45 protein-coding genes, 1 tRNA gene and 1 pseudogene (2 of these 47 cut by a window edge) are annotated in these 57,671 nt (G+C 67.9%); 27 read left to right on the top strand and 20 right to left on the bottom strand.

Translation table 11 applies throughout. The features are described 5' to 3' along the window. Window positions 1-127, bottom strand: the 5' end (the start) of a protein-coding gene (locus HYU53_14585) for a carboxypeptidase regulatory-like domain-containing protein (protein ID MBI2222419.1). The gene continues 503 nt to the left of window position 1, outside the view; the window shows 127 of its 630 coding nt (coding positions 1-127); the start codon lies at window positions 125-127; the stop codon falls past the left edge of the window. Between the two features lie 27 nt (window positions 128-154). Between HYU53_14585 and HYU53_14580 the strand changes: the two genes are divergently transcribed. Then, window positions 155-2,569: a DUF1343 domain-containing protein gene (locus HYU53_14580; protein MBI2222418.1), complete on the top strand. Its 2,415-nt coding sequence runs from the start codon at window positions 155-157 to the stop codon at window positions 2,567-2,569. A 66-nt stretch (window positions 2,570-2,635) separates the two neighbouring features. Here HYU53_14580 and HYU53_14575 read toward each other — a convergent pair whose 3' ends face one another. The 6 genes from HYU53_14575 to HYU53_14550 all read right to left on the bottom strand — a co-directional run bounded on the left by HYU53_14575 (window position 2,636) and on the right by HYU53_14550 (window position 8,364). Further along, window positions 2,636-3,844 (bottom strand): GGDEF domain-containing protein, encoded by a 1,209-nt coding sequence (locus HYU53_14575; GenBank protein ID MBI2222417.1) that lies wholly within the window; start codon window positions 3,842-3,844, stop codon window positions 2,636-2,638. Between the two features lie 71 nt (window positions 3,845-3,915). Further along, window positions 3,916-4,326 (bottom strand): DUF420 domain-containing protein, encoded by a 411-nt coding sequence (locus HYU53_14570; protein MBI2222416.1) that lies wholly within the window; start codon window positions 4,324-4,326, stop codon window positions 3,916-3,918. Beyond that, window positions 4,323-5,246, bottom strand: a complete 924-nt coding sequence (cyoE, locus tag HYU53_14565) for a protoheme IX farnesyltransferase (GenBank protein MBI2222415.1) — start codon at window positions 5,244-5,246, stop codon at window positions 4,323-4,325. Before cyoE ends, HYU53_14570 begins: the two co-directional genes overlap by 4 nt. Beyond that, window positions 5,246-6,190, bottom strand: a complete 945-nt coding sequence (locus tag HYU53_14560; GenBank protein ID MBI2222414.1) for a heme A synthase — start codon at window positions 6,188-6,190, stop codon at window positions 5,246-5,248. The genes cyoE and HYU53_14560 overlap by 1 nt, the downstream gene beginning before the upstream one ends. A 5-nt stretch (window positions 6,191-6,195) precedes the next feature. Then, window positions 6,196-6,960, bottom strand: a complete 765-nt coding sequence (locus HYU53_14555; protein ID MBI2222413.1) for a hypothetical protein — start codon at window positions 6,958-6,960, stop codon at window positions 6,196-6,198. Between the two features lie 24 nt (window positions 6,961-6,984). Beyond that, entirely contained in the window at window positions 6,985-8,364 is a 1,380-nt protein-coding gene (locus HYU53_14550) for a M23 family metallopeptidase (GenBank protein ID MBI2222412.1), read from the bottom strand. An 81-nt stretch (window positions 8,365-8,445) separates the two neighbouring features. Between HYU53_14550 and HYU53_14545 the strand changes: the two genes are divergently transcribed. Both HYU53_14545 and HYU53_14540 read left to right on the top strand, forming a co-directional pair. Next, a tRNA-Glu gene (locus HYU53_14545) sits at window positions 8,446-8,520 on the top strand. Window positions 8,521-8,700: 180 nt separating this feature from the next. Then, window positions 8,701-9,900, top strand: coding sequence for an ImmA/IrrE family metallo-endopeptidase (locus tag HYU53_14540; GenBank protein MBI2222411.1), 1,200 nt, complete (start codon window positions 8,701-8,703; stop codon window positions 9,898-9,900). 52 nt (window positions 9,901-9,952) lie between these two features. Here HYU53_14540 and HYU53_14535 read toward each other — a convergent pair whose 3' ends face one another. Beyond that, window positions 9,953-10,096 carry a hypothetical protein gene (locus HYU53_14535; GenBank protein ID MBI2222410.1) on the bottom strand — a complete coding sequence of 48 codons (144 nt, stop codon included), beginning with the start codon at window positions 10,094-10,096 and terminating at the stop codon, window positions 9,953-9,955. Between the two features lie 273 nt (window positions 10,097-10,369). Here HYU53_14535 and HYU53_14530 point away from each other — a divergent pair, with 273 nt between their 5' ends. Further along, complete coding sequence (locus HYU53_14530) at window positions 10,370-11,806, top strand: mechanosensitive ion channel (GenBank protein MBI2222409.1); 1,437 nt, start codon at window positions 10,370-10,372, stop codon at window positions 11,804-11,806. Here the strand turns inward: HYU53_14530 and HYU53_14525 are convergent. From HYU53_14525 to HYU53_14505, 5 genes are all read right to left on the bottom strand, one after another. Then, window positions 11,803-12,513 carry a hypothetical protein gene (locus HYU53_14525; protein ID MBI2222408.1) on the bottom strand — a complete coding sequence of 237 codons (711 nt, stop codon included), beginning with the start codon at window positions 12,511-12,513 and terminating at the stop codon, window positions 11,803-11,805. The two genes, HYU53_14530 and HYU53_14525, sit on opposite strands and share 4 nt — an antisense overlap. Window positions 12,514-12,599: 86 nt before the next feature. Continuing rightward, window positions 12,600-13,115, bottom strand: coding sequence for a hypothetical protein (locus HYU53_14520; GenBank protein MBI2222407.1), 516 nt, complete (start codon window positions 13,113-13,115; stop codon window positions 12,600-12,602). Between the two features lie 2 nt (window positions 13,116-13,117). Continuing rightward, on the bottom strand, window positions 13,118-14,290 hold the full coding sequence (locus HYU53_14515; GenBank protein MBI2222406.1) for a hypothetical protein: 1,173 nt from the start codon (window positions 14,288-14,290) through the stop codon (window positions 13,118-13,120). A gap of 7 nt (window positions 14,291-14,297) precedes the next feature. Then, a complete protein-coding gene (locus HYU53_14510; protein MBI2222405.1) occupies window positions 14,298-15,275 on the bottom strand; it encodes an ornithine cyclodeaminase family protein in 978 nt (325 codons plus the stop codon). Beyond that, window positions 15,266-16,213: a histone deacetylase gene (locus tag HYU53_14505; protein ID MBI2222404.1), complete on the bottom strand. Its 948-nt coding sequence runs from the start codon at window positions 16,211-16,213 to the stop codon at window positions 15,266-15,268. Before HYU53_14505 ends, HYU53_14510 begins: the two co-directional genes overlap by 10 nt. A gap of 23 nt (window positions 16,214-16,236) precedes the next feature. Between HYU53_14505 and HYU53_14500 the strand changes: the two genes are divergently transcribed. After that, on the top strand, window positions 16,237-17,238 hold the full coding sequence (locus HYU53_14500) for a proline racemase family protein (protein ID MBI2222403.1): 1,002 nt from the start codon (window positions 16,237-16,239) through the stop codon (window positions 17,236-17,238). Window positions 17,239-17,301: 63 nt separating this feature from the next. Here HYU53_14500 and HYU53_14495 read toward each other — a convergent pair whose 3' ends face one another. Next, on the bottom strand, window positions 17,302-17,952 hold the full coding sequence (locus tag HYU53_14495) for a hypothetical protein (GenBank protein MBI2222402.1): 651 nt from the start codon (window positions 17,950-17,952) through the stop codon (window positions 17,302-17,304). 34 nt (window positions 17,953-17,986) lie between these two features. Here HYU53_14495 and HYU53_14490 point away from each other — a divergent pair. After that, a pseudogene (locus tag HYU53_14490) lies at window positions 17,987-20,196 on the top strand (MoaD/ThiS family protein). A 93-nt stretch (window positions 20,197-20,289) separates the two neighbouring features. On the opposite strand, the gene HYU53_14485 reads toward HYU53_14490, so the two are convergent. After that, window positions 20,290-21,291 (bottom strand): VWA domain-containing protein, encoded by a 1,002-nt coding sequence (locus HYU53_14485; protein ID MBI2222401.1) that lies wholly within the window; start codon window positions 21,289-21,291, stop codon window positions 20,290-20,292. An 87-nt stretch (window positions 21,292-21,378) separates the two neighbouring features. Between HYU53_14485 and HYU53_14480 the strand changes: the two genes are divergently transcribed. Further along, window positions 21,379-24,018, top strand: coding sequence for a peptidase M14 (locus HYU53_14480; protein ID MBI2222400.1), 2,640 nt, complete (start codon window positions 21,379-21,381; stop codon window positions 24,016-24,018). Window positions 24,019-24,080: 62 nt separating this feature from the next. Here HYU53_14480 and HYU53_14475 read toward each other — a convergent pair whose 3' ends face one another. Next, on the bottom strand, window positions 24,081-25,262 hold the full coding sequence (locus tag HYU53_14475) for a membrane dipeptidase (GenBank protein MBI2222399.1): 1,182 nt from the start codon (window positions 25,260-25,262) through the stop codon (window positions 24,081-24,083). A gap of 175 nt (window positions 25,263-25,437) precedes the next feature. Here HYU53_14475 and HYU53_14470 point away from each other — a divergent pair, with 175 nt between their 5' ends. Beyond that, window positions 25,438-26,211, top strand: a complete 774-nt coding sequence (locus tag HYU53_14470; protein ID MBI2222398.1) for an FTR1 family protein — start codon at window positions 25,438-25,440, stop codon at window positions 26,209-26,211. A gap of 48 nt (window positions 26,212-26,259) precedes the next feature. Further along, window positions 26,260-26,670, top strand: a complete 411-nt coding sequence (locus HYU53_14465) for an OsmC family protein (protein MBI2222397.1) — start codon at window positions 26,260-26,262, stop codon at window positions 26,668-26,670. Between the two features lie 93 nt (window positions 26,671-26,763). On the opposite strand, the gene HYU53_14460 is transcribed toward HYU53_14465, so the two are convergent. Then, entirely contained in the window at window positions 26,764-29,874 is a 3,111-nt protein-coding gene (locus HYU53_14460) for a hypothetical protein (protein MBI2222396.1), read from the bottom strand. Window positions 29,875-29,965: 91 nt separating this feature from the next. Here HYU53_14460 and HYU53_14455 point away from each other — a divergent pair, with 91 nt between their 5' ends. Beyond that, a complete protein-coding gene (locus HYU53_14455) occupies window positions 29,966-30,280 on the top strand; it encodes a hypothetical protein (protein ID MBI2222395.1) in 315 nt (104 codons plus the stop codon). A 78-nt stretch (window positions 30,281-30,358) separates the two neighbouring features. On the opposite strand, the gene HYU53_14450 is transcribed toward HYU53_14455, so the two are convergent. Next, window positions 30,359-33,148: a hypothetical protein gene (locus HYU53_14450; protein ID MBI2222394.1), complete on the bottom strand. Its 2,790-nt coding sequence runs from the start codon at window positions 33,146-33,148 to the stop codon at window positions 30,359-30,361. 93 nt (window positions 33,149-33,241) lie between these two features. On the opposite strand from HYU53_14450, the gene HYU53_14445 reads away from it, so the two are divergent. From HYU53_14445 to HYU53_14435, 3 genes are all read left to right on the top strand, one after another. Next, on the top strand, window positions 33,242-34,387 hold the full coding sequence (locus HYU53_14445) for a DGQHR domain-containing protein (GenBank protein MBI2222393.1): 1,146 nt from the start codon (window positions 33,242-33,244) through the stop codon (window positions 34,385-34,387). A 327-nt stretch (window positions 34,388-34,714) separates the two neighbouring features. Continuing rightward, window positions 34,715-36,097, top strand: coding sequence for a CapA family protein (locus tag HYU53_14440; protein ID MBI2222392.1), 1,383 nt, complete (start codon window positions 34,715-34,717; stop codon window positions 36,095-36,097). Window positions 36,098-36,115: 18 nt separating this feature from the next. Beyond that, entirely contained in the window at window positions 36,116-37,222 is a 1,107-nt protein-coding gene (locus HYU53_14435) for a beta-lactamase family protein (protein MBI2222391.1), read from the top strand. Between the two features lie 38 nt (window positions 37,223-37,260). Here HYU53_14435 and HYU53_14430 read toward each other — a convergent pair whose 3' ends face one another. Further along, window positions 37,261-39,858, bottom strand: a complete 2,598-nt coding sequence (locus HYU53_14430; protein MBI2222390.1) for an amidohydrolase family protein — start codon at window positions 39,856-39,858, stop codon at window positions 37,261-37,263. Window positions 39,859-39,914: 56 nt separating this feature from the next. Here HYU53_14430 and HYU53_14425 point away from each other — a divergent pair, with 56 nt between their 5' ends. Genes HYU53_14425 through HYU53_14415 form a run of 3 tightly spaced genes read left to right on the top strand, consistent with a single transcriptional unit; the run spans window position 39,915 to window position 43,615 of the window. Further along, on the top strand, window positions 39,915-40,988 hold the full coding sequence (locus tag HYU53_14425; GenBank protein ID MBI2222389.1) for a membrane dipeptidase: 1,074 nt from the start codon (window positions 39,915-39,917) through the stop codon (window positions 40,986-40,988). A gap of 43 nt (window positions 40,989-41,031) precedes the next feature. Next, complete coding sequence (locus HYU53_14420; protein ID MBI2222388.1) at window positions 41,032-41,505, top strand: RidA family protein; 474 nt, start codon at window positions 41,032-41,034, stop codon at window positions 41,503-41,505. Between the two features lie 4 nt (window positions 41,506-41,509). After that, the gene (locus HYU53_14415; GenBank protein ID MBI2222387.1) at window positions 41,510-43,615 is read left to right on the top strand and encodes a tetratricopeptide repeat protein; all 2,106 of its coding nucleotides are present in this window, start codon (window positions 41,510-41,512) and stop codon (window positions 43,613-43,615) included. Between the two features lie 20 nt (window positions 43,616-43,635). Here the strand turns inward: HYU53_14415 and HYU53_14410 are convergent, their stop codons facing one another. Further along, window positions 43,636-45,738 (bottom strand): S9 family peptidase, encoded by a 2,103-nt coding sequence (locus tag HYU53_14410; GenBank protein ID MBI2222386.1) that lies wholly within the window; start codon window positions 45,736-45,738, stop codon window positions 43,636-43,638. A gap of 127 nt (window positions 45,739-45,865) precedes the next feature. Here HYU53_14410 and HYU53_14405 point away from each other — a divergent pair, with 127 nt between their 5' ends. The 11 genes from HYU53_14405 to HYU53_14355 all read left to right on the top strand — a co-directional run. Next, window positions 45,866-48,892, top strand: a complete 3,027-nt coding sequence (locus HYU53_14405; GenBank protein MBI2222385.1) for a TonB-dependent receptor — start codon at window positions 45,866-45,868, stop codon at window positions 48,890-48,892. A gap of 57 nt (window positions 48,893-48,949) precedes the next feature. Next, complete coding sequence (locus tag HYU53_14400) at window positions 48,950-50,467, top strand: M20/M25/M40 family metallo-hydrolase (protein MBI2222384.1); 1,518 nt, start codon at window positions 48,950-48,952, stop codon at window positions 50,465-50,467. Continuing rightward, window positions 50,467-51,246, top strand: a complete 780-nt coding sequence (locus tag HYU53_14395; protein ID MBI2222383.1) for a LamB/YcsF family protein — start codon at window positions 50,467-50,469, stop codon at window positions 51,244-51,246. The genes HYU53_14400 and HYU53_14395 overlap by 1 nt, the downstream gene beginning before the upstream one ends. 147 nt (window positions 51,247-51,393) lie before the next feature. Continuing rightward, complete coding sequence (locus HYU53_14390) at window positions 51,394-52,542, top strand: MFS transporter (protein MBI2222382.1); 1,149 nt, start codon at window positions 51,394-51,396, stop codon at window positions 52,540-52,542. Next, a complete protein-coding gene (locus HYU53_14385; protein ID MBI2222381.1) occupies window positions 52,539-53,075 on the top strand; it encodes a hypothetical protein in 537 nt (178 codons plus the stop codon). The genes HYU53_14390 and HYU53_14385 overlap by 4 nt, the downstream gene beginning before the upstream one ends. After that, on the top strand, window positions 53,072-53,365 hold the full coding sequence (locus HYU53_14380) for a hypothetical protein (GenBank protein MBI2222380.1): 294 nt from the start codon (window positions 53,072-53,074) through the stop codon (window positions 53,363-53,365). The genes HYU53_14385 and HYU53_14380 overlap by 4 nt, the downstream gene beginning before the upstream one ends. A 36-nt stretch (window positions 53,366-53,401) precedes the next feature. After that, complete coding sequence (locus HYU53_14375; protein ID MBI2222379.1) at window positions 53,402-54,151, top strand: hypothetical protein; 750 nt, start codon at window positions 53,402-53,404, stop codon at window positions 54,149-54,151. Beyond that, entirely contained in the window at window positions 54,148-55,431 is a 1,284-nt protein-coding gene (locus tag HYU53_14370) for a hypothetical protein (protein MBI2222378.1), read from the top strand. The genes HYU53_14375 and HYU53_14370 overlap by 4 nt, the downstream gene beginning before the upstream one ends. A 96-nt stretch (window positions 55,432-55,527) precedes the next feature. Further along, window positions 55,528-56,142, top strand: coding sequence for a hypothetical protein (locus HYU53_14365; GenBank protein MBI2222377.1), 615 nt, complete (start codon window positions 55,528-55,530; stop codon window positions 56,140-56,142). Between the two features lie 53 nt (window positions 56,143-56,195). Then, entirely contained in the window at window positions 56,196-57,164 is a 969-nt protein-coding gene (locus HYU53_14360; GenBank protein MBI2222376.1) for an acetamidase/formamidase family protein, read from the top strand. A gap of 68 nt (window positions 57,165-57,232) precedes the next feature. Beyond that, on the top strand, window positions 57,233-57,671 hold the 5' portion of the coding sequence (locus HYU53_14355; GenBank protein MBI2222375.1) for an enoyl-ACP reductase. The gene runs 335 nt beyond the window's last position; the window shows 439 of its 774 coding nt (coding positions 1-439); its start codon is at window positions 57,233-57,235; the stop codon falls past the right edge of the window.

The following is a 57,671-nucleotide window of genomic DNA, read 5'->3' as shown; positions in this document are numbered from 1 at the left end:
CTTTCAACGGCCGTCCCCTCTCGTCGCGGATCGTCCCGGCGACGCGGCCGGTTCCAAGCTGCCCGAACGCAGCCGCGGGCAAGGCCACCAGCGCCGTCACGGCTGCCAGGGTCCTCAAGCGTCGCATGGGCCCAAAGTATAATCGCGCCGCACCATGCGAACGCTGACATTCGCCCTCATTTTCTGTTTCTGCGTCACCGCCAACGCCTTGGCTCAGCCGCGGCCCTCCGACGCCGGTTCCGCCACCGCCGCCGCCGGTTTCGACCCGGCGCGCCTCAGCCGCGTCGAGGAACACATCACGGCGGCCATCGCCGCGAAGAAAACACCCGGGGCCGTGCTGCTCGTCGGCCGCGGCCACCGCGTCATCTACCAGAAGGCGTTCGGCCACCGCGCCCTCAGCCCGGCAGCCGAGCCGATGACGGCCGACACGATCTTCGACCTCGCGTCGCTCACCAAGGTCGTCGCGACGACCACCAGCGTGATGCAGCTCGTGGAGCAGGGCAAGGTCCGGCTGAGCGACCGCGTCGCCACGTTCATCCCGGAGTTTGGGAAGTACGGCAAGGCCGGCATCACCGTCCTGCACCTGATGACGCACGTCTCGGGGCTGCGGCCGGACGTCGACGTGTCGCATGACTGGAAGGGGTACGGCACCGCGATCGCGCTTGCGGCCGAAGAGGTGCCGGCCTCGCGGCCCGGCGAGCGGTTCGTGTACAGCGACATCAACTATTTCCTCCTCGGGGAGATCGTCCACCGCGTCAGCGGCGAGCCGCTCGACGCCTACGCGAAGAAGCACATCTTCGAGCCGCTCGGCATGCGCGAGACCGGCTTCAATCCGCCGGAGCGACTTCGCGCGCGCATCGCGCCCACCGAGCTCTGCACGGCGTACGGCTGGCCGTGCGAAGGCGCGGACCGATCGATGCTGCGCGGCATCGTCCACGATCCGACCGCGCGACGGATGGACGGCGTCGCCGGCCACGCCGGCCTGTTCAGCACGGCGGCCGACCTGGCGATCTTCTGCCGCATGCTGCTCGCGGGCGGCAGCTTCAACGGCCGGCGGGTCCTCGCACCGCTGACGGTGGCCCGGATGACCAGCCCCTCGACGCCGCCCGGCGAGCGGAACGTGCGCGGACTCGGCTGGGACATGGACAGCGCGTTCTCGAGCAACCGAGGCGAGCTGCTGCCGCCCGGATCCTTCGGCCACACGGGATTCACCGGAACGTCGCTCTGGATCGATCCCACGACCGGCGTGTTCATCGTGTTTCTGTCCAACCGGGTGCACCCGTACGGAAAGGGGGATGTCACGCCGCTGCGCGCGCGCATCGCCACAACGGTGGCGGCGGCGCTGGTCGACCGGACGGCGCTCGGCACGCGCACGGTGCATCCCTGGACGGTGAACACGAACGCGGTCGCGGGGAGCGCTCCGCCGCGCCCCTCGTGGTCGCCGGTACAGACCGGCCTGGACGCATCTCGCGCCGACGCCTTCTCGGCGTTGCGAGGACGGCGTGTCGCGCTCGTCACGAACCACACGGGCATCGCGCGCGACCGCCAGTCCACGATCGATCTCCTCAACGACGCGAAAGACGTGAAGCTGGTTGCGCTCTTCTCGCCCGAGCATGGCATCCGCGGAATCCTCGACGAGTCGGTCCCCTCCTCGCGCGACGAGAAGACGGGCCTGCCGATTCACTCGCTCTACGGCAATACGCGCCGGCCGACCGACGCCATGCTCCGCGACGTGGACGCGCTCATCGTCGACCTGCAGGACATCGGCGCGCGCTTCTACACGTACATGACGACGATGGCGTACGTGATGGAAGAGGCGGCGAGACGCAAGATGCCGGTGTATGTCGTCGACCGGCCGAATCCCATCAACGGCGTGCAGATCGAAGGGCCGATGCTCGACAAGGCAGCGCTCGGCTTTACCGGCTACATGTCGATGCCGATCCGGCACGGCCTGACCATGGGCGAGCTGGCGCAGCTGTTCAACGGCGAAAACAAGATCGGGGCGGACCTGACGGTGCTGGCGATGAAGAACTGGCGGCGCGATGACTGGTTCGACGCGACCGGTCTCCCGTGGGTGAATCCCTCGCCGAACATGCGGAACCTCCTCCAGGCGACGCTGTATCCCGGCATCGGCGCGATCGAAGGCACCAACATCTCGGTGGGGCGTGGCACCGACACGCCGTTCGAGCAGATTGGCGCGCCGTGGATCGACGGCGTGCGGCTCGCCGAGGCGCTGAACGGCCGCGAGCTGCCGGGGATCCGGTTCTACCCGGTGGCGTTCACGCCTTCGGCGAGCACGTATGCGAACGAGCCGTGCCAGGGCGTCTTCATGGTGGTCACCGATCGCCAGGCGCTGCGCCCGGTGCGCGTGGGCCTGGAGATTGCCGCAGCGATCTACCGGCTGCACGGCGCGAAGTACGACATCGACACCGCGCTGCGGCTGTTCGGCTCGAAGGAGGCGCTCGAAGGGATCAAGGCCGGCGAGGATCCCGCGCGGATCGTGGCATCCTGGGCGGCAGGGGAAGCGCGGTGGCGACAGCTGCGTGCGAAGTACCTGCTGTACCACTGAGCGGAAAAGGGGGACAGTCACACTTCCGGTTCCGACCGGGTCGGAAGTGTGACTGTCCCCCTTGGATCACGCCCGCGCCCGGCGGTGTGCGCGCGTCTTGTCCTGGTACATCCGATCGTCCGCTTCCTTCACGACGGCGAGCACGTCGCTGCTGCCCGCGCGCAGTTCGGCGCTGCCGATGCTCAGCCCGAATCCGCTCGGGAACCGCTCGCCCTCAATGGCGGCGGCGAATGCGCGCTGCAGATCGAGACCTTTGCGTGCGGCTTCGAGCTCGCCGCACGTGAGCAGCAGGAGAAACTCGTCGCCGCCCCACCGGAACAGGTAATCAGCCTCGCGCACGTTCCTCCGCAGGAACTCGGCGACCAGCTGCAGCGCCGCGTCGCCCGCCTCGTGCCCGAGCGTATCGTTCACCGCCTTGAATCGGTCGACGTCCGCGAACAGCACGGACAACGGCGTGCCGTAGCGGTGACGGCGCTGAATCTCCCGCCCGATGATTTCGTGAAAGAACCGGCGGTTGTAACAGCCGGTCAGCGGATCCGTGATGACGAGCTGCTCCAGGTCGCGGTGCGCCGCTTCGAGGCGGCGGTTCGTCTGGCGCAGCTCCCACGTGATGTCCTCGAAGACGAGGACGTGCATGCCGAGCGCCGCGACGATCGCCACGAGCGCGGCGGGGATCAGCGCCGCCAGCGCCCGCACGTCCCACGTCGCCACGTTCCGCGACGCGTCCCATGCCATCCACCCGTGCAGCGCGGCCAGCAGCAGGAACGCGACACCAGTCGCGGCCGCGCCGACGAGCCGCGTCCGCAGCGTCAGCAGCATGTAGGCGAGCGCCGCAGTGGCATACATCGCCCCGGTCAGGAAGTAACCCGGCGAGAGAACCGATGTGATGCCGAGCGCGATCGGCGAGAGCGTGAACCACAGGACGAGCGGCAGGACGTACCAGAGATCGCGGATGCTGAACCGCGGTCTCTGCCGGAAGCTGTCGGCGCTCAGCACGAACACCAGCGCGGCGGCGAGGTTCAACAGTTGCGCCAGGCCGACGATGGCGCGACCGGCCGCGAGCGAAGGCCATTCACGCGCGAGCAGCGCGAGCGAGAGAGCGATGAGTCCCCACGCACACGACCACTGGAGAATGTAGGTGCGGCGCCGGTAGACGAACAGTCCGGCGAGCAGCGTGGCGAGGAGGAGTGCCGCAACCGCCGCGGCCCCGCGCGGATTGATCGTGAGCGCAATGGGGACCGGGGCGCGGTCGAACAGGCTGACGGCCGTCTGCATGCGGCCTCTCGGGGGAGTACCTACATGATACCCGACGCGGGAGTCGGGAGACAGAAGTCAGGGTTCAGGGGTCAGTGATACAGCATCGCATACACGATGACGCCCGTTAGGGAAACGTAGATCCAGACAGGCAGCGTCCAGCGGGCGATCGCCACGTGGCGGTCGAAACGCCCGTGGAGCGCGCGCCAGAGCGTCACAATCGCGAGGGGCGGGACCACGGCGGCAAGCACGGTGTGCGTGAACAGAATCGTCAGATAGATTGTGCGAAAGGTACCAGTACCCGGATACCGTCGCGAACCCACCTGCGCGTGATAGGTCAGGTAGGAAACCAGGAACAGTATCGAGACGACGAACGCCGCCAGCATGCAGCGACGGTGCGCCTGGATGTGGCCGCGCCGGATGGACAGGTAACCGCAAATGAGCAGCGTGGCCGCAATCGCGTTCAGGATCGCATTGAGCGTCGGGAGGGCGTTGATCGTCACGCCTTGTTGGCCAGCATGAACGCCCAGAGAATCGGCAGGTAGACGATCGATCCGAAGAACAGCCACCGCGCGGCGGCCGTCGAGCGCGTCGCGGCGAACCAAACCGACAGCCCGAGGAACCCGGCGCTCAGGACGAACGCGGCCCCGAAATACACCGGGCCGGCGAGGTCGAACGCGGCCGGCGCCAGGCTGACGGGCAGCAACGCCGCCGCGTACGCCACCGCCTGCCGTCCGGTGCTGCGGCCGTCCGGCTCGATCACGGGCAGCATCGGGAAGCCGGCGCGTTCGTAATCGGCGCGGTACAGCCAGGCGATCGCCAGGAAGTGCGGCAGCTGCCACAGGAACCCGATGGCGAACAGCACCCACGATACCGGCTCGAGCGATCCGCGCACGGCCGTCCAGCCGATGATGGGCGGCAGCGCCCCGGGGATCGCGCCGACGACGGTGGAGAACGGAGACCGGCGCTTCAGGGGCGTGTAGACGGCGACGTAGGCGACCAGCGTCACGAGCGCCACCGCCGCCGCGAGCAGGTTCGCCCCGAGCCCGAGCTGCAGCAATCCCGCCGCGGAGAGCACGATCGCGAACCACAAGGCGTCGCCCGCCTGCATGCGCCCGTCAGGGAGCGGGCGCACCTGCGTGCGCCGCATCAGGCCATCGGTCACGCGCTCGTAGTACTGGTTGAAGGCGGCCGACCCTCCGGCGACGAGCGCGGTGCCCACGATCGTGTGGAAGAGCAGCGAGAACTCCCGCCCGCCGCCGCCCGCCATGTAGTAGCCGCCGAGCGCCGTCGCCACCGCGAGCGCGTTGAGCCGCGGTTTGGTCAGCTGCAGGAAATCGGAGGTGCGCGTCCGAACGGCGGGGCCGATGCGCGTGCCGCCACGGGTCCCCTGCACGAGCGATCCGGCGGAGACCGGCGTCATCACGCGGCGACCTCTGCCCGCCGCGCCCCGTCGCCTGCGGCGGCGGCGCTGCCGAACAGACCGCGGTGTGCCCGCAACGCGACGATGAGGGCGGTCGCGAGGACGAGCGCACCGGTCATCACGTGCAGCGAGTTGACGTACATGTCGCGCGCGGTCCAGATCACGTACGCGCCAAGCGTGACCTGCGCCGTCACGAGCAGCACGAGGATCGTCGCCGGCCGCGTGAGCCAGGGGTTGCCCGCATGGTGCGTGCGGATGCGCACGACGAGCCACGCGATCATCCCGCTGGCGGCGACGGCGCCCATGCGATGCGCGAAGTGGACCGCGATCTTTCCATCCCACTGCGGCGGCAGCAGCCCGCCAAACGCGAGCGGGAAGTCCGGAATGGCGAGCCCCGAGCCCGTGTGCCGCATGGCCGCGCCGAGCAGGATCTGCACGTACACGACCGCCACCGTCCACGCGCCCAGCCGCCGCAGCATCCGGTCATCATCGACCCGGCGGTCGTCCATCCACCCCCTGGACGTGAAGACGGAGATCGCGATCATCATGCAGAAGAAAATCTGCGCGAGCCCCGCGTGGCCGATCGAGATCGCATCCGGCAGCAGGTAGAGCACCGTCAGCCCTCCCAGCACCCCCTGGACGATCACCACTCCGAGAGCGGCGACGCCGAACCACCGCAGCCACCCTCGGCCATCGCGCCACCAGAGCCACGCCGCGAGGACGATCGTGAAGAACCCCACCGCGGTCGCGACGAGACGGTGCCCGTGCTCGAAGACGATCCCGCCGACCATCAGGTGCAGCGGGAACGTGAACATGTTGTACCCGTAGCTGGTGGGCCAGTCAGGAACGCTCAACCCGGACCCCGTGCTCGTCACCATCGCACCCGCGAGGATGAGGAACAGCGTGGCGGCGGAGAGCACGCGCGTGAAGACGCGGAATGCCATGGGTGTTATGAAGCCTTGAAGGTGAACGTGAGCTCTTTCGATTCCGATTCGCCCAGGGTCACGGTCGTCGAGCGCGTGCCGAGCTTCTCGTGCCACGCCTCGATGGTGTAGGTGCCCGCGGGAAGATCCTCGAGCGCAAACGTTCCCGCCTTGCCGCTGACGGCGAAGTACGGGTGATCGACGACGCCCACGTACGCGATCATCCACGGGTGGATGTCGCACGTGAAGGGCACCATGACTTCCCGCGCGCTGAACCTGTGCGTGTGGACCATACCCTGGATCGGCTGCGCGGTATTGACCGGCCGGTTGACTTTCGCCGCGGCGTGCACGTTGTGCGGCGCGGGATCGCTGTTCAGCACGTTGAGCGGCTGGCCGACACGCACGCCAAGCACGCGCGGCGTGTAGACACAGCCATCCTGATCGAGCTGGACGGGTTCCGACGGGATGTCGAACGAGTACCCCGACAGGCCATCCTTGACGTACACGAACGCGTTCTCCAGGCCGCCATCGCGGACGACGATCGATTCGTCGCGGCGATGTTCGCCGGCCGGGCACTTTGAGTCGGTCATCTTCAACTCGGACGCGGCCGGCGGCGTGCCCTCGAAGACGATGCGGCCCGCGACGGATCCGGCTTTGGCGGCGTCCACGCGCTTGCCGGCCGGCGCGCCTTCAGGCGGCTTCGGCGCGGCGGACTCAAACGGGCTCGACCCACCGCAGGCGGCGATGCCCACAGATGCGAGCAGCGGCAGCGCGAGGCACAGGCGGCTCATGGCAACCCTTAGAAATATCACAGGTCACGGTGCCGCCGCGGCGTCGCGCAGCTTGCGCAGCACGCGGTCTTCGAGCCAGTGCGGATCCCAGAACTCAACAGGGCTCACCATGCGCCCGTGCACGAGCATCGCGAAGTGCAGGTGGTCGCCGCCCGCAAGGCCGGTCGTCCCGCTGCGGCCGATCGCCTGCCCCGTTTCCACCGTCTGGCCCACCGACGCCTCGAACGACGAGAGGTGCGCGTAAAGCGACTGCAGACCGAGGCCGTGATCGATGACGACCGTGTTCCCGTAGATGCCCACGTAATCGGCGAAGATCACCGTGCCCCTGTTCGACGCCACGATAGGCGCACTTGCCGTCGTCGCCAGGTCGAAGCCGAGGTGCACCTGCTGGTCGACCTCGCGTCCCTGGGACAAGTACGTCCGGTGGTCGGCGAAGGCCGATTCGACCTTCGAGTTCGCGAGCTGCCTGAACTCGCCCGTGAAGAGGGGGGCCTGCGACGTTTTCGAGGCGAGCCCGGCGATCTGCTGCGCGTTCTTGCGGCGCAGCTCACCGTTCAGCACGAGGAACTGCTCCAGCACGGAGCCCTCGGCCTTCACCTCCGGCGTGTGCTCGAGGATCGCCGGGACGACCCGGTTGAGGAACTCGTCGTTCAGCTCGATGCGGCTGCGGCGGAACGCCTTGGGAAACGGACGATAGTCGAAATCGGCGCGCGCGGCGTTGCCGGCTTCGTCGCGTGCGAAGAGTGAAATCGGCGTGTTCAGATCCTGGTCGTGCAGCAGCGCGAAGAAGGCAATCTTGAGAGAGGGATCCGGCAGCTGCACGCCGGCGAGGGACGCGGCGGCCGCCGCGCTGAAGCCGGGGTATTCGATATCTCCCACCTTGACCCCCGAGACCACGTCGGACGGAGTGGCGCGATACACCACGAACTCGGCGCCGCCGTGGTTGATGAAGTGATGCGTCGAGGCCACCGACACGCGGGGCGGCTCGAACCGGACGCGGACATCGCGCGTGGCCCTGCTTTCGAGCGTGCGCACGCCGTACAGCGCGGGGCGGGCCGCAACGACCGTTATCGTGGCGTCGCCTGCCTGCAGCTCGGGCAGGCTGCGTTTGCCGAGCGCGCGCGTGATGCGCAGGCGGTTCGCGCCGTCCTGCTTCACCTGGAGACCGGCCGCGTCGATCGAGGTCGCCAGCAGTACGCGGCCTCCTGTCTGTTCGATGTACGCCTCGAAGCGATTGAGCGTCCCGCCGGGCGCCTCCACCGTCACGTCGAGCGTTCCGGTCTGCCCGACGAACGTCGCCGGCTGGTGGATGAGGATCGCGGGGCCGCCGCCGCGGCCCGAGTACACCCACGCCCCCGCCAGCCCAAGGAGAAGAGCAAGCACGATCGAAAGCAGGATCCGCATCCGCCAATGATGCCACGATGCCGCACGCGCTTGACCCCGTTTGAAGGCGGTTGCTACAATTAGAGGTTCTTGCAGTCCTGTGCCGGTATCGTCTAGGGGTCAGGACACGTGGTTCTCAGCCACGGGACCGGGGTTCGAATCCCCGTACCGGTACCAACCTTCGCGCCTTCGGCCGAATGGTTGGCACGCCAACTTCCCAGCCCGAGATCTTTCCGTTACTTCTAAGAGTGTTCTGCGAGTGGTCAGGGCTGTCGGCGAAGCTCTGCCCCGTCGGATCGTCCAGCCACTGCCGGCAGTGTTCAACGGCGAACACCTCGTAGGGGTAGACTGGTCGCAATGTCGGTTGCCATTCCAGCCGAAGTGAACCCGACCCTCCTCGTGTGGGCACGGGAGCAGAGCGGCTACCCGGCCGAGACCGTCGCGAAGCGCCTGGGTGTAAAGCTCGATCGCCTCGAAGCCTGGGAGCGCGGTGACCGCAGGCCCACCGTGCGCCAGACTCAGGAGCTGGCCCGCTACTACCATCGGCCGTTCGGTGTGTTCTTCCTTCCGCAGCCTCCGTCGGTTCCGCCGTTGGCGGCGGAGTACCGTCGGCTACCTGGCGTGCGTCCCGGCGTCGAGTCGCCCGAGTTCAGGCTGGCCCTCCGCCTGATGTTGCAGCGCAGAGAACTGGCCCTGCAGTTGAACGACGAGCTGGGAATTGCGGTTCCCGAGTTCCGAACCGTCGCTCGCCTCTCCGAAGGCCCGGCAACAGTCGGGCAGCGTCTTCGCGAAGCGTTGGGCGTTGCCATCGAGCAGCAGCTGGCCTGGTGGGACGAGTGGCAGGCGTGGCGAGGGTGGCGTGCGGCCGTCGAACAGACTGGCGTGCTGGTGTTTCAGTTTCCGAAGGTGCCGCTGGAGCAGACGCGCGGCGTCTCGGTCCTCGACTTCCCCTTGCCGGCGGTCGGCATCAACAGTAAAGAGAGTGCGCCGGGGGCACGCATTTACTCTCTCCTCCACGAGCTCGTTCACATTGTCCTGGCGCTCGGCAAAGAGGAAGCAGTTGCCTTGCGCGAGCCTCGCAGCGACACCCAGTGGATGGAGATCGAACGTTTCGCCGAGGAGGCAGCCAGTGAGGCCCTCATTCCGCAGCGCGCTCTCGAGGCGCAGCTCAGGGGCATCGCGGTGGGGCGTGACGGCTGGGACGTTGCGAGGGTGCGGGCGCTGGCGGCCAGGTTCCGCGTGACGCCGCTCGCGATGGCGACAAGGCTACGCAGCGCCGGAGCCATGAGTTGGGACGGCTACCGTCAATGGCGGTTGGACTGGAACGAGTACGTGTCTTCGCTCAAGCCGCGGAGGGGCGGCATCGCGTCTCCCGTTGACAAGACGCTTGGGCGCGCCGGACGCCCGTTCATCCAGCTCGTGCTCGAAGCGCTCGACGCCAACCGGATCACCGCGGTCGATGCGAGCCGATACCTCGATCTCAGGTTCGACCACATCGAGAAGCTGCGCGACGAGCTGACGAGTGGTGCCGCGGGGTCGTCCGGTGTGGATGCTTGAGCGGTTCTGCAAACGGACCTTGGAGGAGGTCCAAGCCATTCTGCGGGAGGGTTCACCAACTCACCACGAGCGGTACCTCGGTGTCTTCCGCCTCTTGCGAGAACGGGACGATGAGCTCGCGGATGCCTTCAACAATCCGCGACGCAGCCGCATGATAGGCCAGCTCGTTGTGATCTGCAACCTCGGTCTTCTTCACTCTGACGAGATGGGACGCTTCACGGAGGGCACTCGCGCCGCGATCGAGTCGCTCGCGAGGGAGTTTAGAAGTTAGCGATTGGGCAGAGCCGGACGCACCGGCAAGTGCTACTCTCTTGCAAGGCAGAGGCAGGATGCGCTGGACAGGCGCTGGAATATGCATCGAGAAGCTCAATTTCTCTGTCCCGGAATCGGACTCGGTGCACGTGGCCGTCGAGACCGCGCCCGCTTGAAGGACTGCTGAAGCTTTGCGCGCGAAGCGGGCCCGCATCACATGACCCATTCCCTTCACCTCGCGCTCGGCGCGGCGGTGCTGGTCGTCTCACTCGCTGGCCGTGCCGCGAGCGCGAACAGCTACGTCCGCCGCCGGCTCTCGCTCTCCGCGTTTCTCGCGCTCGTCTACGTGGCGGGCAACGCCGTGCTGTGGCTCGTCGCGCTGGCGCCCGAGGCGGACGCGCGCATCCGCTCGTGGGAGCAGCTCGCCCTCACGCTGGCCGCACTGAACGCGCTCGTCGTCATCGCGATTAATCCGCTGCGCGAGAACCGGATGCCGGACCGCTTTCCCGGCATCATGCAGGACACGATCCTCGTCGGGCTGTTCATGCTGATTGCGACCTTCGTGTTCCGGGAGAAGATCGCGACGGCATCAGCCGTTGGCGCGGTCGTCATCGGTTTCGCGCTGCAGGACACGCTCGGCAACGCGTTCGCGGGGCTGGCGATCCAGATGGAAAAGCCGTTCCGCGTGGGGCACTGGATCACGGTGGGGGGCTTCGAGGGGCGGGTCGCCGAAATCACGTGGCGCGCGACGAAGCTGCGCACGAAGACCGGGAACTTCGTCATCGTCCCCAACAACATCATCTCGAAGGAAGCGATCACCAACTACTCGGAGCCGGCCTCGCCCACCCGCCTGCAGGTCGAGGTGGGCGCGAGCTACCTCGCGCCGCCCGCCGAGGTGAAAGCCGCGCTCCAGGAGGCGCTCGCCAACTGCCGCCGCGTGCTGAAGGCGCCGGCGCCGGACGTCGTCCTCGTGGATTTCGCGTCATCGGCGGTCACGTACCGCGTGCGGTTCTGGGTCGATGATTTCGAAAAGGACGAGGTCACGCGCGACGAGGTGCGCACCGCGATCTATTACGCGCTTCACCGTCATGGGATCGAGATCCCGTGGCCGATCCAGGTGGAGTACTCACGGCAGGAGCCGCCCGCGGATCCGCCGGAGCGCCTGGTGGAGCGCGCGCGCATTCTCGGCACGGCCGGCATCTTCGCCTCGCTGTCCCCCCGGGAGCACGAGCGGCTGGCCGCCGCGTCGCGCGAGCGGTTGTTCGGCCACGGCGACGCCATCGTCCGGCAAGGGGACGCGGGTTCGTCGCTGTTCGTGGTGTCGTCTGGAAAAGCCGTGGTGACGGTGGAGCCGGGGGGCGAAGTCGCGACGCTCGGACCCGGCGACTACTTCGGCGAGATGTCGCTGCTCACCGGCGAGCCTCGCACGGCCACGGTGTCGGCGCGCGGCGACTGCCGCGTGTTCGAGATCGACGCGGAGATGTTCCGCCAGGTGGCATCAGCAGACCCGGCCGTGCTCGAGCGAGTCGGCCGGGCCGCGATGGAGCGGCGGACGGAGCTGCACACGGTGCGTGACAGCGCCGCCGCCGCGAGCGCGCCGCAGGTGGAAGCGACTTTCCTCCTGCGCATGAAGCGCTTCCTCAGGCTGTCCTAGTACCGCGCCTGGCGGTAGCCCTGGTCGTATCCCTGCCGGAACGCCTCGCGATACTCGTTCTTCCACTGCTCGCGAGAGCCGTACCGCCGGTCGTAGTGCCGATCGCCCTCGCGATACCAGCGCTCGCGTGCCGGATCGTACCGGTCGCGATCGCGCGCCGCCTCGCGGCCGCGCTCGTACCCTTCGCGGTACCCGTACTCTGCGGCAGGCGAGCGATAGCCATACCCACCGCGCGGATACGCGCCGCCAGGGTAACGGGTCTCCGGGTCGCGCGCATCAGGGTAGCGGCCGCCGGGCGGGTACGTCCCGTAGCCGCCGCCGCGTCCGTACGCGTCGTAGCGCGCAAACGCTTCACGATAGCCGCGCTCGTACCCGCGACGGAACTCGTGGCGATATTCCTCGCGGCTGCCGTAGCGCCGATGCCATCCCTTGTCGGCGTGCTGGTAGTCGCGGTCGTGCTCCAGCCCCCAGCCACGGCCGCGCCGGGCGTCCCTGGCGCCGTGCTCGAGCCCCTCGCGATACCCGACGTCGAAGGCCGGGGAAGCCACGCGCCCGTAGCCGTACCCCCCACGCGGGCCGTGCTGCGCGTACGCGCAGGCCGTGAACGCCGGCGCGATCGTCACAATCACCGCAAGCGAAACGATCTTCATCCGTCCGGTCATCGTCTTGTTCTCCAGCGGGCGCACCTGGCATCGCTCCCGGCGCATTCCGCGAGTCTGCAAAAGAGGCGCCTACCGCAAGATGTTGGCTTGGAGGGAGTTAAATGCGATCCACCGCCCTCCGGGGGCGACAGCTACTGGGTCCAAACGAGGACACGGTCGCCGTCGCGGCCGCGCTGATCGATGAGGAGCGAGGGTCCGAGCGACTCGATGTCGTCGACGGTGATGCGCAGACCCGCGCGCCGCAGGCCGGCCGTTTCGGAGAAGACCTCGATCGGACCTCTCTTGAGGCGCAGGAGCCAGAAAGGAATCGCGATCTGGATGACTTTTTCCTCGTCGGCATCCCAGGCGAGGACGTGCAGCGCCTCGACCGGGATGCGCGCGCCCCCCTTTTGCTCGCGTTCCTCGCGCGCTTCGCGCAGGTGCGATCGCAGGATGTCACCGTCGTGGTCCAGCTCGATGAGCGGCCTGACGTTCCTGAAGCGCGCGCGGGTCTCGTCGAAGAGCGACTCGGCCCGCGCCGGCGTGGCGGAGCCGACCTGGACCTGGCGCGTCACGAAATACACGCCGGCCCCCGCCATGGCGATGATGCCGATGACGAACAGCGCGGCGACGATGATGACGGCCCAGGCCCAGCGGGGGAGCGACATACCTACTTACGGTTCAGCAGCGCGCGCGCTTCGGCGACGCACAACGGATCGCGATCGGCTTCGCAGAGCGCGATGGCTTCACGATAGCGCGCGCTGGCGGTGCGGCGATCGCCGCGGAGATCGGCGATGCGGCCCGCCTCCGACGTCGCGCGGCCGCGAATCCAGCCCGGAACGCCCGGTGCGAGCGCGAGGCGCAGGTCCGCGGCCGCCTCGTTCAGCCGCTGCAGGCGAACGCGCGCGGCGCCGCGCTTATAGTGCCACATCGCTGCTTCGCCGCCCGCTTTCGGCCGCGTGTCACCCTCGAACCGCCCGATGCCTTCCGACAGCACCCTCTCGGCGTCCGCGGCGCGGCCTGCCCGCAGCGCGGTCGCCCCATGCTCCAGCGCTAATAGCCGGTTACGAGGGAATTGCCCCTGCAGTTCGCCTATGACACGCAGCGCCTCGTCGAAGCGCCGCTCCCGGTTGTAGACGAGAATCAGCGCGAAGCGCGCCTCCGTTTGTGAATCGGCGTTGTAGGCCGCGGCGCGCTCCAGCAGCTCGATCCCGCGCACCTTGCCGCCCCCGAACCCCGCGAGGTACGCCATCCAGCGCATCGGAAGCGACATCGTTGCGACGATGTATCGATAGCTACCGAGGACCAGTGCGGCGTCGTGGCGGCGCGGGTCGAGGCTGAGGACCTTTTCATGCGCGTCAAAGGCGCCGCGCGCCGCCAGAAAGCCCGCGCGCAGCCGCCCTTCAACCGACGCGGTGTACGACGCGCGCAGTCCGAGGGCGGCGCCGAGATCGTAATGCGCCTGCGCGGACCTCGGCGCGCGCGCGATCCACGCGCGCGCCAGCATGAGGGCGCGATCGCAATGCCGGTCGAACCGCCGGTCCAGCGCCGGCGGCGGGGGTGTGACGTCCACGCGCGGCCTGGCGACGCTGCCCAGATAGTGATCGACCGTGATCGCGCCGCGTTGATACAGGATGTTCAGCCACGTGATCGTCGCGATCGCCCGATGCGTCCCCCCATCGTCTGGTGCGAGCGCGAGCGCCCGCTCGAGCGCCGCCTGCGCGGCGTCGTGATCGAGGTTGTAGGCGAGATCGAACGCCTCGCGCCGCAGGTCTGCGGGCGACTGCGCGGCCGCATGCGCCGGCGCGAACGCGATGACCACCGTCGCCAGCGCGGCGGCCACACCCGGTCTACAGCACCAACCCACGGCCGAGCCCCACCTCCGCCGCCCTCCGGTACACCAGATCGGCGGCGGCCACGTCTTCGATCGCCATGCCCAGCGACTCGAAGATCGTGACGTCGCGACCGCTCTCACGGCCGGCGATGCGTCCCGCGAACAGCTCGCCCAGCTCGCCGATGATGCGATCGGCCGAGTACCGCCCCTCCTCGATCGGGATAAGGAGGTCGCCGCTTTCGGCCAGCGCGCCGCGGCGGGAGTCCACGTAGACGCGCGCGCGCGAGACGAGCTCCGTGTCCAGCTCGCGCATGTCGGGGCGGCACGCGCCCACGGCGCAGATGTGGGCGCCGTCGCGCACCCAGGCGCTCTCCAGCACCGGCTCGGCCGACGAGGTCGCGGTGATGATCAGGTCCGCGCCGTCCACTGCCGCCTGAGGAGACCCCGCGGCGACGACCCGCCCCGCGAAGCCGCCGTGCTCGTCCGCGAAGCGATCGCGGTGCGCCGCGGTGGGGCTCCACACCCGCACTTCGCGGAGCGGCCGCACGAGCGCGAGCGCCTCCAGGTGGCTGTGCGCCTGCACCCCCGTGCCGAGGATCGCCAGCACGCCCGCATCGGCGCGCGCCAACGCGCGGGTGGCGGCCGCCGACACGGCCGCCGTTCGTGCCTCGGTGATGAAGCGCCCATCGAGCACCGCGAGCAGCTCGCCCGTTGCGGGATCGATCAGCAGGATCGTCGCGAGGTGTGTCGGCAGCCCCTTGCCGGCATTTCCTGGCGCCACGGTCACGAGCTTGGCGCCGAGCGCGGGAGGATGCGCCTGGAACGCCGGCATCAGCCCGAAAAACGCGATGTCGGCTCCCACGCGCAGCACGGTGCGGAGCGGCTGTTCCACCTGGTCGCTGGAGAAGGCGAGCAGCGAGCGCTCCATGGTGTCGATCAGGTCCGGCATGCGGAGCAGCTGGCGGACGTCGGACTCCCCGAGGACTACGGCCATTTCGTTATCTTCCCCGATCCATTCACCCCGCGGCGTTTCGCCATCGCCAAGGCCCGCTGCGCCTCGCGGACGGTGTTCGCATGGATCGAGGCGATCGCGTCGACGTCGGGGGCGTAGCCCCCCGCCATGCACACCGACACGGGAATGCGTCGCGACACGGCGGTGCCGAACACGAGCCGGTCACGCTCGGCGAGGCCCGTGATCGTCAGCTTCAAGCGCCCCAGCCGATCGTGCTCGTACGGATCCGCGCCCGCGACGTAGAACAACACGTCGGGACGGTGCGCCACGACCGCCTCGAGCGCCTCCCCGAGACGCCGGAGGTATTCGTCATCGCGCGTGCCGTCCTCGAACACGATATCGAGGTCGCTGCGCTGCTTCGTGAAGGGAAAGTTGTTGGCCCCGTGCAGGGAACAGGTGAAGACCTCCGGCGCATCTCGGAAAATGAGGGCGGTGCCGTCCCCCTGGTGCACGTCGGTGTCGAGCACGGCCACGCGCGAGGCACGCCCTTCCTCGAGCAGCACGCGCGCGGCGACCGCGACGTCGTTGAACACGCAGTAACCGGCCCCGCCGTCGGCGAAGGCATGATGGGTGCCGCCCGCAAGGTTGGCGGCCGCGCCGTCCATGATCGCCGCGTGCGAGGCTTCGATCGAGGCCCCCACGGAGCGGCGCGCGCGCTCCACCATCGCGGGAGACCACGGGAACCCGATCCGGCGCTGCGCCTCGGGCGACAGCGTGCCGGACGCGACGGCCGACAGATACTCCGCCGTGTGCACGAATGCCAGTTCGTCCCAACGGGCGGCGCGCGGCACGACCAGGTCCTCGGGCCGGAGGATCCCCTCGACCACGATCCGCTCGTGCAGGCGCGCGTACTTCGCCATCGGGAAGGAGTGCGCGGCCGGCAGCGGCAGCACGAAGTTGTCGCAGTAGAACGCCTTCACGCGGGGTTAGGATATTACCCGAAATGGCCGAGACGCGAATTCGAACGATTGACGCACACGCCGGGGGAGAGCCGCTGCGCCTGATTGTCGACGGCTTCCCCGAGGTGCACGGCAAGACCATGCTCGAGAAGCGGGCGCACGTGCTCGCGGAGCACGACGCCCTGCGCCGCGCGCTGATGCTCGAACCGCGCGGGCACGCCGACATGTACGGCGCGCTGCTGACCGAGCCGGTCAGCCCCGGCGCCGACGCGGGCGTGCTGTTCATGCACAACGAAGGCTACAGCACGATGTGCGGGCACGGGGTCATCGCCGTCGTGACGATCGCGCTCGAGCGGGGGCTGCTCACGCTTCGCGACAGGCAGGCAGAGATCGTGCTGGACTCGCCGGCGGGGCCCGTCCGCGCGCGGTTCTCGCGGCGGCCGGACGGCCGCGTCGAGCACGTGCGCTTCGTCAACGTGCCGTCGTTCGTGCTCCACGCCGGGGTGCCGGTGCGGCTGCGAGACCGCCGGTTTCGCGCCGACGTGGCGTTCGGCGGCGCCTTCTACGCGATCGTGGACAGCGAGGCCGCGGGTGTTGCGCTGCAGCCGCGCGCGCTTCCGGACGTCCGCCGCGCCGGCATGGCCATCAAGGAGCAGATCGAAGGGGCCTTCCGCGTCGAACACCCGCTCGAGCCCGGGCTCGCCGGGATCTACGGAACGATCTTCACCGGACCGCCGGAGACGCCCGGCGCAGACTTGAAGAACGTCACGGTCTTCGCCGACGCCGAGATCGATCGCTCGCCGTGCGGCACCGGCACGTGTGCCGTGATGGCGGTGCTCGACGCGATGGGGCTGCTGCAGCCCGATGCGCCGTTCACGCACGAATCCATCGTCGGCACCACGTTCCGCGGACGCGTGGTGGGACGCGAGACGGTGGCCGACCTGCCCGCGATCATCCCCGAGATACAGGGATCGGCATGGATCACGGGGGAGCACACGTTCGTCATTCAGAGCGATGATGCGCTGAAGGAGGGGTTTCGTCTGTGAAAAAAGGGGTCGGGAGCCTTTTTCCCGCCTTTGGACAGGAAGAAGGCTCCCGGCCCCTTTTTTCTACTTCGCTGGCAGCCCCTTCAAGTTCGCCTTCGCGGCGAGCTGGTGCAGCACCTTCGTGTCCTCGAGGTTGTCCCCCTCGACCGTGAGGATGAACCGCTTGCCGACGACGGCGCTGACTTCGCCGGATTTCGACTCGGTGTTCCACTTCTCCCAGCCCGGGTAGCCGGCGACCTTGGCGGAGCGCTCGTAGCCCTCTTCCGTTTCCTTCTCGTACCCCGCCGCGAGGTACATGGACAGCGGCGCGATCAGGAGCTGGTTGAATCCCGAGTCCACGAGCTTCGCGGTAATCCGCGCGTCATCCTTCGTGTAACTCACTTCCGCCTCGGAGAACGGCACCGGGCTGGACATCCTCTCGCCGGTCGGCTTGCCCTTCTCCCAACCCTCGAACTCGGGAAACGCCAGCTGGAGCTCCTTGAAACTGACGGGCTCCACGGGTTTGTTCTCTCCCGAACCGGAGCCTGCCAGGGCGCCCAGCGCCTTGCCCATCTCCTGGAGGCTCTTGGCGGTATCTCCCGCCTCGGCGCTCTTCGCGGCTTCCTCCAGCTGTGTCGCGGCGGCTTCGGCCGCCTTCTGCTGTTCTGACTTTCCACACGCAGCGGCTGTGACGGCCGCCACGGTGAGGCTGAGTATCGCAACACGTGAACGCATGCATCCTCCGAAGTCGGAAGATTGTACACTTAGCCTGATGATTCGGGATCGCGTCGCGCGGCTCGCGAGCGAACTTCCACGGGCGCCGCAATTTCCCAGCCAGGGGGCGACGCTGTTCGTGGATCTCGAACGACGCGAGGTGCAGCGCGGCTACACGCCGCTTCGCGTCATCCGCACCCTGCTCGGCGGGCGGGGCGCGAACATGTTCTACCTGTATCGGCTGCTCGACGAGCGGCGGCATCCCCTCCATCCAGACGTCCCGCTCATCTTCGGGTCGGGAGTGCTGACCGGCATCGTGCCGAGCGCTGCGCGGGGCAACGCGACCTCGTGGTCCCCCGAATCGGGCGTGCTGATGGACTGCAATGCCGGGGACTACTTCCCATCGTTCCTGCGGATGTGCGGCGTCGATCATCTGGTGCTGTACGGGCGCAGCGCGATCTGGACGATGCTGCGGGTTCATGCCGAGGGCGTCGAGTTCCTGGATGCCACGACGTACGTGGGTCTCGACAACATCGACCTGCGCGACCGGATCGCGGACGATTTCCACGGCACCTGGGCCCGCGACATCGCGATGGTGAACATCACGCGCGCCGGAGAGCGCCAGGTGCTCACGAGCGCGATCATGGCGGGCCCGAAGGCGTGTTACGCGCGCGGTGGTCCCGGCGCGAAGATGGGCGCGCTGCGCCTCAAGGCCGTGCTCGTGCAGGGGCAGACGCGCGACTTCGAGACCAGCCAGCCGTACAAGCCGTACAACCGCGACATCGCCCAGCGCCTGCTCGCCACCTCCGTCGTCCAGCACGCGCTGAAGACACGGGGCACCCCGTTTCTGTATCGCCCGAGCCGCCTGCTCGGCGCGATGGGCACGAAGAACAACCAGGAAACGACGTGGACCGACCGGCTCGACGCGGAGAATATCGATCCGTACCGGCCCGGCATGGCGGGGTGCTTCCGCTGCCCGGTGAACTGCCGCCCGCTCAACGACCTCAAGACCGACGCGGCGGACAAATACGGCCGCGGCGATGGGCCGGAGTACGTGACGCTCGGGAAGTTCGGGCCGAACCTGGGGATCGACCGCGTCGAAACGGTCATCCGGTTGAACAACATCTGCAACGATCTGGGACTCGACACGGCGTCCACCGGCTCGGCCATCGCGTGGGCGATGGAGCTGTTCCAGCGCCGGATCATCACGACGAAGGAGACCGGCGGGCTCGATCTCGAGTGGGGACGCGCGGACTCGATCGAACGATTGCTGTTCATGGTCGCCGCGCGCGAAGGCTTCGGCGACGTCGTGGCGGAGGGCACGCGCGCCGTGGAGAAAGGCTGGTATCCCGCCGAGGCGTTGCGCTACCGGATGGCCGTGAAGGGCCTGATGCAGAGCGATCCGCACGACTCGCGCATCCTGAAGGCGTTCGCGCTCGGCCTCGCGGTCTCGACACGCGGCATGGACCACCTGCGCAACCGGGTGACGCTGGAGATCAACGCGCGCATCAACGACGACCCCGCGTTCAAGGCGCGGCTCTACGGCGGCCAGGTCAGCGCGGCCCCGAACAGCTACGACGGCAAGGAGCGCGCGGTCCGTGCGTGCGAGAACATCTTCGCGGTCGGGGACGCGGTCGGAATGTGCCGTTTCACGACACAGCTGTTCAACAGCCCATCGCTTCCGGGTCTCGACGAGTTCGCGGGGCAGATCGCCAACGTGACCGGCCTTGATTTCGGGGTGCCGGAACTCGACCGCGTGGGGCAGAACATCATGGGGGTCGAGCGGCTCGTGAATCACCGCTTCGGCGTTGGCCGCAAGGACGACACGCTGCCCGACCGCTGGTTCGATGAGCCCATCCAGGTTGGCGCGTACAAGGGAGAGAAGATCGACCGCGAGGAATTCCAGCGGATGCTGTCGCGGTTTTACGAGATCTCAGGGCTCGATCAGGACGGCCTGCCAGAGGCGGAGTGGCGGCGGGAGCTCACCGGCATCCTCGAGGGAGGGCACTGATGGTGACCGTCCGCCTGCCCGCGATGCTGCGCCAGGGGGGTGCCGACGTCTTGGCGGTGGACGAGCCGGTCGCCAGCCTTGCCGCTCTCATCGACGTGCTCGCGGGACGCGTACCGGGGTTTTCAGAGAAATTCGACGACGCGCTGCTCAGCTTTGCCGTCAATGATGAGCTGGTCCTGCATGACCTGCTGCAGCAGCCGTTGAGGGATGGAGATCGCGTCGAGATCGTCCCGACTATTTCCGGTGGTCACTGAGGCCAGCGAGTTTAAGTGGGACAGTCACACTTTCCGCGCAGCGGTCCGGAAAGTGTGACTGTCCCACTTAAACTCCGCGTCCCCTTCCCTCGTCTAATCCTCTGTAGGGGGAAACACACCATGTGGGAACTGGATTTCTCGAGCACCGCCGAAGCCGTCGTGGGAATTCTGCTCGTCGCCGCGATGGTCGCGGTCATCCTGATCTAGCCTGAGCGACCGCGTCCCGGAGCCTTCCGGGGCCGCCAGGTACGACTTCCGCGACCGCGCAGTCAGGCCGGGCCTCTTCACGCGCACTTCGAGCTTGTGCACTCTGCCGTCCAGCCGCTCGGGAACGAACCCGAGGACGTACTGGCTGTGCAGCTCGGTGGCGATCTCCGTAAAGGTGGACGTCAGCGGATCCTGCTGCTTCAACTCGTAGTAGCCGCCGCCGGTTTCGTCCGCCAGCTTCTTCAACACACGGTCCGGGCGCGATCGCACCGGACCGACGACCGTCCGCATCCCGATTCCGTAGACCATCACGTTTTCGTTTCTCGCGCGATCGACCACGGCGTCGCGGCCCGTGCGGCTGGCGGTGTCTTCGCCGTCGGTGAACACGAGGACCACCTTCCGCCGGTCCGCCTGGCGCAGCTGCAGCATCGCCTCGCTCAGGGCATCGTACAGCCGGGTCGGATAGCCGAAGTCCAGCTCCTTCAGCTCCGCGACGAGGGAATCGCGATCGTCGGTGAGGCCGCTCACGTAGATCTTGTCGCTGAACGCGCCGACGGCCCCCTGGTCGTCCGGGTGAAGGCGGATGAGAAACTGCTCGGCGCCCGCCTTCACGCGGTCCAGCACCAGCGTCATGCTGCCGCTCGTGTCCAGCATGACGGCGACCGCGATGGGGATGTGCTCGTTCTCGAACAGGTCGATCGCGCGCGGCCGGTCATCTTCGAACAGCTCGAAGTCGTCCTTCGCCAGGTCAGCGACGAGTCGCTTTCCCGCGTCGGTCACCGTGACGTACAGCGGGACCATCCGCGTGCCGCTCTTGAACTGCGCGTGGAGCGGGTAGAGAAGGGCGAGGGCGGTCAGCAGCAGAAGGGTCGACCCAAGTTTTCGCATGTGTTTTCGTCGCCAGTCGTGGTGGCAGGCACGTCACCCGTCAAAAATCGTAACATACGGCGGATATTTCCCTGTTTGGAGACACGAATGATCCGCAGACTCGTCCTTTTCCTCATGGTGTGCCTGCTCCGGGTGCCGCTGGCGGTTGCGGCGCAACCACAGGAGCTGTGGCCGGGCGCGACCTACGATCCGAAGATCCCCACGTTGAAATCCGTGCTCGGGTGGAACACGGGCGACGAGATCACGCCGCCCGACGGCATCATCACGTACGTGAAGGCGCTGGCGGCCGCCGCGCCGGATCGGACGCGGCTCATCCAGTACGGCGAGACGTGGGAGAGACGGCCGCTCTACCTCCTCATCGTGGGATCGGCCGAGCGCATCGCGCGCCTCGACGAGATCAAGGCGGGCTTGAGGCGCCTGGCCGATCCGCGCAACATCGCTCCGGAAGCCGCCGAGCGCCTCGTGCGCGAGCTGCCCGTGGTGACGTGGCTGATGCACGCGGTCCACGGCAACGAGATCTCCTCGTCTGACGCGGCGCTCGCGGAGGCCTATCATCTCCTCGCCGCGCGAGGAGACGCGAGCGTGGACCAGATCCTCCGCGACTCCATCGTCATCATCGATCCGCTGGAGAACCCTGACGGCCGCGCGCGGTTCGTCTCGACGAACAGGCAGGGACGCGCGGCGTCGCCGGACCCCGAGCCGTTCTCGGCCGAGCACGACGAGCCGTGGCCGGGCGGGCGATCCAACCATTACCTGTTTGACATGAACCGCGACTGGTTCTCGCAGTCGCAGCGCGAGACGCAGGCGCGCACGCGAGTCTACCTGGAGTGGTACCCGCACGTGCTCGTGGATCTCCACGAGATGAGCGGCAACGCCACTTACTACTTCGCTCCGCCTGCCGTGCCGATCAACCCGTTCATCACGAAGGACCAGATGAAGTGGCTCGAGGCGTTCGGCCGCACGAACGCGGCGCGGTTCGACGAGCGCGGGTTCGCGTATTTCATCCGCGAAACGTACGACTCGTTTTACCCCGGGTATGGCGAGTCGTGGCCGATCTTCCAGGGCGCAATCGGGATGACGTACGAACAGGCATCGGCGCGCGGTCTGCTGTTCCGCCGCGAGGACGGCACGATCCTCACTTACCAGCAGGGGGTGGCCCATCACTTCACGTCGGCCATCCAGACCGCGGCGACCGCCGCGAAGAACCGCGAGCCGATCCTCCGCGACTTCGTCGAGTACCGGCGCAGCGCCGTGGCACAGGGAGAACAAGGGACCCGCGAGTACCTGCTCGTCGCAGGCTCCGATCCGTCGCGCACCCGGCGGCTCGCGTGGCTGCTTTCACAGCAGGGCATCGAGGTGCGCCGCGCGGAGGAGCCCGTGAGGCTCGCGGCGAGGACGCTGCCGGCGGGCACGTACCTGGTTTCGGCGGCCCAGCCTGCCGGGCGCCTGGTCCGCAATCTGCTGGAGCCGCACATCGCGCAGGATGAATCGTTCGTCAAGGAGCAGGATCGCCGCCGCCGCGAGCGGATCGGCGACCAGATCTACGACGTGACCGCGTGGAGCCTGCCGCTGGCCTTCGACGTGGAGTGCGTCACGTCCGACCGGCCGCTGGCGGTGAAGGCGGCACCGGTGATGTGGGATGCCGAGGCGGCCCCGCCGCTGCCTGCGGCGAAGGTCGCGTACCTGGTCCCGTGGGGCAGCGCCGCCGCGGCCGCCGTCGCCGAGCTGCTCCAGGCCGGTGTGCGGGTGGCGTTCGCCGACGCCCCGTTGGTGATGAACGGGCGGCGGTTTGGCGCGGGAACGGCGATCGTCAGGGTGGCGGCGAACGCGGGCGTCGAGGATCTGCGCGGCCGACTCGCGGCGGTCGGCGCGAGGCACAGCGGGCTCGAAATCGTGTCCACCGAGAGCGGTTGGGTGGAAGAGGGCATTTCGCTCGGCAGCAGCGATGTGGCCCACCTCGTGGCGCCGAAAGTGGCGATGGTGTGGGACGCGCCCACGGTGAGCCTCTCCGCCGGGTGGATGCGCTACGTCATCGAGCGGCGATTCGGGCAGCCGGTGACGGCGATCCGCGCGGGCACGCTTCCCAACGTCGACCTGCGGCGCTTTGACGTGCTCGCACTGCCCTCAGGCACGTACACGTTCAGCGATGACGTGGTGAGGCGGCTGAAAGAGTGGGTGCGGGTGGGCGGCACGCTCATCACGGTTGGCGAGGCGTCGCGCTGGGCGGCGCGCGAGAGGGTCGCGCTCCTCGAGACGCGCACGCTGCTTCGCGACGGCTCGCCGGAGGTCGATCCGGCCGACGACAAGAAGCCGGCGGCCAGGCCGGACGAAAAGGCGGACTACGAGAAATCCATTCAGCCGGAACGCGAGCGGCCGGACAACACGCCCGGCGCGATGGTGCGTGTGAGGCTGGACGGCGAGCACTGGTTGTCGGCGGGCTTCGATGAGGAGATCACGGCGCTCGTCGAGAGCAACCGCGTGTTCGCGCCGATCAGGCTGGACAAGGGGCGCAACGTCGGTGTGTACGCGAAGAAGGAGCGCCTGGTCGCCGGCGGGCTCGCGTGGGAGAGCGCGCAGGCGCTGCTCGCGGAGAAGGCGTTCCTCATTCACCAGCCGCTCGGGCGTGGACACGTGGTGGCGTTCGCGGAAGACCCGAACTACCGGGCGTTCACGGAGGCGAGCGAGCTGCTGTTCATGAATGCGATTCTGCTCGGGCCGGCGCATTGAGCGATTAAGGGGGACAGTCACACTTTCCGGAGCAGCGGCCCGGGAAAGTGTGACTGTCCCCCTTATTTCGCTGACGGCCCGCGCTGCTTCTGCAGGCGCGCTGAGACGCGCTCGGCCTCGCGCATCACGCGCAGGATGTTGAGCCCGATGATCTTCTTCACGTCCGCCTCGCTGTAGCCGCGCCGCAGCAGCTCCGCGGTGAGCGCCGGATACGTGGAGACGTCCTCGAGCCCCACCGGCGTCGACGTGATGCCGTCGAAATCGCTGCCGATCCCGATGTGATCGATGCCCGCCACCTTGCGGATGTGATCGATATGATCCGCCACCGCCGCCAGCGTCGCCTTCGGCTCCGGGTTCGCCTTGCGCCACTCGTCGAGCGCCGCCGCGACCGCCTGCTCGTCGCCCGCAAACTGCTTCCGGAGGCGATCGCGTTCCGCCGTGCCGCGCTTCATGTGCGCCGCCGCCTCGCTCGACGTGAAGCTCGGCACGAAGGTGACCATGATCACGCCGCCGTTTCTCGGCAGCATCCGAAGGATATGGTCCGGCACGTTCCGCTCCACGTCGCAGAGCGCGCGGGCGTTGGAGTGCGAGAAGATGACCGGCGCTTCGGCCACCCGCAGCGCATCCTCCATCGTGTCAGGCGAGGTGTGGCTCAGATCGACGAGCATGCCGAGCCAGTTCATCTCGCGCACCACTTCTTCCCCGAACGCCGTCAGGCCCTGCGCGGCGGGCTTGTCGGTCCCCGAGTCGGCCCACGGCGTGTTCAGACCGTGCGTGAGCGTCATGTACCGGGCGCCGAGGCGGTAGAACATGCGGAGGGCGGCGAGCGAGTTGTCGATCGAGTGCCCCCCCTCCATGCCGATGATCGAGGCAATCTTGCCCGCCTTGAAAATCCGGTCGACGTCGGCCGCGGTCAACGCCAGCTCGAACGTCTGGGGCCAGCGGCGCACCATGCGATGCACCACGTCGATCTGCTCCATCGTCGCCGTCACCGCCTTCTGTCCGGCGAAGTCGGATGGGGTGTAGACCGACCAGAACTGCGCTCCGACGCCGCCGGCGCGCAGCCGCGCGATGTCGGTCATCAGCACGGGCTGGGACGTGGAGATGTCGAGCTTGGCGAGGTCGCCACGTGCGCGTTGGCGTACTTCCCACGGGTAATCGTTATGCCCATCGACGAGCGGCGACTGCTTGTGGATCGCCAGGGCGCGCTGGAGGAAATCCTGGGCCTGCGGCGGCTGGGCCATGACCGTGGCCAGCACGCACGCAAAGCCCACCGCGAACAGGAAAAAGAACGGACGCATAGTGGGCCGATTCTATCAGCCCGAAAGCCGACTTGATTTGTCGGATATCCGGTTATAGACTCTAAATTGAGATTCATTCTCACTTTAAGGGACAGGACCTCAGGGACGGGGGACCGGCATGCTACAGGCGTTCGTCATCACGCTTCGAGAGGGGCTCGAGGCGTTTCTCATCGTAGCCATCAGTCTGGCGTACTTGCGAAAAACGGGGCGGCACGCGCTTCTGCCCGCCGTGCATTGGGGGATTGCCGCCGCCGTGGCGGCCAGCATCGGCCTCGGCGTGCTGCTCCAGCGCGCGCTGAACCAGGCGCTCTGGGAGGGGGTGCTGGCGCTCATCGCCGCGGTGCTGGTCGCCACCCTCATCGTGCACATGTGGCGCATCGGCCGGCGGATGAAGGCGCAAATCGAGGGACGGCTCGAGCAGTCCGCCCTCCGGGCCGGCCGGGCGGCGTTTTTCGGCGTGTTCACCTTCACCGTGCTGATGATCGCGCGCGAAGGGATGGAGACCGCGCTGCTCATGAACGCGCTCCTGTTCCAGGTGAAGTCGCCGGAGCTGATCGGCGGCGCCATCGGCGGCACCGCGCTCGCGGCGTTCGTCGCGTGGCTCTGGTCCCGCTACGGCCATCGCGTCAACCTGTCGCTCTTCTTCCAGGTGACGGCCGTCTTCCTCGCCGTGTTCGTCGTCCAGTTGCTGATTTACGGGTTTCACGAGCTGACCGAGGCGCACCTCTGGCCCGGAAGCGACTACTGGCACGCGCTCACCGAGCCGTACAGCTTCGATGGCGTGTACGGCCAGTACTTCTCGTACGCCCTGGTGCTGTTCCCGATGGCGTGGCTTGCCATTTCGGCGTTCGTCGGGCCGAAGCAGCGGCGGGCGCTTCCCACCGGCGCGTAGGACGCTCTGCTACCATCGGAGGGTCTTCTTCATGAGAGAGGCTCTCCGATGGCCGAGCGTCCGAGTATTTCCACCGAGCTGACCTGGCAGGACCATCTGTTCTTCTCGGGCCGCACCGGCGGCTTCGACTTCTGGCTCGATGGCGACACGCGCCGGGCGCCCTCGCCGATGCAGGCGCTCGCGGCCGGCCTGGCCGGCTGCATGGCCATCGATCTCGTCGACATGCTCACCAAGGGGCGCCACGACTTTCGCGGGCTGCGCGCGACGTTCACCGGCCTGCGCGCGCCGGAGCCGCCGAAGCGCTTCCAGGAAATCACGCTGCACTACGTCATCACGGGGAACGTTCCCTCGCACGCCGTCGAGCGCGCGATCGCGCTCTCGCGCGAGAAGTACTGCTCGGTGTGGCACTCGATGCGGGAGGATATCGAGCTGCGCGTGACGTACGAGGTGGGCACCTAACCACGTGCGACGTGCGACGTGCGACGTGCCACGTGCCCGCACGTCGCACCTGGCACGTCGCACGTCGCACGTGGCGTCACGTGGCGCGTGGCGTTATCGCTCCACCTGCCCCTTGAGCGCGCTCAGCTCCTTCATCACGTCGTCGAACCGCTGATACGCGTCACGCCCGACCTTCTGATCCGCCTGGCCGGCCATGCGCGCGATGTTGGACAGCTGGTCGATCAGCATTGGCTGCGGGTACGGCCCCGGAGCGCTCACCAGCCGGCCCCACGCGGCCTGGAGCGGGTGGTCGTACTTGATCGTTGCCGGCGTCTCGCCCGGCGCGGGCGCGGGCGCGGGCTTCACACCTGCACCCTGCATCGCCCGCTCGAGACGCCCCTGCAACGCGCGCGCGTCCGCGATCGCATCGCGGACCTTCAGGAGGAAATTCTGCTGCTCGACCAGATCCGCCTGCGTCACGCCGTCGGCGAGCACGCGCGGGTCGACCTTCACTTCGAACGTCTTGGTCAGCGTCGCGCCCGCGGCGGAAAGCCTGGCCGTGAAACGCCCCGGCGCGACGAGCGGGCCGGTGCCGTCCCACCGGTAGTCCCACCAGACGCGGTTGTGCCCCGGCTTGGCGGCGAGCACCGCGCGCACGCCGCCGCCGCGCCGGCCCGTCATCTCCTGGGCGCCACCCGCCGCCCCCTCGCCGGCGCGCGCGGAACGAATGGTCCGTACGACATTGCCGCCCGCGTCCACGATTTCAAGTGAGAGCGGCCCGCTGGCGCCCGCGGGCAGCACATAATCGATGGCTGCCGCGGGGGGTGGATAGTGCGGCTCGCCGGGTCCGCTGCCCCCCGCAACGTAGCGATAGCGGATCGCGTTCCGCGGCTGCACCAGAAGCGGCGCGTCGGCCGCCGCCACGCCCCCGCCGGATCCGCCGTTCGAAGCGGTCGGCGCAGACCCGGCGCGCGCGGCCGCGAGCTGTTGCAGCGGGCTGATGTCATCCATGATCCAGAACGACCGCCCCATGGTGGAAATGACGAGATCCTTCCGGTGCACGCGAATGTCGGTCACGGGAGTGGCCGGCAGGTTCTGCTGCAGCGTCTGCCAGTGCCGGCCGTTGTCGAACGACACGAACGCGCCGAACTCGGTACCGGCGTACAGCAGCCCCTCGCGGTCCGGATCTTCGCGCACCACGCGGGTGGGGAAATCGCCGGGAATGCCGTTGTTTCCGTCGGTGAGCTTCGTCCACGTGCGGCCGTAGTCGTTCGTCAGGTAGATGTACGGCTTCAAGTCGTGCTCGCGGAGGAACCGGTACACCGCGATGTACGCGGAGCCCTTGCGGTGCGGCGAGTCCTCGATGTTCTGCACGCGTCCTCCGGGCGGCAGGTCCTTCGGCGTGACGTTCGTCCACGTCCTGCCGCTGTCACGCGACACGTGCACGGGACCGTCGTTCGCGCCGGCCCACAGGACGCCCGGCTCGAGTCGCGCATCGGTGAACGCATAGATGCTGCTGTAGACCTCTTCGCCGGTGACGTCGCGCGTGATCGGGTTGCCCGGCACGATCTGCTTGTCCGGCTCGCGTGCCGTCAGATCGGGGCTGATCGTCTCCCACGTCACGCCCTCGTCTGCCGAGCGATGCACGACGTGCGACGCCTGGTACACCACCCTCGGGTCGTGCCGCGAGACCCAGACGACGGTCTGCCGCGGGAACCGGTACTTGATCTCATCGGGATCGTGGCCGTAGCGGTTCTGCGGGTACACCCAGTAGTGTGTTTCCTGCCCGGTCTCGACGTTGTACCGGCCGACTTCACCCTTGCAGGCGCCCCAGATCACCTTGCCGTCGGGGCGCGGCATGATCTGCCCGGTCTCGCAGCCCGACGCCTGGAACCAGGACATCGCCTGGTGATCGAACCGGCCAGAGATCTCGGGCACGCTCGACACGACGATCGTCGAGTTGTCCTGCTGCGGGGCGTACAACCGGTACGGATGCTGCTCGTCCACCGTCACCATGTACAGCTCCGCGGTGGGCTGGTTGAGAATGGTCGACCAGGTGCGGCCGCCGTCCAGGGTCACGTTGGCGCCGCCGTCGTTGCACTGCACGGCGACCCGGGGGTGGTCGGGGTTGAACCAGATGCCGTGGTTGTCGCCGTGCGGCACGCTCACCTGCGTGAACGTCTTCCCGCCGTCGGTGGATTTGTGCAGGCCCAGCTCGTTGACCCAGACCTCGTTTTCGTTGGTCGGGTGGACATCGACGTAGTGGAAATAGAACGGCCGCGCCCGCAGCCTCTGGCTGCTGTTCACCAGCCGCCAGCTCGCACCGGCATCGTCGGAGCGATAGAGCCCGCCTTCGGGACCCGGCGCTTCGACCATCGCGTACACGACCTTCGGGTTGCTGCGCGCGACGTCAATATCAATCTTGCCAATCAGCGTCTGCGGCAGCCCGCTCGTCAGGTGCGTCCAGGTTTCGCCGCCGTCGGTGGACTTGTAGATGCCCCCTTCGCTCGCGGGGCCGCCGCTGATGATGTCCCACCCTTTGCGGAACCCGCGGTACATCGCGGCGTAAATCTCGTCGGGGTTCGCGGGATTGATCGCCAGCGACCGGCCGCCCGTCTCGCCGTTGACGAACAGGACCTTCTTCCACGTGCGGCCGGCATCCGTCGTCTTGAAGATCCCGCGCTCGTCGTTCGGACCGAACGGAGAGCCGAGCGCCGCGAGCCAGACCACGTCCGGCTTGGCCGGGTGCACCTTGATGGCGCCGATCTGACCGGACTCTTTCAGGCCCATGAACTGCCACGTCTTTCCCGCATCGGCGGACTTGTAGACGCCGCGGCCGATGATGACGTTGCTGCGGATGGCCGCGCTGCCGGTGCCCACCCAGACCAGGTCGGGATTGGATTCAGAGACGTCAATGGAGCCGATGGACCCGGTGGCCATCTGGCCGTCGCCGACCGGCGACCACACGTTGCCGCAGCTTTCCGTCTTCCACACGCCGCCGCCGGTCGCGCCCATGTAGAACGTGCAGGGCTGCGATCGAACGCCGGCAATCGCCGTCACGCGCCCGCCGCGGTGGGGGCCCGGACTGCGCCAGCGAAGATCCTGGTACAGCGACGGATCGACGACGAGGTTGGCGTCTGGCAGGGTTCGAGCGCCGGCCGGCGCGGCCAGGACGGGAAGCACAATGAGAGCGGACTGCAGCGCGCGGGAACTCCAGGTGCTCATCAACCACCTCTCTGATGCGGGGGAGTATAGCGCCGAGCGGCGACCGGCGTGAGGCGTCGGGGTTCAGGGCGGCCGCCGGCGGGTGCAGGCCATGCGAGTCTTTCGCGGCAAGCGGCACATCAAAGCCACCGCGATTCTCGTGGCCCCCCTCCTCGCGCTGCTCGCGGCGAGAGCGCCAGACGACCTGCATGCCCGCGCGACCGCGGCGCTGTCGCAGATCGACGGCACGATCGAGCTGGCCGGCCTGCGCGAGCCGGTTGAGGTGATCCGCGACACGTGGGGCGTCCCGGATATCTGGGTTTGCCGGAGGCGCTTCGTGCGCGAAGGTGTCGCGGTCGATGGCCTTCGGCCCGAGCGGCTCGGAGAGGCGCCCTTCCGCGGCGCACCGCCACATGTCCCACGCTAGAAGCTGTGGCGCGAGCCTTCCAGGCTCGCGCGGCGGACCTGAAAGGTCCGCCCCACATTCCGTTGACTGCTCTCCACCTCAGCGTGCTCCTGCCATCGTCTCGGTCTTCTTCACGTCCGGCGCCGCGCCCAGGTCGTTGTAGTGCATCAGCGCGTTGAAGAGCATGTTGAACTCGCCCCAGTTCTGCCAGCGATAGACCGGGTAGGTCGCAAAGAGCAGCACGCGGCCCGACCCGACGGGCATATCGACGACCGCGGGGCGCATGCGAATCTCGTTCGGGCTTCGCATCAAGCCACTGAGCACGCCCGCCTCACCGCCGGTGAACCGCATCAGCGTTGCCCGGTCGCGCTCGCGCTCCGATACCTGGAGCAGCGGCCCATTCACGTACTTCACCGGGATCTTCGTCTTCGTGTACCCGTAGAAGATCGGGTGCGCCGGTTTGAGGATCTCCGCCTCGACGATCGGGCGCGGCGCGTAGAACTGGCCCGAGGTTCTCGACGCCTCTACATCGCGGACGACGCCGAAGTCCGGCGGGAAGTAGCTCGCGGCCCCGAGCGTGACGAGCAGGCCCCCTTCATCCAGGAACTTCTGGAATTCGAGCACCCCCTCGAGTCCCATGCCGCCGCGGACATCTTCGGACTCGCCGTACATGCCGAGGAACTTGAATCGGTCGGTCTTCGTGTACGCGAGCGGCTTGCCTCGCATGGGCACGTCGTACACAAGCGACTTCGCGCTGGAGCCCTGGCTCGGGATCACGATGACGTCATACGAGCCACGCAGTCCACCCTTCTTCACGCGTTCCTTGTAGATGAGGTCGTACGGCACTTCGAACCGGTCGAACCCGTGCCGCAGCCAGCCGGGATCCTGCGTGCTGCCCCACGTGCTGTACACGGCGATGCGCGGCATGTCCACGTCGTGCATCGGCACGTCGGGCGCGGCGCTTACCGCGGCGGCGACCAGCCCCAGGTCCTCGATCGTCTTCCGCGCGCCGTCCGCATTCGCGCCGGCGTCGATGACGAGCGACCCCGCGGGGAACTCCCGACCGCCCGCGGCGAAGGCCTTCTGGGCCGCCCGCACCTTGGCGTCCTTCAGCCGATAGCGCAGCGTGATCAGATTGTTGGAGCCGTTGTGTGCGACCGCGATGACCGGGCCGGCTCCCGCGATCGTGCCCGCCGGCGTGTACTCCCTGACCGGCTCGACTGCCGCGTCGAGCACCGCCTTGTCCGCGATCTCCTTCACGTCCACCTGCGCCATCAGCCCCATCGTCCAACCGCTGTCGTCGTAGGTCTGCAGCGCAGGATCGGGATAGTTCTGCTTCTCGAGCAGGATCTTCGCGAGCCGCCAGTACGGTTGCCCTCCCTTGACGATGAACGAGCCGGCGGGGAAGGTCCCGTCCTTGAGCGTCAACTCGGCGGTCGTGCGGCCGACTTCAATGCCCTGGAGCCGCAGGATGCCGGCCACGAACGCGACGCGGGTCTGGTCCGGTTGGCCGCCGGGAATCACGAACGCGTGCGGCGCGTCCTTCCTGCCCGCGTTCACCGAGTTCACGCCCTTCAAGTAGAAGTTCTCGAGGACGACGTGTGGAAAGGCGGACGCGAGCTGCAGGCCGCTCAGGACGCCGGTCTGCCCGTAGTTGATGTTGTTGCGCATCGACCACACGACTTCCCGGTACGGCGGCAGCGGCCGATACCACTCCCGGGTCACCTGCGATCCGCGTCCTCCCGCAGGTGCGCCGCCAGGCGTCTCGCGCACGAGCGTGCGCTTCATCGTCGTGGCGCCGCCGTTGCCGAACACCTCGTACATCCGCATCATCGCGTTGTGGTTGTACGACATCGATCCGAGATATCCGGGAGACCAGGCGTCCATGAAGCCGTGCGTCCACACGCCCGGCATCCCGTACTTCGTCATCTGCGCCATCTCGAAATTCGCAAACCACGGCATTTCGGCGAAGAGGATCGGATCGAGCCCCGGGTTCTGCGGCGCCTGGCCGCTGTAGGTGTAGAGGAACGGGATTGACTCGTGCAGCTCGTGGAGAATCGGCGCCTTCCACTGCATGTACCAGTCGAGCAGCGCGCGCATCGTGACCTGCGAGTAGTTGATGTCGCGGTTGTTGTCGTGCAGGACGTACTTGCCCCAGTACGGCGGGCCCGCCACGCGGTCGTTCTCGTCCTCGAGGTCGACGAGATGGCGGTAATACCAGTCCACGTACCGGTCGCGGCCGTCCGGATCGGCGACCGGCGTCAGCGTCACGATCACGTTGTTGCGGATCTGCCTGATGAGCGGCGATTCTTCCGCCGCGAGGCGGTACGCCAGCTCCATCAGCATTTCCGAATTCCCCGTCTCGCCGCTGTGCAGCCCGGCCATCAGGTGATACACGGGCTTCGCCTTCGCGACGATCTCCCGCGCCTGCGCGTCCGAAAGCGTGCGCGGGTCGGCAAGCTGGTTCAAGTACTGGCGATACTGCTCCAGCCCCTTGAGGTTCTCCTCGGACGACAGGTAGACGACGACGTAGTCACGTCCCTCGTCTGTCTTCCCGATCGACTGCACGCGGACGCGCGGCGACTTCGCCGCGAGCGCGCGGTAGTAGCCCACGATGTCCGCGTAGTAGGTGAGCTTCTTGGGCGCGCCGATGTAGTACCCGAGGACGTCCTTGGGGGTCGGCACCGTGGCCGACTTGGGCAGGTGATCGACCAGCGGGCTGATGAATTCAGGCTTCGTCGTCCATTCCTTGACGAGGCGCGCGAACTCCGCGTCCTGGGGCTGTGCGGGGTCGCGAGGCTGCAGCACGCTCTGCTGCGCGGCGATCCCGGAGCCCAAAACGGTCAAAAGGCCGACGACGAGCAGCAGCGTAAGAGAGCGCCGAACCATATATAACTCCTTGCAGGCGTGTGAAATGGCGTGACGGAACGGGCAGAACGGCCACGCGGTGGCCTTGAGTTTGCCGCGCTGTTAAGCCTATAAATGCCCCGTATGATTCACGTTGCCGCAATCCGCATGCAGCAGTTTGGCGTCGCATTCTATCAGGCTTCGCTGAGCGCCAATGACATAGACAAGCTCGTTCGCTTCGAGGTCCTGAGCTACGGCGAGAGTGCGCACCCGCCGGTGCGGGGCGGCAAGGCAGGGGGCCGGCAGAACCGCATCAACTGGGATCTGCTCGAACGGCGGATCGCCTCGAGCGAAAAGGCCTACCAGCGGCAGATCATCCGCCGCAAGATCGACGAGCTGGTGCAGTACTACGAGCAGTGCCGGCAGGCACGCGACCTCCCGTCGATACCCGGCGCGGTGATCATCTCGTCGGACGAAACGCTGAAGTTCGAGCCGTCGGAGGAAAACTCGTCGCTCGGCACGTTGAAGATCCCCGAGCGTGAAGGCGTGCTGCGCGCGATCGACGGCCAGCACCGGTTGCTCGCCCTGCACGCGGACCTCGAGAAGTTCGAGGGGGAGCAGTTCACGGTCCCGGCGATCATCTTCGACAAGCTCCCCGAAGATCACGTCGTCCAGATGTTCGTCACGATCAACGCGAAACACACGCGCTTGAACGCGTCGCACCTCGTGTCGCTCTCGGGGCGGCAGCTCTACCGGGATGACGCCCTCGCGACGGCGCACGATGTGGTGCGCGCGCTCAACGACCGCGAGGACTCGCCGCTCTATGACGAGATCAAGCTGCTGGGCGTGGGCACGGGGCGCGTGGCGCAGGCGCCCCTGGCGCAGGAGCTGAAGAAGCTGTTCGGCACCGACGCGTTCGGATCGGGCCGCAAGGGGGAAGAGTTCCAGGAGGACGCGAAGAAGTTCTTCGTGAACTACTTCAAGCAGATCGCGATGATCTTCAACGCGGCGTGGAACGGCCGGAAGTACTCGATCAAGAACGCGAGCGCGCTGCGCGCCTTTATCCGCGTCGCGCCGGACGTCGTCCGGCGGCTCGACCAGGAGCACGCGGACCGCTCGGACTTCCGTGCGATCGGCCGCGTCATCGCGCCCTGGGGCCGCCGTATCGGCGACCTCCGGTTCGAGACCGACGGCGCCTGGAAGCGCTCGGGGACGACGGTGGATTCGCTGGCGAAAGAACTGCGCCTGGCGCTGCAGTATCCGGAGGGGGCAACGGTCTAGGGTTCAGGGTTTAGGGCGAGGCCAAAAAAAAGTGGGGCATCGCTATTCACGATGCCCCAGCCCAGTTGGCGACCCGGCTCCCCAGCAACTCACGGCTCCCTGCCGTAATTTCAGGCCGCCTGCACCCCGACATAGCAGCGGCTATGCCACCGCGCAGAGAGCCGTATTCGCCCGTGTTTACAGGCGATTTCTCGCTCGTTTGCGGCCGGGCCGGGCCCGCACGATACGGTTGCGCCGACGGTTTTCGGGGGCGACTTACGGAAATGTGATCAGGGTCCAGGGGGCCCAGACCTCCTGCGGCATAATCCCCCGTCAACGGGAGGGTCCATGCGCCTCGTGCATCTTGCCGCAGCGTTCCTCGTCATCGCGCTCACATCCGACCTGGCGGGTCAGAGCAATCCCGCACGCACGCGGGAGCCCGACGGGCGCACCTTTTCCATGGCGCTGACCGGCGACTCGATCATCACGCGCCGGTTGGCGATTTATTCCGAGCCGGCCTTCCTGCAGCTGTTCGACATCATCCGGCGCGCCGACGTGGCGTTCACCAACCTGGAAATGCTCTTCCACGACTACGAGCCGTACCCGATGAACCAGAGCGGCGGCACCTACATGCGGGCCGACCCGGCGCTGGTGCGCGATCTCGTCTGGGCCGGCTTCGACATGGTTTCGCGCGCGAACAACCACACGGGGGACTACGGCGTGGAAGGCATGCGCCTGACCACGCGTCACGTGGCGGACGCCGGCCTCGTGCAGGCCGGTGTCGGCGAGAGCCTCGAACAGGCGCGCGAGGCGAAGTTCCTCGAGACGCCGAACGGCCGCGTGGCCCTGGTGTCGGTCGCCTCGACCTTCCCCGATCACTCCCGCGCGAGTTCTTCGCGCGGCGACATGCCCGCACGCCCCGGCCTCAACCCGCTTCGCTTCACGACGACCTACGTGCTTCCCTCCGATCGCCTGGAGGCGCTGCGCGAGACGGCGAAGCGGTTGCGGTTCAGCGTGACTCCGGCGGGTGAGCCGTTCGGCCTGCTCGGGGCGCGCTTCGTGCGCGGCGATGCGCCCGCGGTTCTCACGGCGCCGGACGAAGAAGACGTGAAGGCGATCGCCGCCGTCGTCCACAACGCGAGCCGTCTCGCCGACTACACGATCGTGACGATCCATGCGCACGAGCGCGGCGAGACGAACTTCGTGCCGGCCGATTTCCTGCCGGCCTTTGCCCGCGCGATGATTGACGCCGGGGCGACGGTGTTTGTCGGCCACGGCCCGCACGTGCTGCGTGGCATCGAGATGTACAAAGGGCGCCCGGTGTTCTACAGCCTGGGCGACTTCATCTTCCAGAACGAGACGCTGCTGCGGTTGCCTGCGGAGAACTACGACACGTACAAGCTTGGCGCCGAGGCGCACGTCGCCGACTTCAACGACGCCCGCTACGATTTCGACAAACGCGGCTTTCCCGCGCAGCGGGAGATCTGGGAAGCGGTCGTCGCGGCGCCGCGGTGGCGTGACGGCACGCTCGAGGAGCTGACCCTCCATCCGATCAGCCTCGGGTTCGGCAAGCCTCCCGCCGAACGCGGCCGGCCGCAGCTTGCGCAGGGCGATGTCGCGCGGAAGATCATCGACGACGTGGCGCGGTTCTCGAAGCCGTTCGGCACCACTGTCGTGTTCGACAACGGTGTCGGCCGCGTCCGGCTGCCGGCGGCCTCGTCCAGCCGGTAACCAAGTGAGGGTCTCATCATGATTGCGCGCGTGCAGGTTCGCAGGGCGGCGCTCGCCGTCGGGCTCTTCGCCCTCGCCGGACGCACCATCAGCGCAGACTCCCAGGCCTCGCTCGCCGGCGTGCCGCAGATGATCGAGGCGGCGCGCAGGCAGGCCGGGGCACCGGGCATGTCTGTCGCCGTCGTCGTGGGAGACAGGCTGGCGTGGGAAGGGGCCTCGGGCCTCGCCGATGTCGAGCACCAGGTGTCCGCGCGCGGCGACACGGTATACCGCATCGCGTCAATCTCGAAGCCGGTCGCCGCGACGGCGATCATGCAGCTCGTGGAGCGCGGTCGCGTGTCGATCGACGATCCGGTCCGGAAGTACCTGCCGTCGTTCCCGGACAAGGGCGGTCTGGCGCTGACGGTGCGGCACCTGCTGACCCACACCTCGGGCATCCGCCATTACAAGCCGGGCGAGATGGCCAACATGACGCGGTACGACACGGTCGCGGCCGCAGCGCGGATCTTCGAGGACGACCCGCTGCTCTTTACGCCCGGCACGAAGTACTTCTATTCCACGTACGCGTACAACCTGCTCGCGGGAATCGTGGAGCGGGCCTCAGGCCTCAGCTACGAGGCCTACCTTCGCGAGCACATTTGGGGGCCGGCCGGCATGAGGTCGACGCGGCTGGAGCGCGCCGAGGAGATCGTGCCGCACCGATCGCGCCAGTACGTGAAGGCCGGCGGCGACGTGCGAAACGCGCCGTACGCGGACCTGAGCGTGAAATGGGCGGGCGGCGGCGTGATCTCCACCGCCGGCGACCTGGCGCGCTTTCACATCGCGCTCGACGAGGGGCGGTTGCTGAAGGCCGAGACGCTCCGCCAGATGTACACGCCGGCGCTGCTTGCCGACGGATCCAGAACGACCTACGGACTCGGCTGGACGATCACGACCGACGAGAAGGGGCGCACCTGGATCGCGCACAGCGGCGGCGCGACCGGCGGCACGACGTATCTGCTGCGCAACCCGGACGCCAAAGTGGCGGTCGTCGTGCTCTGCAACGTCGAGAGCGCGGGCAGACTCCGCGAGCTGGCGATGAGCATTGCGGAGCTGGCGCTCGCGATGAAGAAACCAACGGACTAGTTTCACCTGAGAGCGCGCAGAACGCGCAGATCTCCCCACTACGACGAGCGTTTCGCCGAAGGCCCCCGTAACACGCGCCCCGGATGCGCCCCTGTCATCTTGCCGTCGCGGTAGACGATCTCGCCGTTGACGACGACGAGCGCGAACCCTTCCGCGTACTGATGCGGTTGCTCGAACGTGGCGGCGTCGCGCACCCGCGCGGCGTCGAAGACGGCGATATCTGCCTTGAGCCCCGGCCGCAGCACGCCGCGGTCGGTGAGCCCCAGGCGCTGGGCCGGGAACGAACTCATCTTCCGCACCGCCTCCTCGACGGTCAGCAGCTTCCGCTCCCGCACGTAGCGCCCCAGCACGCGAGCGAACGTGCCGTAGCTCCGCGGATGCGGCGCCGCCTTCCCGAAGATCGGAATCTCGCCGTCCGAGGCGACCATCGTCGCCGGATGCTTCAGGATGCGTTCGAGATCCTCTTCCGACATCGCGTGGAAGACGGCCTGCGCGCTCCCTTTCTCGACGAGCGTCAGCAGCGTTTCGGCGGCATTTTCGATCGTCACCTCCAGGCCGCGCGCCCGCGCGATGTCGGCCAGGCTCTTCCCCGCCAGCGAGGGGTCCCACGCGCACGCAGCAATCACGACGTTCTTCGGATCGCCGCCACCGCGGTCGTACGTGATGTTTTCGACGACGGCGGCGCGGATCTTCGCCCGGGTGGCGGGATCGGCAAGGCGCTTGACGGTGGCAGGCTGGCCGCCGTCCAGCGACCACGCAGGCAGCAGGATCGTCAGGCCGCTGCTGGAGGCAGTGTAGGGATACTGGTCGATCGTCGCGTCCACGCCGCGTGCGCGGGCGGCGTCTACCAGCGCCAGCGTGGTCTTGCTCTGGCCCCAGTTCTTCGTCCCGACGATCTTGTGGTGGGTGATCTGTGCCGGCATGCGCCCCTGCTCGCCGACATCGATCGTGTCGCGCACGCTGTCGGCGACACGCGTCGCCTCATCGCGCATGTGGGAGATATACACGCCTCCCATCGCGCCCGCGATCTTTCCGAGCTCGACCACCTCCGCGTGCGGCGTGAAGTTGCCCGGCACGTAGATGAGGCCGGAACTGAGGCCGAGGGCGCCGTCCTCCATGCCCTGGCGGACGAGCGCTTTCATCTTTTCGAGCTCGTCAGGCGTCGCTGTTCGATCCGCTTCGCCGATCACGGTCTGGCGCACCGAGCCCTGCCCGATGAAGCTGCCGAGGTTGACCGCCGGCCGCGCCGCGGCCACCCGATCGAGGAACGGCTTCAACGGCACGGGAGAACCTCCGTCCGGTCCCTCGATCACCGTCGTGACTCCCTGGCGGACGTAATTGTCCGCGGTGGGCACGTCGAGAATGCCGCGTCGCGCGTGCGTGTGGATGTCGATGAAGCCGGGGGCCACGACGAGGCCCGCGACGTCAATGATCTGCGCTCCACCAGCGTCGATCCGGGGCGCGATCGCGGCGACCGTGTCGCCCGCGATCGCCACGTCGGCGCGATACGCCGGGTTGCCGCTGCCGTCAGCGATCCATCCGCCGCGCAGCACGATGTTGTACGCGGGCGCCGCCTCCGTCCTGCGCTTCGCATCGACAATGAGTTGCACGAGCCGGCCGAACTGCTCGCCGCTGACGCTGTTCCCGCGGAGGTCCGTGTTGACGCGGTGCACGATGACGAGGTCATAGGCCGGGATCACCAGGATGTAGTGCCCTCCCGCGCCCCGCGCCGAGTAGCTGCCGTCCGGCAGCGCCGCGCCGGGCAGGTGCTTCCCGCGCGCCGCGATCCACCAGAGATACCCGTATCCGCCCGACTCGCCGGATTCCGAGTACGCCTTGACGCTGTCGGCCACCCACTGTTTTGGCACGACCTGCCTGTCGCGCCACGTTCCGTTCCTGAGGAAAAGAAGCCCGAAGCGGGCCATGTCCCGTGCCGTCATCCGGAACGGGTACGCCGGCCAGACCGAATCCGCGCCAGTCACGTACGCGGTGTCCTCGAGCCGGAAATCCTGCATGCCGATCGGATCCGCGATGCTCGCCTTGAATTCGTGAAACAGGTTCGCCTTCGTCGATCGCTCGAAGAGCGTCCCGAGGACGTTGAAGTCCCAGTTGTTGTAGTACCAGAACGTCCCGGGCGCGTGGCTGCCGCGCGCCGGGCGCGCCGCCTTCATCCCGGGCGTCTCGTAGAGCGCCGGATGGTACACGCCGGATCGCGCCTTCAGCAGGTCGTGCACCGTGGCCTGCTTCTCCACGTCGGTCAGCGACGGCGCGTTGTCGTCGATGCCAAGCTGGCCCATCGTCTTTGTCAGGTCGATGCAGCCGTCCGCGACGTGGATGCCGTACATCGCGCTCAGGAAGCTCTTGCGGATCGAGTGAACGTTGTAGCGCGTCGCCGTCTCTCCCCACTCGTCGACGATGCGGCCGCCCTCAACGACCATCACGGCAGCGGTCGGGATCGTGGCGGCGTAGTCGCGCGCCGCCTTCAGCTTCTCGGGCGACCACCCTTGCTTCGGCAGGTCCGCGACGCGCTCCCACTGGGCGTTCGGGTAGACCGGCTGCGCGGCGGCGGGCGCCGCCACGCATGTCAGGGCGATCGCGAAGGCCGCCGCGGCTGGCTTCACTCGGCAGAGATGCATGAATGCTCCTCTCTCGTGCGTGGACGCGATATTATGCCGCGTCCCCGGAGGTCGAGATGGAAATTGATCGTCGTGGTTTTCTTTACGCCGGCTCCGCCGCGCTCGTCGGGCTGACCGCGAACCGCGTCTCGGGCGGCCAGGACGCGGCGGCAGTGTTCGACCGGAGCATCGTGTTCGACGCGCTTTCGGCAGACGGGGAGTGGAACGACGCCGTCTGGGGGGCCTTCCGGCGCTCCGGAGTGTCGGCCATCCAGACCAGTCTCGACAATCGCAGTCTCGCGTCGGCGCTGCGCGACCTCGCGGGCTGGCAGGCGCAGTTCGATCGCTTTCCCGATCGCCTGGTGAAGGTCGTCGACGGGGGCGAGTTCGCCGGCGCAAAGCGCGCGGGGCGCATCGCGGTGGTCCTCGGCTTCCAGAACGCGACGATGCTCGACGGCGACTTGAGGAACCTGGACACGCTGTACAGCCTCGGGACGCGTTGCATCCAGCTGACTTACAACTCGCGCAACCTGCTCGGCGACGGGTGCACGGAACGGACGAACGCCGGGCTCTCGGACTTCGGCGTCGCCGTCGTCGATCGCATGAATGCCCTGGGCATCGTGGTGGATCTGTCGCATTGCGGCGAGCAGACCTCGCGCGACGGCATCGCGGTCAGCCGCAGGCCGCCGGCATTCACGCACACCATGTGCAAGGCGGTGTACGAGCACGTGCGCGCCAAGCCCGACGACCTGCTGCGCGCGCTCGCCGACAAGGGGGGCGTCGTCGGCATCGCCACGCTGGGGTATTTCATCGGCCCCACGGCTGAAACGACCTTCGAGGACTATCTCCGTCACGTGGACCACGCCGTCAAGGTGGCCGGCGTGGACCACGTCGGGCTCGCGTCGGACTACTCGATCCGCGGCATCGAGGCGACGGCGACCCGGGAGACGTGGTACGAACCGCGCCTGAAGATGTTCAAGCCGGTGTACCGCGTCCGCTGGCCGCCGTGGATCAAGGAGCTGGATCCGCCGGAGCGCTTCCGAAACATCGCCAACGGCCTGGCGCGGCGCGGCTACACGTCGGATCAGATCGAGAAGATCCTCGGCGGCAACTGGGTGCGGTACTTCGGCGAGGTCCTCAAGGCGTCTTGACCCGATGAACGGAGGGAATGTGCAGAACCACGGGCGTCCACGCATGATTGCCGCGATCGTTTCGCTTGGCGCGGTGACGCTGTTCCTTGGCGCGAGTTCCGCCGGCGCGCCGGAGGGTCAGGCGCTCGCCGCGCCTCGAGACCGCACAGTGATCCGTCCCGCGCGATTTCCGGCGACCGGGTTGCCTTACAGTCCGGGGATCCTGGCCGGCGACACGCTCTATCTGTCGGGGCAACTCGGGCGCGATCCCGACACCGCGAAGCTCGTTCCGGGCGGGATCGAAGCGGAGACCCGGCAGGCGTTGAAGAACCTCGGCGAGGTGCTGAGGACGGCGGGGATGGACTACAGCAACGTCGTCTCGGTGACCGCGTTCATCGCCGATTTCGCCGACTTCCCGAAGTTCAATGCCGTGTACTCGGAAGTGTTTCGGGTCGATCCGCCCGCACGCGCGACGGTGCAGGTCGCCGGCCTGAATCTCGGCGCCCGCGTCGAGATCCAGATGATTGCCGCGCGCTAGCGACATGCGCTGGCGGAGCCGCGAGAAGGAGCTGGCGTGGCTGCTCGCCGCCGCGCTGGCGGTGAAGGCTGTCGTGCTGGTCCAGCTCGGCGGTCACCCGCTGCTCCAGCCGCAGGGCGATCTGGACACCGCGCGATACGTGCAGCTCGCGCGGCAGATCGCCGCGGGCGGACCGCTCGCGATCCACGAGCCCTTCTTTCTCTCGCCGCTCTACGTGTACTTCCTGGCGGCGGTGTTCAGCGTTCACGACTCGCTGGCCGCCGCGAGGATCGTGCAGATCGTGCTGGGCACGGCGGCGGTGGGGTTCGTGTACCTGCTCGCGCGCCAGTGGTTCGGCGTGCGCGTGGCGCGGCTCGCGGCAGGCCTGGCGCTGCTGACGGGCTTTCTGACGTTCAGCGAAATTCTCATTCTCCAGTCCGCGCTCGATCCGTTCCTGGTCGCGAGCGCCCTGTATGCCGTCTCGCGCACGCAGGCGACGGGCGGGCGCACGGCGCTCGTGGCGGCCGGCGTGGCGCTTGGGCTCTTCGGGCTGAACCGGCCGAACGGCCTCGCGTATGGGATTGCCGCTCCCGTTCTCATCGCCCTGGCGTCGCGCCGGCAGCGGGTCGGCCGCGCGGCGCTCGTCCTGGCGTCCCTGCTCGCCGTTGTCGGAGCCAACGCGCTGCGCAACTACCTGGCATCCGGTGACGCGATTCTCATCTCGTCACATGGCGGTCTCAACTTCTACATCGGGAACAACGCCGACGCGACCGGCATCTACCACCGCGTACCGGGTGTGTCGGCATCGATGGCAGGGCAGGTGCGCGACGCCACCCGGGTGGCGGAAGCGGCGCAGGGGCGGTCCCTTGCCCCGGCGGAGGTCTCGAGCTACTTCTACACGCGCGCCTGGCAATGGATTGCGTCCGAGCCCATTCCGGCTCTCACGCTGTTCGCACGCAAAGCCCTGCTGCTTGTCAACCGCATCGACGTTCCACTGAACTACAGCTACGCGTTCTACCGCCGCGACGAGCCCACGCTGCTGCGGGTGCTGGTGGCCGGGCCGATCGTTCTCCTGCCGTTCGGGATGGTTGGCCTGTTCCTGGGCGCCAGGGGTGCCGGGCTCCCGTACTGGACATGGGCGTCCTTCGTTCCGATCTACGGCGCCTCGGTCGCCGTCTTCTTCGTCGCCGATCGATACCGGCTTCCGCTGTTCATCCCCCTTGCGGTGCTCGCGGCCCACGCGTTGGCGTGGCTGTGTGACGCGGTGACGCGGCGGCAGTACCGCGCGTTGGTGCTGCCGCTGGCGGGGCTCGCGCTGGCCGCCACCGTTTCCGCCCGGGATCTCGGCCTGGACGACGGGCGCGGGGGCGAGCGGTCGAGAAAAGCGGTCTGGCTGATCGAACAGGGTAGGTACGACGAGGCGCGGCGGTACGCCGCCGCGGCTGCCGAAGGGCTGGCGTACCCCGGCGTGTTTCACTTTCAAGTCGGCGAGGCGCTGACGGCGGCGGGACGATACGGCGACGCGATGGCGGAGCTGCGCGCGGCGCTCGCGATCGATCGCGGCGAGCCGGCGATTCGCCTCGCGCTGGGGCAGGCACTGCTGCTGGCCGGGCGATCCGAGGAGGCGGTCGGCCATCTGAAAGCGGCGGCCGACGCCGCGTTCAGGCCCGAGGTGTCGGGGCCGTGGCTGGTGCGTGCTCTGGCGGCGGCGGGAGAGCGCGCCGAGGCTGTCCTGGCGCTCGCGAGCCTGTCAGACGCGGTGGTGGACGCGGCGAGCGCCGCAACGGCGCTGGAGATCGGATCGCTCGGACTGGAGCTGCAGGCGCCAGTCCCCTCGGAGAGATGGCTGAGAAGCGCAGTCGCGCGTCACCCGGGTTCCGCCGAGGCCCATGAGAAGCTGGCCGTCGCGCTCGTACTCCAGCGGCGTCCCCACGAAGCGCTCGCGTCCATCGAGCGCGCGTGCCGGCTCGCGCCGGCCAGCGCGAGCGCGAGGCTGAATCTTGCCGTGGTCTACGCGCAGCTCGGGCGCGTCCGCGAGGCGCGGGCCGCCGCGCGCGAGGCCATGCGCCTCGATCCATCAGAGCCGCGCGCGGCAGCGCTGCTCCGGGCGCTGCCGCGCGACTCGCGCTGAGGTTCTCCACGGTTGGATCTTCAGTGAGCGCCGTCGGTGATCTTCAACTCCGGTCTGTCGCTTTCCGGCGCCTGCTCCCACGTATACGACCGCCCGCGGGCGTGCTTCTCAAACCAGTCGAGTTCCACGTTCATCTTGAACAATTCGTGACGCAACTCCTGCCAGCCGTGCGGCTCGCGCGGCGCCACCCACAGCTTCGTCGGGACCCCGTTGGACTTGAGCGCGCGGTGCATCTCCACCGACTGCGGCATCGGCACGCGGACGTCCCGCTCGCCGACGAGGAAGATCGTCGGCGTCTTCACGTTCGCCGCATACTTGAGCGGCGAGTGCTCCCAGTACACGTCGATCGGCGCGTTCGCCTGCCAGGGGGTGCCGCCGAACCACGGCGTGCGATACGTGCGGACATCGCTCTGCCCGTACATCGACACCCAGTTGGACGCGCCGGCGCCGGACGAGGCCGCCTTGAACCGATCGGTGAAGGTGATGACCTTGTTCGTCATGTGCCCGCCGCCGCTCCATCCCATCTTGACGAGCCGATCGGGATCCGCGATCCCGATCTTCACGAGATGGTCGACGCCCGCGATCACGTCCAGGTGCGAGTTCTTGAAGTAGCTGCCCACCATGTCGCGCAGGAACGCGTCGCCGTAGCCGGTGCTGCCGCGATAATTCGGCTGGAGCACGGCGTAGCCCATCGCGGCCAGCACCTGCACGTAGTCGCTCCAGCCGCCGAAGCCGTACTTGTCGGACGCCTGCGGCCCGCCGTGGGTCTGCACGACCAGCGGGTAGCGTTCTCCCTGGCGGTAATCGAGGGGATAGAAGAGAAGACCCTCGACCCTCACGCCATCGGCCCCTTTCCACTCGACGCGCTCCTGGCGCGGCAGTTGGAACTCGCGCGCAAGGTGTTCGAACACGCGGGTCACTCGCGCGGGTGACGCGCCGCCCGCGCCCGGCAACGTCCATAAATCGCCCGGATTGTCGGGCTGGTCGAGGGCGAGGAGGTGGCGGTCCGCGGAGGGCTCGTACGCCCACCCGTTGAAGGAATGCTGGCCGCGCGTCAGCGCCTCTGCCTTGCCGCCGCTCGCGGGCAGGCGGAACAGCTGGTCCTCGACGCCGGTGTTCGCGGTGAAGTAGATCGACTTCCCGTCGGCGGACCACGCCGCGCGTTCCACCTCATAGGGCAGCGTGGCGGTGAGCACGCGGACCGTCCCGCCGGAGGCCGGAACGACGAAGACTTTCCGGTTGTGGTACGTCTCGAAGCGCTCGTTGGCCTGCGCGAGGAACAACACCTGCGTGCCGTCCGGCGAGAGCAGCGCGTTCGCTTCGGGCACGGAGTTGGCGGTCAGTTGCGTCGCGTTCTCGCCCGACGCGTCCATGACCCACACTTCGGCCTGGTCGCTCTCGCCGAAGAGCGGAGTGGGCCCGCGGCGGAACGCGATCCTCTTACCGTCGCGTGAGAGGGCGAACTCCAGGATCGAGGAATCGCCGCTCGTCACGCGCTCCGCGCGGCCGGTATCGACCTGGACCTTCCAGAGATGCCGCTGCTTGAAATTCTCGTCAAACGCGTAGACGTCGTCTCTTGCGGCCTGGCGCTTCTTTTCAGCGTCGCTCCTTGGATCTTCGGCGACGAAGTAAATGGTTCGCCCGTCGGGAGCCCACTCGAGATCGCTGATCGACGCGGCATGCGTGGTCAGCGCCCGCGCCTCTCCTCCCTCGTTCCGCAGGAGATAAATCTGCGTCTTGAGGTCGTCTTCCTTCTCGTCCGGCCGCGCCGCCCGCCTGGCCAGGAACGCCAGTGTCTGCCCGTCAGGAGACCAGCGCGGCAGCCGCTCGCCGTCCTTGCCGTTGGTCATCTGCACGGTGCCGGTGCCGTCGGCCGAGGCGCGCCAGATGTGGCTGATGCGACGGTTGGCTTTCCAATCGGCCTCGGCCAGCACGTACGCAACCGAACGGCCGTCGGGTGAAAGCTGCGGATCCGAAAGCTGCGGCACGTTCAGCAGATCGATCAGTGTCATCGCGCGCGGCGATTGCGCAGCGACGGATCTCGCGGCAGACGCCGACAGGAACACGCACGCGAACGCGCACATCAGGCGCGCCAGGCGGGAAACGACAGGACGTTGCATCATTGAGACTCTCCCCCGGTGAGTTGTCGAATGTCTATTTACACCAGAGACACCCTGGTGTAAAACGACACAAATAAATACATCGTCCGCCGACGGATGCCGGCGCGTGCACTTTTACGGAGGCGGACGAATGCAGCGTAGGTCTCTCGTTTTCGCAGGCGCAATCCTCCTGATTGCGCTTTCCGGGGGGGCAGCTTCCGCCCAGACGGGCGGCAGTCTGAGCGGGTACGTCAAGGACGAGCAGGGAGCGGTCCTGCCGGGGGTGACGGTCACCGCTCGCAGTCCGGTGCTGATCAGGCCGTCGAGCGTCGTGACCGACGCGACGGGGTTTTACCGTGTCGTCAACCTGCCACCCGGTGAGTACGAGCTCACCGCGGAACTGACGGGTTTTTCAACAGTCAAGCGCGAGGACATCCTCCTGCGCGCCAACGCCAACTTCGCCGTCGATCTGACGATGAAGGTCGGCGCGCTCCAGGAGACGATCACGGTCGCCGGCGAGTCGCCCATGCTCGAGGTTTCGCGCCCGAGCAACGTGCTCAATGTCGACGGCGACTTCCAGAAGCAGATGCCGATCGCCGCGCGGCGCAACTGGTCGGACTTCCTGGAAATGACACCCGGCGTCCACTCCCGCCCGTTCGACGATGGGAGCGGCCGCATGGTGTATTTCGGCCACTCGACCGAGCACTTCGCCCACGTCGTGCAGCTCGAGGGGATGCAGGCGGGCAACTACAACGACTTCCAGCTCACCTACGTGCAGATGGGCAGCGACATGATCCAGGACACGCAGGTGAAGACCGGCGGCGTGGACGCCTCCACGCCCATGGGCACCGGCCTGGCGATCAATGTCATCACCAAGAGCGGCGGGAACTCGTTCCGGGGCTCGGCTGGAATTGCTCTCCAGCCGCTCAAGTGGAACGGCGACAACACGGGAGCCACGACCCGCTTTGACCTCCCGGCTGAGATCGTGGCGGCACGTGCGGGGGCCGGCCTGGGCAGCGCGACGTTCGTCGAGTCCAAGGGGGGCACACCCGCGCAGAACGGGCTGACGCAGATCGAAGGCTCCCTGGGCGGCCCGCTCAAGAAGGACCTGGTGTGGTTCTTCGGCTCGATGCGGTACTCGGATGTCGAGGTGCCGATCCCGCGAACGCAACCGGTCGTCGACGCCATCAAGGCGTTCAAGCCGGACGCGGAGTTGTTCACCAACCTGATCGAGGGATATCAGCCCTACGTGAAGGTGACCGCCAAACCTGGCGTGGCGCACGAGCTGGCCGTCGTGTACCAGAGAGACCTGACCAACGGGGAGAACAACTGGGAGTACTACTCCGATCCGGTCGGTGTCTACTCGAACGGCGGCAATCTGTACACGGTCAAGCTCAACTCGGTGTGGGGCGGCAACGTCACGACGACGTTTCTCGCAGGCTACAACGACAAGGGCAGCAACACGGAATCCACGTACGACTGGTCCCGGTTCCAGGGCACCGGCCCCCAGATCGAGGTCTATGCCGGCACTAGCATCAGCTCAGGTTTTCGAGTCGGCAACAACCGAGTGGTGCTGGGCGGGAACCGGAACAATGAATTCGTGGGGCCCGCTTCGCTGATTACACTGCGCGGCGATCTGACGTACTTCAAGCAGGGCTGGGGCGGCTCGCACGAGTTGCAGACCGGCTTCTTCATCGAGCCCCGCAACGTCTACGACGTGACCGATAAGTATGTGAACGACGGGTTCTACCTCGAGCGGCGCACCTGGAAGGACCGGAACAACCCGTCGGCGGGCACTGTTCCATTCCAGCGCTGGTACGTGGAGCCCACGACGCTGCAGACCCGCGCAGCGCGCGATTCCGATTATGCGTTCTACGTGCAGGACAACTGGAAGCCGTCGCCCCGCCTGACCGCCAACATCGGGATCCGCGCCGACTGGGTGAAGCGCGTCGACGAAGTCTTCAACGTGACGCGCCAGAACTCGTGGACCATCCAGCCGCGCACGGGCTTCTCGTACATGCTGACGAGCGACGCGAAGAACATCCTGCGCGGCAGCTACGTGCGCGTGGGCGAGCAGGTGATGGGGCGCGACGCGATCACTTCCGGCGGCACGGAAAGCAAGCTCACCACTCGGACCGAGTACGACAACGACCTCGATGGTATCTGGGGTGAGCCCGGGGAGATCGAGCTCTCTCCGGCTGTCGCGGCGTCGTTGGCTGCCTACGAGATCGATCCGGATGCGCACCAGCCGTACCTTGACGAGCTGATTATCGGGTTCCGCCGGCAGTTCCCGCTGCAGACGTCGGTGGACATCGCCTGGATCAAGCGCAGCTACAAGCACATGTGGGCGCAGGTCGAGGTCAACGGGTTCTGGCCCGACGCGCCGTTCAAACCCTTTGGCGGGTTCGGCCGGATCGACCCGAACCGGGGAGAACTGCTGCAGCAGACCAACAACACCTGGAGCACCCTCGAGTACCAGGCCATGGAAATCACCGTGGCCAAGAACCTGTCGCACAATTTCCAGGTGATGGCTGGCTTCAACCGGCAGTGGCACCACATGGACGGCACGTGGAACCCGACCGACCGGGCCGGCTACATCCAGCCGGATCACTTCGCGAACGACGCGAACCTCTACATGCCGCGCGGCAACAACGACCGCAACAGCCTGCCGGACAGCGGCAACGCCCTGAGCTACGGGCCGACGTGGATGAAGTACCGCGGCAACTTCGCGGCCACCTGGATGGCGCCGCTCGGTCTGAGCGTGGCGGGCAGCTACACGCTCCAGGCGGGGCCGTGGTCCGGTTCACCGCTGTATCGTCTGGCCGCGAACGATCCGCAGATCGCGCAGTTCGGCCCCGCGAGCTTCCGGCTGCCAAACGGGTCGACCCAGTCCAACCCGCTGGCAACCCGGAACCGCTACATCTACGGCAACAGGGGCGAGGGTCAGATCCAGGCGCCGGCGATCCACACCGTCGGCCTGAAGATCGGCAAGCGCGTCAAGCTGGGAGGATCGCGCGAGGTGGAGGTGGCTGGCAACATCTTCAACCTGCTGAATGGCGGCGACTTCACGCAGTTCAGCTACAACAGCGCGTACCAGACCTGGAGCTCGCTGTTCCTGGAGATGCGCAATCGCCAGCAGGCGCGGGCGTTCCAGTTGACCGTCGTGGGCAGGTTCTGAAGAAAAGGGGGACTGTCCCCCTTTTCGCATCCACCGTTTCCGGTAGAATTCGCGGCGATGACGCTCCTCTCAGGTGCCATCGCCGCGATTGTTGTTTCGGCGAGCGCCGTTCCCGCGGGCGAGCCCCTCCGCCAACAGGTTTCCACGTACGTCACCGCCCACCAGCGCGAGATCGTGCGCGAGCTGGTCGAATTGCTCTCGATTCCGAACGTCGCCCCGGACGCGGCGAACATCCGCCGCAACGCCGAGCACCTGCGGGCGATGTTCGCGAAGCGTGGTTTCACTGCCGGGCTGCTCGAAACCTCCGGCAACCCGCTCGTGCACGCGGAGCTGCGCGTGCCCGGAGCGACACGCACCCTGCTCCTGTACAGCCACTACGACGGCCAGCCGGTGAATCCAGCGGCGTGGAAGCAGAAGGATCCATGGACGCCCGTTCTGCGCCGCGGCCGCCTGCAGGACGGGGCGGGCGACGTCGCGTGGCCGGACGTCACGGCGTTCGAGCCCGACTGGCGCGTGTACGCGCGGTCGGCCTCCGACGACAAGTCGCCGATCGTGATGATTCTCACGGCAATCGACGCGCTGAAGGCGAACGGCCTGCAGCCCACCTCCAACATCCGCGTGATTCTCGACGGCGAGGAGGAGGCCGGCTCTCCCAGCCTCGTTCCCGCCATCACGCAGTACCGCGACAAGCTCGCCGCCGACCTGATGCTGATCTTCGACGGGCCGATCCACACCAGCGGACGGCCTACGATCGCCTTCGGCGCGCGCGGAATTCTCACCGGGACCCTCACCATCTACGGCCCGAGATCCGGCGTCCACAGCGGCAACTACGGCAACTGGATCCCCAATCCCGCGCTGCGGCTCGCGCACCTGCTGGCGTCCATGAAAGACGACCGCGGCCGGGTGCAGGTCGCCGGGTTCTACGACGGCGTGCAGCCGCTCCCGGACGAGGAACGCGCGCTCGTGGCCGCCGTGCCGGACGATTCGGAGCGCATGCTGCGCGCCTTCGGCGTGGCGGCACCCGAGGCGGCGGGCCGCAGCCTGCAGGAGGGGCTGCAGACCCCGACGCTCAACATCCGCGGCCTCGCGAGCGCGTTTGTCGGCGCGGGCGCGCGAACCATCATCCCCGACCGCGCGGTCGCGGAGATTGACATCCGGCTCGTGAAGGAGACACGCGCCGCGGATCTTCGCGCCAGGGTCGACGCCCACCTCCGCGCGCAGGGTTACCACCTGCTGGACCGCGAGCCGAACGACGCGGAACGCGCGACCCACGCGCGCCTCGCGTCGATGGTGTGGGACGCCAGCGCCACGGAAGCCTTCCGGACCCCGCCGCTCCATCCCCAGGCTCGCGCGCTGGCGGCGGCGCTCGAACGCGCCTACGGCGCTCCCCCGGTGCAGATCCGGACGCTCGGCGGCACGGTGCCGATCGCTCCGTTCATCGACGCGCTGGGGTTTCCCGCCGCGCTCGTCCCGACGGTGAATTTCGACAACAACCAGCACGAGGAAAACGAGAACCTGCGCCTCGGGCACTTCTTCGACGGCATCGTGACCGCTGCCGCCGTGCTGCGGATGTGATGGCGAGCCGGGTCACGGTCGATCTCAACTGCGACATGGGGGAGTCCTTCGGCCCCTGGCCGATGGGCGACGATGGGGCGCTGATGGCGAGCATCACGTCGGCCAACATCGCCTGCGGATTTCACGGCGGGGATCCCGCGGTGATGCGGCGGACCGTCCGCCTCGCACGCTCGCACGGCGTGGCCGTGGGGGCACACCCCGGTCTCCCGGACCTGGTGGGATTCGGCCGCCGCGAGATGCAGGTCAGCCCGGACGAGGTCGAGGGCATGGTGCTGTACCAGCTTGGCGCGCTGGCGGCGATTGTCCGCGCCGAAGGGGCGACGCTGCGGCACGTCAAGCCACACGGTGCGCTCTACAACATGGCCGTTCGCGACAGCTTGCTGGCCGATGCGATCGCCCGTGCCGTGCGGGCGTTCGATTCCTCATTGATCCTCTTCGGTCTCGCCGGCTCGCCGATGCTCGCATCGGCTGAAGCGGCGGGGCTTCGCGTGGCGTCCGAGGTGTTCGCGGACCGTGCGTACGAGCGGGACGGGTCGCTCGCGTCGCGCCGAATCGCCGGTGCGGTGATCCACGATCCCGCGGTCGTGGCCGCGCGCGCGGTGCGGATGGTCCGCGACGGGAACGTCGTGGCCACGAGCGGCGAGGTGGTTTCGCTGCGGGCGGACACAATCTGCATCCATGGCGACACGCCCGGCGCCGCGGCGCTCGCGCGCACGGTGCGCCACGCGCTCGAAGAGGCGGGCGTCGTCGTCGCCTCGCTGCCGGCGAACAAGACTTGAACCGCCGCACGCGCGGAATGCGCGGAACCTCAAGATGAAGCTCTGCGCGTTCGGCGCCTTCCGCGGTGGAGACACGACGTGAACAGTTGGTGGTCTGCGGCCTCCCCCGGGGCGAGGCGCGCGCTGGTCGCGGCGGGGCTCGGGTGGATGCTCGACGCGTTCGACGTGATGCTGTACGCCCTCGTCCTCGCCTCCCTCATGACCGACCTCGGGATGACGAAGGCCACCGCGGGGCTGCTCGGCTCCGCGACGCTCATCGCGTCCGCCGCGGGAGGGCTGATCTTCGGCGTCATCGCAGACCGGTACGGCCGCACGCGCGCGCTGGTGGGCAGCATCCTCATTTACTCGGTGTTCACCGCCGCGAGCGGCCTCGCGCAGACGGTGCTGCAGCTGGCCGTGTTCCGCGCGCTCCTCGGGATCGGGATGGGCGGCGAGTGGGCGAGCGGCGCCGCGCTCGTCTCCGAGACGTGGCCGGCCGCACACCGCGGAAAGGCGCTCGGGCTGATGCAGAGCGCGTGGGCGGTCGGCTATGCCGCGGCGGCCGCGGTCACCGCGGTGGTGCTCCCCCTGTGGGGCTGGCGGGCCGTGTTCTTCGTCGGCGTGCTTCCAGCCCTGTTCACGATCTGGATCCGCCGCCGGGTGGAAGAGCCGGTGCTGTGGCAGCGCACGCGGGAGCAGGCCGCGCCCCGGGGATCGCTGGCCGCGATATTCCGCGGACCGCTCGGCCGCCTGACGCTCGCGGTCACGCTGATGAACGCGTGCACCATGTTCGCCTGGTGGGGATTCAACCTCTGGATCCCCGCATACCTTTCGCTGCCCCCGTCGGCGGGCGGCATCGGCCTCGCGCCGCACGTGATGTCCGGCTTCATCATCGCCATGCAGGTCGGCATGTGGTTCGGCTACGTGACGTTCGGATTCGTCAGCGACAGCTTCGGCCGCAAGCGGACCTACATCGTCTATCTGGTGACGGCGGCGGTGCTCATCTTCAGCTACGGCCTCACGAGAACTCCCTGGGTGCTCCTCGTGCTGGGCCCGTTCGTCGCGTTCTTCGGCACCGGTTACTTCACGGGGTTCGGCGCGGTGACCGCGGAGATCTATCCCACCGGGATCCGCGCGACCGCGCAGGGCTTCACGTACAATCTCGGGCGGATCGCGAGTGCGGTCGCGCCGTTTCTCGTGGGGCGCGTCGCCGAGACGCGCGGCTTCGGCTTCGCGCTCGCGATGGCATCCGTCGCATTTCTGCTGGCGGCAGTGACGTGGATATGGATCCCGGAAACGCGCGGCCGCGAGCTGTGATTGCCGTCGCGCTGCTCGCCGCGTCGCTCTCCGCGGGGTGTCTCGTGCTGTCGTTGCACCCTGCGTACGACGACCAGACCATCGCCTTCGACGAGGCGTTGCTCGGGGAGTGGCGCGCGACGGAGGACAACGTCCAGGTGATCGTCGAGCGCGGCGAGTGGCGCTCCTACCGCATTCAGTACAAGCACCCCGTCGCCGAAAGCGTCTTCACGGCACACCTGACCGCGGTGGAGAACACGTACTACCTGGACCTGATGCCCCTGCGCGGCGTGGAACACGGCACCGGGCTCATCCCGACCCACATCATCCTGCGGCTGACGCGCGACGGCGAGAGATGGCACGTGGCGGCGATCGACTACGATCGCGCGCGCGCCCTGCCTGGCCGCACTGCACGCGGCCGAGTGGCAGCCGCCCTGGACGAGCGGCACAACGTCGTGTTGACCGGCGCGACGCCCGCGATCCGTTCGTGGCTCCGCGCGCGCGAGGAGCGCGACTTCAGCGCGCCCGCGACATTTGAGAGGGTGATCCGATGAGGAGAACTGTTCTCGCCTGCGCGCTGCTCGCACTGGCAGCGCCCGCCTTTCCCCAGAACGCCAGCAGCGACGAGTACACGCGATACGAGCTGCTCGACCCCCCGACGGCGAAATTCCGCGTTGTATACGACGTCACAGCGGTGGACGGGAGCACGATCGTGTTCGCGCGGCCGCTCGGCATCAACCGGAACGCCGTCGTGCTGCCCGCCGGCTACGAGGTGGTGAGTTGCAACGTGCCGAATAAGGGGGACAGTCACACTTTCCGGGGCCTCGGCCTTGGAAAAGTGTGACTGTCCCCCTTATTCTCTCCAGTGTACACTTTGCCCATGCGGACGCGATCGTTCCTCCTTGCGTGGCTTGCCGCCCTCGCCGTGCTGCCCGTGCATCTCCACGCGCAGGAGGCCCTTCCCCCGGCCCGCGCCGTCGTCGACCGCTACATCGAGGCCACCGGCGGCCGCAGCGCGCTGGCGAAGCACTCGTCGCGGCGCGCGATTGGCAAGATCAGCATGCCGGCGCAGGGCGTCGAGGGGGAGCTGGAGATTCTCGCGGCGCGTCCCGACCTGATGCGGCTGCGCATGACCTTGCCGGGCGTCGGTGACATTCAATCCGGATACGACGGCCGCGTCGCGTGGACCGTGAACCCGCTGACCGGCCCGATGCTGCAGCAGGGCAAGTCGCTCGAGCAGATGAAGCTCGACGCCGACTTCGACTCGGCGCTCCACTCCGACAGGCAGTTCACCTCGCTCGAGACGATTGAGAAGACAACGTTCGAAGGACGCCCCGCCTACAAGGTCAGGGCCGTCCGACCGACCGGCGACGAGGACCTCGAGTTCTTCGACGTGGAAACCGGCCTGATGCTCGGCGCGGTCGTCACCCGCGAGTCGCCGATGGGCCCGGTCAAGGCCACGCACGTGACCTCGGACTACCGGGAGTTCGGCGGGACGAAGATCGCGTCGAAGATCACGCAGCGCCTGATGGGCACCGAACAGATCATCACGATCACCGCCGTCGAGTTCGACACGGTGGACAAAGCCGCGTTCGCGCCCCCCGCGCAGATCCAGGCACTCGTGAAGTGAGCCGACTGGCGATCGCGGGCGCCGCGCTGCTGACCCTCGCGTGGTCCGCGCCCCTCGATCCGGTCTGGCTCCAGAGTTTCGACGCGGCCTGGCGCATCATCGACGAGACCTACTACGACCCCGCGTTCAACGGCGTGGACTGGCCCGCGGTGAGGCGTGATCTGCGCCCGCGCGCCGAGGCGGCATCGACCCCTGACGAGGTGCGCAGCGCGATACGCGAGATGATCGGACGGCTCGGCGACTCGCACTTCGTGCTGATCCCGAACGGGCAGACGCCGGCCGCCACGCGGGCCGCACGCGCGACCAGCGGCGATCCGGGCATCGACGTCCGCTACCACGAACGCACCGCGCTCATCGTCGGGGTTGCCGACGACGGGCCGGCGAAGGAGGCTGGGGTCCGCCCCGGGTGGCTGATCCACGCTGTCGACGGGGAGCCGGTCGAGCCGGCGCTGAGCCAGGCCGCAGCCGCCGCCGGGCCGAGGCTCGGTTCGCTCGAAGCGTGGCGCCTGCTCACGGAAAAACTGCGCGGGCCGATTGGCAGCCGCGCCCACTTGTCTCTCGTGGACGGCCACGGCAGCCGCCGCGAGATCCGCGTCGAACGTCGCGCAGAGGAGGGGGAACCGGTCAAGCTCGGCACGTTCCCAACTCTTCACGTCCGCACCGCGGAACGTTCCATGCAGGCAGCGTCGGGCGGGAAGGTGGGGTACCTGCGCTTCAGCGTCTGGCTCACTCCGGTCGACCCCTTCATCGCGCGTGCGGTCGACGCGCATCGCGGCGCTGACGGGATCGTCATCGATCTCCGCGGCAACCCCGGCGGGCTCGCGGCCATGCTGATGGGTGTTGCCGGGCACTTCGTTCCCGATCGCGTGTCTCTTGGCGAGATGCGCACGCGCGAAGGCGCGCTCAGGTTCTACGCGAACCCGAGGAAAGTTGCGCCAGATGGTCGCCCGGTGACGCCGTTTGCCGGACGGGTGGCCATCCTCGTGGACGCGCTCACCGGGAGCGCGTCGGAGTGCTTCGCGGGGGGGATGCAGTCAATCGGCCGGGCGCGGGTGTTTGGCGAGCGCACGATGGGCCAGGCGCTGCCCGCGCTGTTCGACCGCCTGCCGAGCGGTGACGTGCTGGTGCACGCCTACGCGGATTTCGTGACGGCATCAAACACCCGTCTCGAGGGGCGCGGCGTGGAGCCCGACGTGGGGGCCCCCTGGTCGCGGGGGGCGTTGATCGAGGGGCGCGATTCCGCCTTGGACCTGGCCGTGGAATGGGCCGGTCAGCGGTAAGAGATCCGGAGTTGCCGGGCTGGGGCGACGTTTGATAGACTCCAATTACCTGCTCCCACTTCTATTTCCAGCCAGAGGTTTGTTCCGGGGGAATTGATGGACCAGCGCCGGCTGAAAGTCGGTGACATCGTGGACGACTATTGTCCGCGCGAGCGCCGCGTGACCGACCATGCGATCGTGGCGATGATCGACGACACAATCCGCCAGACCCGTTGCGCCGCCTGCGAGAGCGAGCATCCCTACAAGGAAGCTCGCACGCCGAAGCCGCGGCGCAAGGCCGCGCCTGGGGCGTTGTACGACGAAGTGCTCGCGAACGTGACCGACAACCCGACTCCTGTCGCTCCACCCGCCGAGCCCGCACCGGACCGCGACGTGCCGGCGCCCGCGGCCGCCGAAGCCGCCACGGGTCCTGACGCGCCGCCGGCGGACCTCGCTGACGAAGGCCCTGTGCACCGTCCGTTGATTCGCGCAACGCTCCCGCGCCCGGAAGGGGGCGTGCCGGCCGAGCGCAAGATCCCCGAGTTCACCATCCGCCAGTCGGGAACGCGCGGGCGCTTCCGTGACGATTTCCGCGGCGGCGGGTTCCGCACCGGTGGCCGCAACGGCAATCACCAGCACCAGGGGCAGGGGCGCCCGGGACGTCCTGGCGGCTCGCATCAGCCCTCGCGCCGCCACGGCCGCCCCGCACCTCACAAGAAGCGCTCGCGGTAGAATCCCCGCGGTCTTTCCCGGAATTCGCCGGATCTTTCTTTCCTGGAGCCTGTATGCGCATGACGATGGCGGCTGCCTGCCTGCTCGCGGCAGCAACGGCTTCGGCCGAAACGATCAAGTTCACTCCCTCGCGGGGCGAGCAGACTTTTGCCGTGCGGGAGCCCGTCCTTCGGGTGAAGCCGGGCGACACGGTGGAAACCCGCACGTTCACGCAGCCCGGCGACTACTACGAGCGGCAAGGGGGCGCGTGGCCCGGAGAGGTCGGCCCGTTCTTCATCGAGGGGGCGACGCCGGACGACACGCTCGTGGTGCGCATCCTCAAGGTCCGGCCGAACCGCGCCACCGCGGTCTCGCAGCACAACCCGAACGGGATCAGCGCGGTCGCGGCCGATGCGCGGACGCGGATGCTGAACGATCCGCTCCCCGCCCGCCGTTTCGTCTGGCAGCTCGATCTGACGAAGCTCACCGGCGCGATCGACATTCCCGGCTCGCGATCCAGGCGGTTCGAGGTCGCGCTGAGGCCCATGCTCGGGCGCCTTGCCGTCGCGCCCGCCGGCGAGGAGGCATTCGGCGGTCTCTGGCCGGGCAACTTCGGCGGCAACATGGATACGGCGGACGCGCGCGAGGGCACCACTGTGTACCTGCCCGTGTTCCACGACGGTGCGTACTTCTACTTTGGCGACGGCCACGCGCTCCAGGGTGACGGCGAGATCTGCGGCTCCGGCCTCGAGACGACGATGGACGTGACGCTGCAGTTCGATCTGATCAAGGGGCGGCGCATCCGCTGGCCGCGGATGGAGGACGCAGACGACATCATGGTGGCCGGCAGCGGGCGGCCGCTCGTCGACGCGTTCCGGATCGCGCAGGTGGAGCTGATCGAATGGCTCGTGGCCGACTACGGTTTCGACAAGATCGACGCGTACCAGATCGTCTCGCAGGCCGGGCACTCGCGCGTGGCGAACGTCGTCGATCCGAATTACACCGTCATGGCGAAGTTCCCGAAGCGGCTGCTGCCCAAATAAAGGGGGACAGTCACACTTTTCCCGGGCGTGTCTGAAAAGTGTGACTGTCCCCTTAGAATAGATCGCTTATGGCTGATATGAAGGGGCAGCGTGGGCTGATTGTCGGCGTTGCCAACAGGCGCTCGATTGCCTGGGCCATCGCGCAGGCGGCGGCCGAGGCGGGCGCGCGGCTCGCGTTGACGTACCAGGGGGAGCGGCTCGCGGAGAACGTGCGCGAGCTGTCCGAGGGGCTCGAGGACCCGTTATTGATGCCGCTCGACGTGACCAGCGACGAGCAGATCGCACAGACCTACGAGGCGATCGGCCGGGAGTTCGGCGGGCTTGATTTCCTCGTGCACGGCGCGGCGTTCGCGCCGCGCGAGGAGCTGTCCGCGCCGTTCCTGCACACGAGCCGCGAGGGGTTCCGCGTGGCGCTCGACGTCAGCGCGTACTCGCTCATCGCGCTATCCCGTGGCGCGGTGCCGCTCATGGAGCGACGCGGCGGCGGCAGCATCGTCACGCTCACCT

This window comes from Acidobacteriota bacterium (assembly GCA_016184105.1).
In the GTDB taxonomy this organism is placed as follows: domain Bacteria; phylum Acidobacteriota; class Vicinamibacteria; order Vicinamibacterales; family 2-12-FULL-66-21; genus JACPDI01.
This window is presented reverse-complemented; position numbering and strand designations above follow the sequence as displayed.

Excerpts from the sequence above, each read along its gene's own strand:
- HYU53_14580 (MBI2222418.1), top strand. The coding sequence starts at position 155 with ATGCGAACGCTGACATTCGCCCTCATTTTCTGTTTCTGCGTCACCGCC.
- HYU53_14575 (MBI2222417.1), bottom strand. The coding sequence starts at position 3,844 with ATGCAGACGGCCGTCAGCCTGTTCGACCGCGCCCCGGTCCCCATTGCG.
- cyoE (MBI2222415.1), bottom strand. The coding sequence starts at position 5,246 with ATGACGCCGGTCTCCGCCGGATCGCTCGTGCAGGGGACCCGTGGCGGC.
- HYU53_14560 (MBI2222414.1), bottom strand. The coding sequence starts at position 6,190 with ATGGCATTCCGCGTCTTCACGCGCGTGCTCTCCGCCGCCACGCTGTTC.
- HYU53_14555 (MBI2222413.1), bottom strand. The coding sequence starts at position 6,960 with ATGAGCCGCCTGTGCCTCGCGCTGCCGCTGCTCGCATCTGTGGGCATC.
- HYU53_14550 (MBI2222412.1), bottom strand. The coding sequence starts at position 8,364 with ATGCGGATCCTGCTTTCGATCGTGCTTGCTCTTCTCCTTGGGCTGGCG.
- HYU53_14540 (MBI2222411.1), top strand. The coding sequence starts at position 8,701 with ATGTCGGTTGCCATTCCAGCCGAAGTGAACCCGACCCTCCTCGTGTGG.
- HYU53_14530 (MBI2222409.1), top strand. The coding sequence starts at position 10,370 with ATGACCCATTCCCTTCACCTCGCGCTCGGCGCGGCGGTGCTGGTCGTC.
- HYU53_14525 (MBI2222408.1), bottom strand. The coding sequence starts at position 12,513 with ATGCGCCGGGAGCGATGCCAGGTGCGCCCGCTGGAGAACAAGACGATG.
- HYU53_14520 (MBI2222407.1), bottom strand. The coding sequence starts at position 13,115 with ATGTCGCTCCCCCGCTGGGCCTGGGCCGTCATCATCGTCGCCGCGCTG.
- HYU53_14510 (MBI2222405.1), bottom strand. The coding sequence starts at position 15,275 with ATGGCCGTAGTCCTCGGGGAGTCCGACGTCCGCCAGCTGCTCCGCATG.
- HYU53_14500 (MBI2222403.1), top strand. The coding sequence starts at position 16,237 with ATGGCCGAGACGCGAATTCGAACGATTGACGCACACGCCGGGGGAGAG.
- HYU53_14495 (MBI2222402.1), bottom strand. The coding sequence starts at position 17,952 with ATGCGTTCACGTGTTGCGATACTCAGCCTCACCGTGGCGGCCGTCACA.
- HYU53_14485 (MBI2222401.1), bottom strand. The coding sequence starts at position 21,291 with ATGCGAAAACTTGGGTCGACCCTTCTGCTGCTGACCGCCCTCGCCCTT.
- HYU53_14480 (MBI2222400.1), top strand. The coding sequence starts at position 21,379 with ATGATCCGCAGACTCGTCCTTTTCCTCATGGTGTGCCTGCTCCGGGTG.
- HYU53_14475 (MBI2222399.1), bottom strand. The coding sequence starts at position 25,262 with ATGGCCCAGCCGCCGCAGGCCCAGGATTTCCTCCAGCGCGCCCTGGCG.
- HYU53_14470 (MBI2222398.1), top strand. The coding sequence starts at position 25,438 with ATGCTACAGGCGTTCGTCATCACGCTTCGAGAGGGGCTCGAGGCGTTT.
- HYU53_14465 (MBI2222397.1), top strand. The coding sequence starts at position 26,260 with ATGGCCGAGCGTCCGAGTATTTCCACCGAGCTGACCTGGCAGGACCAT.
- HYU53_14460 (MBI2222396.1), bottom strand. The coding sequence starts at position 29,874 with ATGAGCACCTGGAGTTCCCGCGCGCTGCAGTCCGCTCTCATTGTGCTT.
- HYU53_14455 (MBI2222395.1), top strand. The coding sequence starts at position 29,966 with ATGCGAGTCTTTCGCGGCAAGCGGCACATCAAAGCCACCGCGATTCTC.
- HYU53_14450 (MBI2222394.1), bottom strand. The coding sequence starts at position 33,148 with ATGGTTCGGCGCTCTCTTACGCTGCTGCTCGTCGTCGGCCTTTTGACC.
- HYU53_14445 (MBI2222393.1), top strand. The coding sequence starts at position 33,242 with ATGCCCCGTATGATTCACGTTGCCGCAATCCGCATGCAGCAGTTTGGC.
- HYU53_14440 (MBI2222392.1), top strand. The coding sequence starts at position 34,715 with ATGCGCCTCGTGCATCTTGCCGCAGCGTTCCTCGTCATCGCGCTCACA.
- HYU53_14435 (MBI2222391.1), top strand. The coding sequence starts at position 36,116 with ATGATTGCGCGCGTGCAGGTTCGCAGGGCGGCGCTCGCCGTCGGGCTC.
- HYU53_14430 (MBI2222390.1), bottom strand. The coding sequence starts at position 39,858 with ATGCATCTCTGCCGAGTGAAGCCAGCCGCGGCGGCCTTCGCGATCGCC.
- HYU53_14425 (MBI2222389.1), top strand. The coding sequence starts at position 39,915 with ATGGAAATTGATCGTCGTGGTTTTCTTTACGCCGGCTCCGCCGCGCTC.
- HYU53_14420 (MBI2222388.1), top strand. The coding sequence starts at position 41,032 with ATGATTGCCGCGATCGTTTCGCTTGGCGCGGTGACGCTGTTCCTTGGC.
- HYU53_14415 (MBI2222387.1), top strand. The coding sequence starts at position 41,510 with ATGCGCTGGCGGAGCCGCGAGAAGGAGCTGGCGTGGCTGCTCGCCGCC.
- HYU53_14410 (MBI2222386.1), bottom strand. The coding sequence starts at position 45,738 with ATGATGCAACGTCCTGTCGTTTCCCGCCTGGCGCGCCTGATGTGCGCG.
- HYU53_14405 (MBI2222385.1), top strand. The coding sequence starts at position 45,866 with ATGCAGCGTAGGTCTCTCGTTTTCGCAGGCGCAATCCTCCTGATTGCG.
- HYU53_14400 (MBI2222384.1), top strand. The coding sequence starts at position 48,950 with ATGACGCTCCTCTCAGGTGCCATCGCCGCGATTGTTGTTTCGGCGAGC.
- HYU53_14395 (MBI2222383.1), top strand. The coding sequence starts at position 50,467 with ATGGCGAGCCGGGTCACGGTCGATCTCAACTGCGACATGGGGGAGTCC.
- HYU53_14390 (MBI2222382.1), top strand. The coding sequence starts at position 51,394 with ATGCTCGACGCGTTCGACGTGATGCTGTACGCCCTCGTCCTCGCCTCC.
- HYU53_14380 (MBI2222380.1), top strand. The coding sequence starts at position 53,072 with ATGAGGAGAACTGTTCTCGCCTGCGCGCTGCTCGCACTGGCAGCGCCC.
- HYU53_14375 (MBI2222379.1), top strand. The coding sequence starts at position 53,402 with ATGCGGACGCGATCGTTCCTCCTTGCGTGGCTTGCCGCCCTCGCCGTG.
- HYU53_14365 (MBI2222377.1), top strand. The coding sequence starts at position 55,528 with ATGGACCAGCGCCGGCTGAAAGTCGGTGACATCGTGGACGACTATTGT.
- HYU53_14360 (MBI2222376.1), top strand. The coding sequence starts at position 56,196 with ATGCGCATGACGATGGCGGCTGCCTGCCTGCTCGCGGCAGCAACGGCT.